The organism is Paraglaciecola sp. QJM3NY_14, from assembly GCF_056173245.1.
On sequence record NZ_CM149664.1, the window covers coordinates 346,027 to 403,697 of the forward strand.

Sequence of the window (57,671 nt, forward strand, 5' to 3'; positions counted from 1 at the left end):
GTCATGATCGTGCTCATCTTCTTCAGCTTCGTCGTCGTGGGCGTGCGCTTCAAGCGTTGGCAACAACACGTTATTTGCATCAATAGTGACACGCTCAATGCGGGCACCAAATTGCAATAGCACGTCACCAAAGTGTTTTTCTTCCATGATGGCTAAAGCAATGGTTTGCGCTTCTGAGGGCGGCGTAAATGCTTCTTCGCCTTGAGCAGCAACATCACTGTTTTTGTAATGAATACTCAGCCCACCGTTCCAATCAGCAAATGGGGTATGAATAAAGTCGAGCTTTAGCTCATGTGTTTCGTTTTCGAATAAAGTGCCAACAGCGCCTTCTTCTATTTCCGCGTGTTCATAGTCGGTAAAGCCGCCGCGTAAGTTAATCTTGCTGAGCCATTCGTTATCAAGGTTTAACTCACCTAAAAGCTGTACGCGGGTTTGTTCTAAATCAGCGTAAACGCTTTCGTCTTCGCCTCCGTGCGAATGCCCGGGTATGCCATACTCGCGGTTAAATTGCTCAACGGCCACACCTATGTATCCTTGGTCCATTAGGTAGCTAGCACCTAAGGTGATGCCATCAGATTTTTCTGAACTGTTCTTAACCACGTGCTCTTGGGGCTCGTCTGAGTCAGCATCTGGTGCCACCGGAACGTCATAATCATTTGATTCTCGCCAATAGCCATCGGCGTAAAACCCAAATGACTCATAGCCAGTGGTCACGTTAAATGAGCCAAGCTTTTTATCATCAACCGAGCTGGTTTCGAGTAACCATTCGCCGCGAGTGGTGTTGTCACTAGGTACACGACCGTCGACTACGTTAACTACGCCGCCAACAGCACCACTACCGTAAAATAATGTGGCAGGGCCGCGCAGCACTTCAATTTGTTGAGATGTCGACGCTTCACTTGCTACCGAGTGGTCCGGCCCAACTCTTGATACATCACTGACGTCTAAACCGTTTTGTGAGATCAGCACCCGGGGGCCGCTTAGGCCACGGATGATAGGGGTACTTGCGACACCTCCATGAAAGTTTGATTGCACCCCAGGAAGCTTTTCTAAACTGTCACCCAATGTCGAGGCTTGTTGACGGCGCAAGGTTTCGCCTGATAACACACTCACAGGAGACGCTGATTCCATCACCGACATATGAATGGGTGTGGCGTATACGTCAATTACTTCGATAGGCGAGCGCTGCAGAATAAATTCTATTTGCCTCGTGCCTTGTTCTGGCACCGAAATATCTTGATGTAGATGGGCAAAGCCCGGTGAAGAAATATGTAGCTCGTTCTTACCTTGCGTTAACTCTGTGAACGTAAAACGGCCTTCTTGGTCGGTGAGTGTTTCAATGCCGACACCTTCTACTTCTACCGTTGCTCCAGCAACCGCTCGGCCATCATTATTAACTACGGTGCCTTCAATGGTTTGCGCTAAAACACTGGCTGGCAATAGCACGCTTATTAGGGCTGCTAGAGGAGATATCCTATTCATTTTGTGTTCCTGTGTGATGTTATATTGTATCATTTATTAAATGTTATGTTATATTGTAACCAATTGAAAGGGCGCAAAACCAAATAATAAGTGAATTCATCGAATGCCTTTAGGGCAAGCCAGCGCCGAATTAATCTTTAAATTAAGTCGATAGACGCGTCACGAAGTAGAGCCAGCAGTACAGGGTTTTGCATTTATAAGGAAGGAGATACAAGCCATGATCAAACGCATAACAATGCTCACAGCCCTAATGAACTGTTGTTTTTCAACGACAGCCCAAGTGCATCAGCATGGTCAGGGACAGTTGTTTGTTTCACAAGAAAACAGCGACTGGCACGTGCAATTTATTTTGCCTGCTGCCGATGTACTTGGCTTCGAACATGCTCCTGAGAATGCACAGCAAGAAAAGACCTTACATTCACTCATTCAACGGCTAGATAAAAATGACGCTGTAGTCGATTTAGGTGAACACTGCACATTAAGTGAGGTAACGCACTCTTTGAGCGAGCATTCTTTATCCGACGATCACGAGCACGAAAGTGGTGGCAACAATGATTCGCATGAAGATGAGCGTTATAACGACCACCATGCCCACCATGTGCTAGCTGCTCACGAGGAACATAGCTCCAGTGAAAACCACCATGCTGACAATCACGATGAAGAGCCATCAGCGGGTAAAAAGCCTTCAGCGGGTAGAGAGCCATCAGCGGGTAAAACGCCCTCAGAACGGCTGAAACACGCAGAGCACCAAGATGTAGAGGTTGAATACCACTTTGCTTGCGACACAAGTCATAAAAAATTATCCGTACCCCTGTTTCAGTGGTTGCCGTCCCTAGGTCGTATTCAAGCCCAGTGGATAACGGACGCTGGGCAAGGAACTGCCGTCTTAAATCCAGAAAACCCTAATTTGGAGTGGTGAGTATGGGTGCTGTAGCGACAGAAGATTATTTCGAAATTGCTAAAGGGGTATGTGAGAAAGCGGGCAGTCGTTTGACTGACACCCGCCAACACATGCTTGAAGTGCTAATTGAGGTTAATAAGCCATTGTCGGCCTATGAAATAACTGAGCAATACAACCAAATCATTAAGCCTAAAATTATGACGATGTCTGTTTATCGCATATTGGACTTTTTAGAGTCGGTACACTTAGTGCACCGACTGCAATCTATCAACAAGTACGTTGTTTGCAATCATTCATTGGGAGCCTGTCATCATCATCCACCTCTCTACATGATTTGCAAATCATGCCAGCACATCGAAGAAGTCGAGCTACCAGATGAGGTGATAAGTACCCTTACACAGCAGGCAAAAAGTGTTGGTTTTTCATCCGTCGGATCACAAGTGGAACTTTATAGCGTGTGTGCAAAATGCAAATCGGCGAGCAATCAAAACCTATCGTGAGACCTTTATGACTAAGTTACAACACGTGAGCGATAAAGCGGCAGTGGGGCTGTCGCTACTGTGTATGGTTCACTGCCTTTTCTTACCCTTTGTTTTAATACTACTGCCACCGCTCTCTGGTGTGCTGGCTTTTAATGACGAGTTATTTCACCGCTGGATGATGTACGCGGTTGTACCCATCAGCTCGGTGGCGCTTTTTATTGGCTATTTTCATCACCGAAGCAACAAAGTGTTAGCGATTTGCTTAACAGGGTTGGCGCTTTTAATCGCTGCGACTTTATTGGGGCACGCCACCCTGGGCAAGTACGGCGAAGTGATTTTAACCGTGATTGGTACCAGCATAATCGCTTATGGGCACTTGCTTAATTATCACTTACGTCGCCAATGCAACCAAGTAGACATTCTTAAACAGGACTAAATCAATGCAAGATTCAATGCAAGAGCCAGTGCAAAACAGCTCAGGTAACGCTCATCGAAAACTGCCGGTTACAGTACTTTCAGGCTTTTTAGGGGCAGGTAAAACCACGGTGCTCAGCCATGTACTGAATAATCGACAAGGCAAAAAAGTGGCGGTTATTATCAACGATATGAGTGAAATTAATATTGATGGCTCATTGTTAAAAAATGAGATCTCACTTAATCGAAACGATGAAAAACTGGTAGAAATGAGCAACGGCTGTATTTGTTGCACCCTCAGAGAAGACTTGCTGATTGAGGTGGGCAAACTGGCCAACTCAGGGAAATTTGATTATCTAGTGATTGAATCCACCGGTATTTCAGAGCCACTACCGGTAGCCGAAACTTTTACCTTTGCCGATGAAGATGGTGTATCGCTGTCAGATGTTGCCACTCTGGACACCATGGTAACCGTGGTCGATGGCGTTAATTTTCTCAAAGATTATGACGAGGCAGAGTATTTATCACAAACCGACGAAAGCTTAGGGGAAGAGGACGAACGCAGTGTCGCCGACCTACTTATTGAGCAAGTTGAGTTCGCTGATGTGTTACTGGTGTCAAAAACTGACTTAATTGATAGCACAGAAGTTGAGCGCCTAAACGCCATCTTGAAAAACCTAAATACCCGAGCGCGAATCATCCCCATTGCAAACGGCCTGGTGAACATCGCGGATATCATCGGAACTGAACTATTCGATTTTGAGCTGGCGCAACAAGCACCAGGTTGGTTGCAAGAAATGCGCGGTGAGCATAATCCAGAAACAGAAGAATACGGCATTCAAAGCTTTAGTTACACGGCTAGGCGGCCATTTTATCCCCAGAAGTTCTATGACTTTTTGCACAACACCAAAGGTTACGGCAAGTTGTTGCGCTCTAAAGGCTATTTTTGGTTAGCCTCCCGCCCTGAATTTGCAGGACAATGGAATCAAGCTGGTGGCATTGCCCGCTATGGTTTTGGAGGCTTATTTTGGAAAGCCGTACCTAAGGCGCAATGGCCCACCGACGAAGAATACCTTGAGTCGATCGACGCGTTATGGGAAGAGCCCTTTGGTGACATGCGTCAAGAGCTCGTGTTCATTGGTCAGAACCTGGACGAAGCGGCGATCACTAACGCGCTAGACGAATGCTTGTTAACAGATGACGCCCTGCTGCAAGGAAAGGCGCATTGGAAAACGCTGGCTGATCCTTTTCCAGCGTGGGAGAACGAAGCATGAGCATCGCTACTCCACTGCACGACCAAGAACACATCACTGCTGGGCAACGCACTAACGCCTTAATGTCTGAAATGACTCACTCGCACAGTGACGAGTTCACTGTTCTGACCGATATTTACCAAGACACGCACAATTTGGTTGTGTGGCAGCGTTCACTTAGCGAAGAATTGCTCGCTCATGTAGCACAATGCATAGAGGAAAATCCGCGCCTGAATCTCGAGAAGAGCATTCGCGCTAACACTATTATCGAAGATATCAACGAGTTATTAACTCCACGTGGCTTCAACGATGAGTTTACTGACAACATCGCGTCATTGGTGGATATGTTCTGCTGTTTGTTTGATTTAAAGCGGGTTGGGTTGCGTCTAAAAGTGTTGGAACAAGCCATGTGTCCTCGTTTCCATGTGGACTGGGTGCCGTATCGGTTAGTCACCACTTTTAGTGGCACAGGCACGCAATGGCTCCCCCACGATAAGGTTGATCGCACTAAATTAGGCACGGGTAATAACGGCATGCCAGATGATCAATCAGATTTGTATGCTGAGCCAGACGCGATTCAAGCGCTGGCAGTAGGCGACGTCGCACTGCTCAAGGGGGAAGGCTGGGAAGGAAATGAAGGCGCAGGCCTAGTGCATCGCTCACCACCTAATGGAGCGAATGAGAAGCGCCTATTATTGACCTTGGACTTTATTTCATAAGCCTAAGGCACTTTCTCAATGCGGGGTTTATTGCATTATCGCTAGTAGAAGGTCAATTGTTCGGACGATAACAGGCAACCATTTATCGTTCATTTTTTCATTCATTTTTAATCGGGCTAGTCAATGTACTAGTCAACGAGTAAGGGAACTGCGCAGTATATGGGTATGACATTACCGGATATTACATCCAGCGAAAACGTGGCATCAGCCGCACCGCTTAAATGGGTTGGCATGGAAGGCATAACCGTGCCTATTCAAGTACCACTGTCAGGTGAGGTGCCAGCATATGTGAACGCGAAAACCGATGTGTATGTCAGTTTGGATAAAAGCGAGGCGAAAGGCATTCATATGTCGCGTTTGTTCTTAAAATTGAATGACATTTTGAGCACAGAGTTACTAAGCAGCACTACCCTTACAGCCTTGTTGAATGAGCTAATTTTATCGCAACAGGGGCTCAGCCAAGGGGCTAAGGTAAACTTAGATTTTGCGCTAACGCTTCGTAAAAAGGCGTTGCTAAGCAATGAGTTTGGTTATCAGAGTTATCCTATTGGCATATCGACTCAGTTGGTTCAAGGGGTAGCGCGTACGGTCTTATCGTTAACCATTGCTTATTCAAGTACGTGCCCGTGCTCATCTGCCTTGGCTCAACAAGCGCTAAGTGATGCTATCTCCCAGCGATTTGACGATGAGATGATATCTAAAAGCGAGCTAACCCAGTGGATAACGTCTAAAACAGGCGCCGTTGCTACTCCACACAGTCAACGTTCTTATGCCTACATCAAACTCACGCTAGGTGGGGATGCGCTGCCTAACTTGCCTGAACTCATCACCCTGCTTGAAACAACAATTGGCACGCCAGTGCAAACCGCTGTAAAACGCCAAGACGAGCAAGCATTTGCCAAATTAAATGCCGAGAATTTGATGTTTTGCGAAGACGCCGCAAGACGATTGAAACGCGCCCTTGAGCGCAAGGAAAATGTACTCGATTATTGGTTCAAAGTGGAGCACCAAGAAAGCTTACACGCACACAATGCAGTGGCCATTGATTTCAAGGACAACGCCGATGAAGACACTATGTAAAGCAGTTTGTTTGGGCACTGTAATTGCGATGAGCAGTGGCTGTGCCATGCAAAGTCAGATTGTTTCCCCCCGTCTCGCTAAACAGGTACCTATAGCGCCGGTAAGCCCACGCGTTGTAGCTCAAGATGTCGACATTGGGGCAGCGCAAGGCAGTGAAAACACCTCTGGTATGGATGGTTTCAAGGTGGTCACGTGGAATACAGAGCATTTTGCATATCCCAGCAACGCAGGGTGTAAACCAAGAACCAGCGAAGATATCGCGGCAATAAAAGCGTATATCGCTGGGTTAGATGCCAGTGTGATCGCCTTACAAGAAGTGGCATCAAGGGAGGCGCTGCGTTTAGTTTTTCCCGAAAGTGATTGGACGTTGGTGCTTTCGGCCAGAGCTGACAGCCCTGCTTACGAGTGCAGAGAAAGCGGGTTTACCTCCACTCAGCAAAAAGTAGCGTTTGCGATTAAAAAAGGCATTTCAATTCTTCAAGTACAGCAAAATGCCCAGCTAGGATTGCAAAAAACAGGGTTACGTTTTGGCTTAGCCGTGACAGTAGACACACCGTTAGGCCCGACCGATATATTAAATGTACACTTAAAAAGCGGCTGTTTCGTAGATGATTACGCAACGAGCGATAAAGCTGCATGCCAGACGCTCGCTCAGCAAGTTCCCTTGTTAGAAGAATGGCTTGCAGCTCACCAAACGTCGGGGTTGACTTACATGGTGCTCGGTGACTTCAATCATAGATTGGCAAATGAACACAACTACTTAGCTAGCAGACTAACCAGTGATGAATACGGTATTGATATCGCCACACAAACATTACGTGGTTGTCATCCTCGTTACCCTGAGCCGATTGATCATATTTTGCTAGGAGGCATGCAAAGCACATTAATAGCGGCATCCACCCATGTGCACAGGTATAAAAACATGGATGAAGAGGCCATGTTGAGCGACCACTGTGCGGTGTCACTTTTTCTAAAGTAGTCAATAAAGTAATCAATAGAAGTGCATCTAGTGCGTGCGATATTCGTCGGGTTGCTCGTTAAACTTTTCAATTTGTGACACGTTTAGAATGTATGCCGATGTGCCTTGATGATCTTCAAACAAGCCTTTTTCTAATACGCCGGTGAGGGTAAAGGCTTGGCTCATCATGATCTTTGAAAAGCCGTCGATCAAATCCACATAAATCATCTGATTCGGCGGGGGCGGCGGGTAGTGAATGCATGCGCCGTAGTAAGGCACCAAAAAAAAGCGTTTAACGCTTCTGTCTTCGTTCAAGTCGATAGGTACCATGTAACCTGAAATACTGACCGCTTTACCTATGGCGTCTTCGACCACGTCTGTGGAGTATAAGGCTGATTGGTAGCGCTGGTTGGTGGTAGCTTGCAAAGAAAGGGTTACTTGTTCGCTAAGTGATTTTTCACTACTTGATTGGTATTTTGCCAGCACTTCTTTGTCTGACTTGGGTAACAGTTCTCCCCAGCCTAAAGGGGTAATTTCACCGTTAGCTAAGCGTTCGCGCAATTCAGAATCAGGGCTAACGTACAGCACAGGGCTGGAAAACAGTTTACTTAACTGCAGCGACCAATTGCGTTCTGGCAGTTTGGTTAGCAAGATACCCGCTCCAAAAAAGAGCAGCAAAATAGCAGTCACTTTAATTTTACTGCTCATTGAGGGGCATTGCCCCGAAATCTAAAGGCTCCCTTGGCGTAACACATATGCTTTCTTACTTTACTTCTTTCATCAGACCTTGTTTTTATATCGCGCTTACTTGGATGTTTTGCTGAAAACTAATCGGCTCGTCTTTTTCTAACGCATTAATATGTAGCGATATCTTGTGGTTACCTGGCTTGCTGACTTGATATTTTAATGGATAACTGCCTGAGACCCCGCGAACTGGCATTTGCACCCCTTCTAAAAAACGAACGTTCTCGCTACCTGAAAAGGTAATCACCACATTTTGATACCCATCAGGGATGTCGTATTGAATATTGAGCGTTGCATCTGTGTTAGCAGGTGTATCGATTGATCTAGGGTGGCTAACAGAAATAGGTAGGCTGACTTTTTCCTGCGAAAGCATGTCTTGCAGCGGGTGAAACGAAGGGAAAATTCCAAAGTTGCGGCCACCGTGAAACTGACAAGCGTTTGCTTGAATCGATACGCTGCTCAACACCAATAAGCTAATAACTGACCGTTTTCTTAGCAAAGGATATGCTCTTGGCGCTGTTAGCATGCTATCTGTTACAGACCCGATAAACGCCATAAATGAAGTGGTTAAAGAATGTTGAGTTTGCATTTATTCCTCCTCGAAAGGATAGGCTTTATTCAGTTTAAGGCGATAAGCTGAAGTGCCTAGTTCATTTTCTGTGGTATCAATGACGAGTGTGCCTTCAAACCAAAGCGGGTCGTACAGGCTGCCTAGTTTTATACCTTGTTCAGCTTTACTATGAATAATTTGGTTAGGCGGTGGTGGCGGCATATGTAAGCAAGCACCAAAATAAGGCACAATGAAAAACTCAGTGATGTTTTGGGATTCATCAGACGCTAAAGGCACGATAAACCCAGGGATACGAATCGGTTTATTTTCGTAGGTGTTAATAACGCGGGTAGAACTCAAAGCTTTTTGGAAGCGCTTAGTATTTTCGTCAACACCTTCTTGTTGACCAAGCGCCTCTACCGAGTCTTGCTCGGAGCCATCTTCGATACCCGACAGGTATTCAGGCGGGTTCATCAATGCTTCAAGATCGTCTTTAGGCATCAAGGCTATCCATTCAATTTCTTGGTAGCTTCCAGTGGATTGTGCGGCGTTTGCTGTACTAAGCAAAACAAAGTTAAAGATTAATAACGTGACCCATGAACTTAAAATTTGTATCTTCATTTCTTACATCTTTGCTTGCAAAATTGCATCGTCTTGATTTGATGTAAATGTTATAACATATCAATAGTTAAGTTTATAGTTTAAGAGAGCGCCAAAGACGGACTTATGAAAGCAGTGAATACAGATGATAGTGCCCACAGCCCAGGAAGTGCCCACAGCACAGGAAGCGGCCACAGCGTAGAAAGCATAGAGACCGCAGAAAGCGCCCGCAGCTCAGTAAGCGACGACAGTGCAGCAAAAGGCAAAAGCGCCGACAATATTAAAAACAAAGCCCCTCTGGCGATTAATCTTAAAGGCGTTCGGCATCGCTACGGCAAATCGAGCAATGAAACGGTATTAAGTATTCCTCATTGGCAGCTTGCTCAAGGGGAGCGCGTATTCCTGCACGGTGATTCCGGCTCGGGTAAAACGACCTTATTGAATTTGCTATCTGGGGTGCTTACCCCAACAGAAGGTAGCATCGAACTATTAGGTCAGCCTTTCTCTAGTTTATCGGCAAGGCGCAGAGACGCTTTTCGGGCACGCCATATCGGCGTGGTGTTTCAGCAGTTCAATTTGGTGCCTTACTTAAGCGTGCTAAAGAACATTCAGCTAGCCAATTATTTTGCCGCCAAGCGTGATAAACACATAGAAGAGTCGGTTAGCGCCTTGTTGGCAAAGTTAAATTTGCCTGCAGATGTGATGCATAAACCTGCCAATACTCTGAGCGTGGGTCAACAGCAGCGGGTGGCCATTGCCAGAGCGTTGATAAATCAGCCTGAGTTGTTACTGGTAGACGAGCCCACCTCGGCGCTAGATGCCTCAGCACGAGATGCGTTTATGGATATTCTACTGAATATGTGTGAAACCGCGGGCGCGAGCTTGGTATTCGTTAGTCATGATATGTCATTAAAGCGTTTTTTTAGCACCAGTATTGATATGCCCAGTTTGTGTCAGGGGAAGGGGAATGCTGCATGTTGATTTCTCTCGCTTGGAGCAGCTTATGTAGCCGCAAAAAATCAGTCATTCTGACCTTTCTATCTTTGTTGATTAGTATCAGCGTGCTAATCAGCGTTGAGCATATTCGCCAGCAAGCTAAAACCAGTTTTAATCGCACTATTTCCGGGGCTGATCTTATCGTTGGCGCTCCAAGCGGCCAACTCAACCTACTTCTATATTCCGTATTTCGTATGGGGGATCCCACCAGCAACATAGACTACCAAAGTTACGAAATGCTCAAAAACGATCAGCAGGTGGCGTGGGCCATTCCTATTTCTTTAGGAGATTCTCATCGCGGTTTTAGGGTGCTGGGCACCAATGGTGACTATTTCACGCATTATCAGTTTGGCGATAAAAAATCGCTTGAGTTCACAGCAGGTAAGCCATTTGCTGGTATGTTCGACACTGTGATCGGCGCGGATGTCGCCAAAACGCTAGGTTACCAAGTGGGAGATAAAATCATTGTTGCCCATGGGATCGGCCATACCAGTTTTAGTCACCATGATCATAGCCCGTTTGTGATCAGTGGCATTTTAAAACCTACCGGCACGCCAGTTGATAAAACCGTGCACGTAACTTTGCCCGCCATAGAAGCCATACATTTACCCCCGTCTCAGTTAGCGAAAATTCTCGATGGCGAAGAAGCACAAAAGATACAGCCTGATAGTGTAACTGCGGTGATATTGGGCTTAAAAACCAAGTTTGCCACCTTTAAGCTACAGCGAGATTTGAACAACTACCAAGATGACCGCTTGATGGCGGTTTTACCTGGAGTGGCACTTGCAGAGTTGTGGCAAATGATGGGAACCGTTGAGAACGTACTTAGGGTCATTAGCGTGCTGGTGTTGCTGTCATCTTTGTTCGGTTTGTCGACCATGTTGCTGGCATCCATGAATGAGCGCAAAGGGGAAATAGCCGTGCTACGCACATTAGGCGCAGGCCCCAGCGTTATTTTTGGCTTGGTGTTATTAGAAGCACTGATGCTGGTGGTCATCGCCATTGCCAGTGCGGTATCGCTCGTCAGCGGATCTATCGCGCTGTTTAGCGATAAACTGGCCGCCCATTACGGCTTATTTTTAAGTGCTAACTTGCTATCGTGGGAAACCCTGCAAATTGCCATGATTATTACGCTAGCATCCATTGTCACCTCAGCCATTCCCGCATTTGAAGCCTATAAAAAAGCGCTGCAATCGAGGCTATCTGGTTAACATTCAAAGAATATGTGACATTGCTCAACACGACTGTGTCACTTATATCATCACTGAATGCGCCTAAGGCGCATTTCTTTGTGCAGGTGTGGTGTTAAGTGTCTTAAGCATTTCATGTGGGTTGACTGCTTCACCGTGTGTTTTAGTCGCCTGTGCCCACCAAGCTAATTGCGTAAATGTACGGCTGAAATAATCAAACCATGACCTTTGATCTTCACCTGTCTGTGGTGCGCCATCTTCAGTAAACACCTCTTGGGCTTTAGGAACGTGGATCATCGCTGAAACGGGCAGGCAGCCTAACTCGGATAAAAACGTACGCATGCCCACGGCTGCGCGCATGCCGCCCCATTGCCCAGCAGAGTAGGTGACGATGGCGCTAGGCTTATAAGAAAACAACGAACTGCCAAAGTGATTAAGCAAGTTGGCCAAAGCTGGACTCATAGAATGGTTGTACTCAGGGCCTATACCAATTCCACTAAATAATTACCCCCTCAGAATTCATCCAGCCGGTTTTGAACAAGGCGTCGGTGTACAGTAATGGTTGTTCCCTTTCAAATACCGAGAACGTAGTACAAAACCCGCTGGGGAATTCCCTTTGGGCGAATTTTAAAGGGACTTACTCTGCGTTGCTCGAACTCGAAAGAGAACCACTATTACTTCATTCAAGCGCCTTAATTAAGTCCCTTTAAATTTTCGCTGAGTGGCTAATTATTTAATGGAGTTGGTATTACATAATAAAGCCATCTGCGGCGGCTATCTTTGCTGCTAGCGTATTCAGCTCTGGGGGCGCTTTACTTTTAGCGTAAGCAAAATGGGGTTTGAAGACCGGCTCAAGTGGGTAATCCAGCGCATCAATCAATTCAAACTCATGCTCATGAAAACGCGCATCTAAACACGCCATGCAGGCTTTAGCGACACGAAGACCCAAGCGGGCAGGGCGCGGAGGCGTGCTATCGCGAACGGTGCCCAAAAAAACTAAAAATTTCATTACGTGATCTCCATTGCTAATCTAATTGCGATGAATGCTACAGCGGGTTCGCCTGTAATGCTTGCCAAAATAAATACTTGCAAAAATAAATGCTTATAAAGATAAGTGTTTGCATGGTTAAGCGAGCGAAGCGCTGGCTTATTTTAACAATTAATCGCCAGTGTGCTATTCAAGGCTTTAATAGTTATTGATTCATCGTTGTGCGTGGTGATCTAGATCAAAGTTGATTGTAATAGGGTGATATAAATTGTGGAGTACGCCCAATGACTATCGACTTTATTGATGTGCAACCACCAGAACCGGGTGAGTGGCGGCAGGTATCACCGGGTATTTTGTGGTTACGCATGCCGTTGCCCTTTGAGCTGGATCATATCAACTTATACTTGATAGAAGACAATGATCCGGTAACGGGGGATAAAGGCTACGCGCTCATCGATACTGGCTTTGGGGTTAGCAAAACACAAGAGTTATGGGATAGCTTACTGAGTAAATTGGATGTGCCTTTGACTAAGGTCATTGTGACCCACATGCACCCAGATCACATCGGCATGGCGGGTTATTTGGTTGATAAATATCGCGCGCCATTGTACATGAGCCACTCAGAATATTTTGTTGGCCGAGCTATGAGTGCCGGCAGTCGAGGAGCATCAGACTGGCAAGACGATGAGTACTTAGTACGCTGTGGCATGTCGCCTGAATACGTGGCAACCGCCAGTGAAAACCGTAAAACGAACAAAGGAGTCGGGCAGGTTATTCGCCCCATTCCATTGCATCATGAGCGTTTACAAGAGGGCGACGAGCTGACCATTGGCCAGCATCAATGGCAAATATTGATTGGCCGCGGACATTCGCCAGAGCATGTCTGCTTATTTAGCCCCACAACGAATGTATTGATATCAGGGGATCACGTACTACCGATTATCACCCCAAATATAGGGGTGTACAGCACTGAACCAAATGCTAACGCATTAAAGATGTACTTAGACACGCTACCGCAGTTTAAAACGTTACCCAGTGATGCACTGGTGCTGCCATCACATAAGCAACCTTTCGTTGGATTGCATAAGCGGGTTGATGAGCTGGCTGAGCATCACTATGAGCATCTCGCCAACTTAAAAGCGTTTTGCGCACAAGGTAAAACCATCAAAGAATGCTTATCTGTGTTATTTAAGCGGGAATTGAATGAACACAATATGTTCTTCGCTATTGCCGAAGCGCTGGCGCACCTCAACTATTTGTATTTTGAGGGGGAAGTCACCCGAGATGTCAACGAACACGGCCACTATGTTTTTGCGCTGGTTGGTGATTAGCTAAGGACGTTGAAACCAAAAAGGGCAAATATGATTTGCCCTTTTTCTTGCTCATTTTTTGTTTATCGCTGCGCTATCAATAACGCAGCTTCTCACCCTGGACAGGGCGGGAAGCTGTGGGATTAGAAGCTGTAGGTTACGCTGACTGTACCGTTAATAGGGGCGGCATAGAAAAACGAGCTGTGCAGACTGCTAAGGTATTTTTCGTCAGTGATATTATTCAAATTCGCTCTAACGCTGAGGTCATTGGTAATGTCGTAACTGGCATAGGCGTTTAGCAAAAAGTAGCTGTCTTGGGTGACGTTGTAATCAGTGTTTTTGGTTTCTGATTGCCAGCGACCACTAACACCGACTGTTAGGCTTGGCACTACGGGCACAGTGTAATTCAATGAGAAATTAACGTAGTCACGAGGTGCCCAAGTATTGGCATCAGCACCTTGGTCGTCTTCAATTTCAATGGCGGTATAGCCCAAAATCACACTGAGATCATCTGTGAGCTGACCTGTCATTTCAATCTCAAAGCCTTTTGAGTCAACATCAATGCCGTTGTAGTAATATTGCCCGTTATCAGGATTGATACCTGCATATGAGGCTAGGTTTTCTTGCTCTGCGGTAAAATAAGCAAACGTAGTTAGTAGGCTCTCATCTAGCCACTGAACTTTAATACCAGCTTCGGTATTCTTGCCTTTAGTTGGGTCAAGGTATTGCCCCGATAAATCATACTGTTCTTGGGGCTGGTAGATATCTGAGTAACTAGCGTAGGCATTGATGTCTTCTGTTATGGCATAGGTAAAGCCGACATATGGACTTAGCTCACTTTCGCTATTATCGATAGTGGTACCACTGTTATCGCCACTTCGCTCAAAATCAATGGCATTTACACCGGCAATCATAAACAGGCTATCACTTAATGTAATTTTGGTTGAGCCGAATACGCGGGTTAGGTTTTGCTTAATTTCTGAATACAGTGTGCGCTCTTGCCAATCAGGCTCGGCGATAGCGTCAAGGGCATAAGGAAATGCTGGTAATGCACCCCATGCGGCTTCGGTAAAATCGGCTGCGTAGTTAAACATAGTGTCCGTACTTTGGGCATAGCTAACACCAAATGTCGCTTCATGTTCAAAGCCAAATGCACTAAAAAAACCTGATGTTTTTACTTCAAGTAAATCGGAATCGATATCTGAGTCGTAACGACCGGGATAACCTAAAAGTCCTAAGTTCGTCTCTTTGTCGATGGTGCCATAGGCATAAAACAGCTTATCTTGTTCTTCGAAATAGCGTTTGTGATAGTTCACATCAAGGCGCCAATTGTCACTGAGTTGACTGGTGAACTCTACAAAGGCGTTAGTATTTTGGGTGTCCCACATGGTCCAGTCTTGTGTGGTGGAATCGCTGTCGTCCCACTCGGCTTGGGTACCGTCTGTATAATTGAATACCAGGCCGCCCCACAAATTGCCATCAGTATTGGCGTCTTGATGAGATATCCCGACAGTAAGAGTAGAGTGATCCGTTAGCTGACCATCAACCACGCCGTAGAAATAACCTAAGTTATCTGATAATCCATCTAAATGGGAGTTGGTGTCCTCGCCAGCCACCACAAACCGGGCAGCCCAGCGCCCATCTTCTGTGAGCAGGGTGTTATAGTCGGCTTGAATACGTTTGAAATCATAGGAGCCAGCAATAACACTGACTTCGCCGCCTGTTTCATTCGTGGGGCGTTTGCGTACATAGTTGATTGTGCCCGATGCGTTACCTACACCCGTCAGCAAACCATTGGCACCACGAATAACTTCAATACTTTCGTACCCATAGGCGTCAATGGCCCCTGTCACTATGCCCCAATCATTCGGTAAACCCACACCGTCAATTTGGGTGTTTTTGATTTCAAAGCCACGAGAGGAGTAATTAGTACGGTTGGTTTCCCAGGCCTCTACTGTCACGCCTGTGGCTAACCGTAGAGCATCGTTAATGTTAAAGGCGGCGAAATTGTCCATCAAGTCTGACGTGATAACGCTAATCGATTGAGGTGTTTCGCTTATATTCATTGTTAGACCGGTCGCACCCCCGCTAATCCTATCTTGACGTACACCGGAAATAAGTAAGTGTTCAACCTCTGCATCTGCTTGCTTGATTTCAATGGCATCTGTCGCTTCTTGCGCCTGAGCTTGCATGGCGAGGGTGAATAAAGACAAGCTAAATAGGTTGTACAGCTTCATTAGTTTTCCTTGTTTATATGTATGTTTTAACGGTGAGTGGATGAAGAACGCGGGGATCATACACAAATTCTATTCTATATGATAACTATTTGCATTCGCATGTTTAGTCTGCTGTTTTTATTAGTGCGTGTGAAATCGTGAAGCATGCTTTTAATAACGCAGAGATATTGGGTAGTAGAGATGCTTGCAAGTAAATAAAAAATCAGTGAAAGATATCGGTAAAGCACTGAGACAAAGAAGAACGCGGTTGTCCACTCAGCGAAGGAAGCCTGGCTGATAACCAAGTTCCCAAGTTTGTGATTGAGGGCAAGTCTATTAAGTATGTATAAGAGCGGCTGCTAATAGGCCGTCACGTTTTGCTACGCATTGTGGGTGTGCGTGATAAAGAAAGAGCACCAGTAAGAGCTAAATTACTGTCACGTCGAATTCGCTTTACAGCATTAATGGTAATCATTATCATTATCTTTTTATTGGGTATTTGCAAAGCACCTTGCTACCCGCGCTTAAAAAGCCTTTCAAAGGAAAAAGTGCGGTAATGAATGTGCCTGCATCAGTTTCATTAGTGATTTAGCCTTCTCTACGTAAGCTGTAGCGCACTTGTGCATTACGAGGCGACGTTAAAGAGGCAATCTATCGCTCACGATTTACACATAATAAAAACCACGGGAATACCAATGATACTGTTACTCGCCATAGCGCTGGGCTTATTAGGCTGCTATGTACTTTATATGAGCTGGAAGCAACACTCTACTCGCTACGCACTTGCTGGATGGGGTTGCTTATTAGCCACTTTGCCATTATTGATCGTGGCGCTTGGCACAGAATACGGCGTCGTGTTTGCACTCGGGTTACCCGCGCTTTACGTGTGGCTAGGCATACTACGTGAGCAAAAAACACAAATGCCTAGCAAGCACATTGTAAAAGCTGACAAATCGATACAATTCAATGCAAATAAGCTCGCGAAAAATAGCGGATATATTCTCTATCATCTTGTTTTACTGATGGTGGTTAGCAGCCTGTTAGTGATTGCCTCACTAGATATACTGCCTTTAGAGCGGCCAACTCAGCTCGTAACAGGGGTTATCATTTCGCCATTGGTTTGGTCGGGCTTGTCATTCTGGCATTTGTCCTGCGAGAAAAAACGCAACCCTCTGATATTTAGTGTATTTGTATCGCTTGCCTCCAGCCTTTATTTATTTGTTTAAGCCATGAAAAATTCAAAAGTAGATCCTCAAAAAAAACTAGTAAACACCCCGTCTCTCAGTAAACGGTCGCTCTCTGCCCATGCCTGGTTGGGACTATTTGTTAGCGCGTTTATGTACATAATTTGTTTATCCGGCACTTTGGCGGTGTTCCATCAAGAGCTTGAGCGCTGGGAGCAACCGCAAATCCCTGAAACAGGCAAGGTTGATATTGCCGTCATCGAAAAAGCGTATGACAACTTTGTTGAAACCTACCCCGAAGAAACTGAGCACATGTATGTGGTCTTTCCAGGTTCGGGTATCCCAAGGGTGGTGGTCGAGAATGACCATATCGCGCATTTCGTCAATCCTGATGGCTCATTAGGTGAAGTAGAGCAGTCTCACTGGACTAAAATGCTGGTGGACTTGCACTTGTATCTGCATCTACCCAAAAGCTTCGGCATGATCCTCGTTAGTGCGTTTGGTGCACTGTTGTGTGCGCTAATTTTGTCTGGCTTTCTTGCCCATCCTCGTATCATCAAAGACGCCTTTCGCTTTCGCCGCGGCGGCACTGGGCTGCAAGAAAACATTGATTTGCATAATCGCTTCAGTGTGTGGGCAGCGCCTTTTCACATAATGATTGGCGTAACAGGTGCCTATTTCGGCTTGGCCACTGTGTTGATTGGGCTGGTGTCGCAAGCATTTTATGCAGGGGATAATCAGGCGGTTTTGGATGAGTTATTCACCCCTGAGCCAGCTTTAGAGCAACCCTTACAAAGACCACAGATAGGCCGCGCCATGGAGTATATTGAGCAGCATAATCCTGAAGGTACGCCGTTATTTCTCACTATTCATGAGCCAAATACGCCGGGACAATTTATCGAAGCGTACGTGAAACAACCTGGGCGGTTGATTTACTCTGAGAATTATCGTTTTGATATTCAGGGTAATTTCTTAGAAACCGCCGGATACCGTGATGGTGGTCTTGCCAAACAAATTATCTTTTCAATGTATCGCCTGCATTTTGGTGAATTTGCTGGCATCGCAAGCAAGTTATTGTATTTTGTACTCGGTATGATGTTAACCGTGGTATCGGCCACAGGTATCAATATTTGGCTGAGAAAACGCAAAACTACCGATGTGATTAACCTGTGGTGGCCAACACTGGTGTGGGGCACACCGCTGATACTTAGCGTGAGCGCGCTGCTCAATTTGTTTGTGCACGTGCGAATCGACCTCTTCATTTGGCTCGGCTTGGTCGCTGCCCTCGTAGTAGCGACGCGCCAGCAAAACGTGCAGCTATGGGGCGCTAGGCTCAAACATGCACTGGCGTTCTCACTGCTCATATTCATCGCAGCTTACACAGCCAAGGCTGGCGCTGCAGCCTTTACCATTGCAGCCTTGCAAATCAATGTTCCGCTTGCCCTGTACGCTGCGTATTTGTTGGCGAGAGGGCACCGGCAGATAACTCTGACAGGAAATGAAGATCGTCAGGTGAGTCAGCCTGAATCGACGTAGGCTTGTGCTAGAGCGAAGGGGCAACCAAGTTCGCCTGACAGCAGCGATGGTATAAAAAAGCTCAATAAGAGCGGTATTGTTGACGCCAGGCGGAAGCATTCTTGCGATATTTTCGTTTAAACAAGCGGTTGAAGTGTCCTGCATCTTGATAGCCGACGGCCCATGAAATCTCTTCGATACTTTTATCGCTATGTTTAAGGTGCTCTTTGCCTTGCTCAATACGTAATTGTTGAATATAACCCAGCGGCGTTTCACCTGTGGCTTCTTTGAACCGCCGTTTAAACGTTCTGGGGCTCATATTCACTTTACTTGCTAATTGCTCAATCAAAATTGAGCTCATGAAGTGCATTTCTAGCCATTGCTGAATCGACAGTATTTCATCGTCTTGGTGATAAGTTTGATGGCTGATTGAGGTGAATTCGCCAGCATAACCGGTTCGAAAGTCTACAAGAAACGCGTGCTCTACAGCCTCACCAACCAACGACGATGAGAGTTTAGAAATCAAGTAAACCAGTATTTCGAGTCCTGCATTCATGCCTGCTGAACAGTAGAGCTCTCCCGTGGCTGTGATAAAGCGTTCGGCTCTGACATCGACTTTGGGATATCGCTTAGCGAAGTCTGCTTGCTTATGCCAGTGGGTGGTGCTTATTCGATCGTTCAATAACCCTGCTTCTGCTAAAAAGTAAGCGCCGGTGGCTGCCGCCATTATAGGTTTGCCTTGCTCGTGCCAAGTGCGAAGCCTAGGGTAAAGCGCTGCTTGTTTGCTCAGTAGCGTGTCGACCTCTCCCCATATACTGTGCAGAATAATCAAATCTGTGTCTTGAACTTCATCTAATGCACAGTCAGGTGTAATGGCCAATCCACTGAATGTAGACGTGGGCTTACCATCTACGGTTACCAAAGATATCTCAATCGCCTGACCGATTAAGCGCTGCTGCAAGGTAGATGCAAACGCTAACACATCATGAGTCAGGCCTAAGCTAAGTCCCATTGCATTTTCGCTGGCAAACAATGTCACGTGCTTGAGCATGTTTTCTCCTGTTTATTTGGCATTATTTACAAAATTGGCCCGAATGACCAGTTAAATGACCTGAGTCACGCTGTTAACAGAATTTTTACATCTTTAAGATAGGGACAATGATGTTGAATCTGGAGAGAACAATGCAGCTTAGCGAAGAGCACGATGCCCTTAGAAAAACAGTCAAAAACTTTGTCGACAATGAAATGGATCCCTTCATTGAAGAATGGGAAAGCGCCGGTATCGCACCTTTGCACACCCTGTTTAAGAAGATGGGAGACTTAGGGCTACTGGGCATTCATAAACCCGAGGCGTACGGTGGCTCTGGGCTAGATTACAGCTATAACTTAGTGTTTGCTGAAGAATTAGGTCGCGCCTATGGTGGCTCGCTTCCCATGGCTATTGGTGTGCAAACCGATATGGCCACCCCAGCTTTAGCGCGTTTTGGTAGCGACGAACTCAAGCGTGAATTTTTAGCCCCAGCTGTTGCCGGTGACATGGTGGCGTGTATTGGCGTCAGTGAGCCTGGTGCAGGCTCTGATGTGGCAGGTTTGAAAACCACAGCAAAAAGTGACGGCGATGATTACGTCATCAACGGCAGCAAAATGTGGATAACCAATGCCACACAAGCTGATTGGATTTGCCTGTTGGCCAATACCAGTGACGGTAATGTGCATGCCAATAAATCCCTTATTGTTGTGCCGCTGAATACGCCCGGCATTGAAATCTCTAAGCCCTTAAATAAGTTAGGCATGCGTGCCAGCGACACGGGGCAAATATTTTTCAACAATGTAAGGGTGCCCAAACGTAATCGTATCGGTGAAGAAAACAAGGGCTTCACCATGCAAATGATGCAATTCCAAGAAGAGCGAATGTACGCCGCCGCAAGCGCGCACAAAGGAATGGAGCGCATGCTCCAAGACACCATTGGGTGGTGCAAAGAGCGCCACACTTTCGGTCAGCCCGTGCTGAACAACCAAGTCGTGCATTTTAAGTTAGCTGAATTGCAAACCGAAGTTGAAGCCCTTCGCGCATTAACATGGCGTGCCTGCCAGCAGCATATCGATGGTGAAGATGCCACCTACCTTGCATCGATGGCCAAACTCAAAAGCGGCCGTTTATGGCGTGAAGTCACCGACTCCTGCCTGCAGTACTGGGGCGGTATGGGCTTTATGTGGGACAACCCTGTTGCCAGAGCCTATCGCGACACGCGCATTTTATCTATCGCCGGGGGCAGCGATGAAATGATGCTGGGCATTATCGCCAAGCACATGGACATATTCCCTAAGCGCCGATAATCGCCCTATGACAAGTGTTGGCATGCGCTAGCGGCTCTGATGATGAGCTAGCGCGTCCGCGCTATCGTCCCTCGATGCATACAGGATTAACAAAGGATAAGTAACATGGCGATACCCGCCTTATTTAACAATAAACTGAGCTTACCCGTGATTTGCGCGCCGATGTTCTTGGTGTCTAGCCCGGAGCTCGTTATCAGCGCCTGCAAAAATGGCATAGTGGGGTCGTTCCCCACTTTTAATACACGCACCCAAGATTTGCTTGATACCTGGCTCACGCAGATCAGCAGTGAACTTGCCGAATATGCCGCGGCAAACCCCCAAAAGCCTGTTGCACCTTTTGCGGTTAATTTAGTCGTGCACCCCTCAAATACGCGGTTAGAAAGTGATCGCGCGGTGGTTAAGAAGCACCAAGTGCCTTTTGTGATCACCAGTCAAGGTAACCCCGCAGACGTCGTTGCAGAGGTTCACCAATGGGGCGGCTTGGTTTTCCACGATGTTATTCGCGCTGACCATGCCAAAAAAGCCATTCAGGCCGGTGTTGACGGCATCATCATAGTCACCGCTGGTGCGGGTGGCCATGCCGGTGAAATAAACCCGTTTGCCTTGGTGCGAGAGATCCGTGAATTTTGGAGTGGGCCACTAGCGCTTGCCGGGGCGATCAATGACGGTATGGGTGTGCGCGCTGCCGAGATTCTCGGGGCTGATTTTAGCTATATGGGCACCCGCTTTATCGCCACTGAAGAGGCAGAAGTAGACCCAGATTATAAGTCCATGCTGGTGGACTCACAGATAAGCGATCTTATCTACACCGATACCTTCACCGGGGTGAAATGTAACTTTTTAAAACCCTCTATCGCTCGCGCAGGGGTCGATTTAGCCAACTTTACCGCCAAAACTCATGTGGACTTAGATCTAGGCGAAAGCAACGCGTGGAAAGATTTTTGGAGCGCAGGGCACGGTGTAGCAGGTATCAAGCACGTGTTACCTATGGCTGAGTTAGTTGAGCAGATCAAAGAAGAGTATCGCGGCGCAGTAGCGCACCCAGCGTTCTTAAATAATCAAGACTAAATAGGCGTCTCGCAATGCCCACCACGTCACGTTCTCACTTATTGAATAAGGATTGGTCACATGGCCCTATTTCACACCCAGCTTGATGAGCACGGTGAGTCTTTTAAGCAAAACACCCTCGTCATGCACGAAGCGGTCTTAGAGATTAGAGCGATTGAAAAGCGTGTTATTCAATTGGCCGACGAAAAAGCCCCTCGCTACATTAAGCGCGGGCTTATCCCCCCCAGAGAGCGGTTGTCAAGGCTACTTGACCCCGGCGCGCCCTTTTTAGAATTATCGAGCTTATGTGGTTACATGCAAGAAGGGGATACCGACGGTTCTGCTGCCGGTGGCGGCGTCATCGCTGGCATTGGCTATGTATCTGGCGCCCGCTGTATTGTCATGATTGATGACTACTTAACCAAAGGTGGCAGCATTACTCAGCTTGGCAGCCACAAGCGCCTGCGCATGTACCAAATGGCGTTGCAAAACAAATTGCCTGTGATTGCCTTAGCCCAAAGTGGTGGTGGCGACTTAACCTCATTGGGAGATTGGTTTGGGTTCTCAGGCGCGGCTTTTGCCATGCAGGCTAAGCTGTCAGCGGCGGGTATCCCGCAAATTACGTTAGTGCACGGTAGCGCAACAGCTGGCGGCGCCTACCAACCAGGGCTGTCGGATTATGTGGTGATGATCAAAGGCCAGTCCACTGTGTACCTGGCGGGTCCGCCATTGCTAAAAGCGGCGACGGGTGAAATTGCCACGGACGAAGAAATAGGCGGCTCACAAATGCACAGCGAAATTTCCGGTGTTGCCGACTATCAAGCTGAAAATGACGCAGATGGTATTCGCATTGTGCGTGAGATCACCGCCAGTTTGAACTGGAATGACAATGTCCATCCTCAGGCAGTAAATCAGTACCAAGAGCCTTTGCACGACAAAGAGCAGCTGTTGGGCATAGTCCCAAAAGAAGCGAAGACGCCTTACGACGTGCGAGAAGTGATTGCACGCATTGCCGATGGCTCTGATTTTCTCGATTTTAAAGCCGAGTATGACATGGGAACCGTGTGCGGGCATATGAGATTGCACGGCATGGTATGCGGCGTGATTGGTAATAATGCGCCTATCACTGCTCACGGCGCAGCCAAAGCAGCGCAATTTATACAATTATGTGAACAGTCGGGCACGCCGATTCTTTTCCTGCATAACACCACGGGGTTTTTGGTGGGGACTGAATCTGAGCGTGCCGGCATCATTAAGCATGGCGCCAAGCTTATTCAAGCGGTCACTAATAGCAGTGTGCCTAAAATCAGCCTTGTGCTGGGCGGCTCATACGGCGCCGGCAATTACGCTATGGCAGGCCGTGGTATCGAGCCTAACTTTATGTTTGCCTGGCCCCGCTCTGTGGTGGCCGTTATGGGGCCAGCCCAAGCAGGTAGTGTTCTTAGAACGGTAGCCAGCGCCAAAATGGCTCGCGCTAATGCTATCGACACAGACAAACTGGACGCGCTTGAAAAGCGCACGGTAGAAGTGATGCAAGCCAAATCCGGCGCATTGGCTAATTCAGCTCGCTTGTGGGATGACGGCATTATCGACCCAAGAGACACCCGAGAAATATTGGCTTTCGTGCTAGATATTTGCCGTGAAGGCCAAGCGCGAAAGGTCAATACCAGCCAGTTTGGTGTGCCTCGTTTCTAGCGACAAAAATACCTGATGGGGCGCCGCCTTAATCTGGGCTAGTCACGAATAACGCAATAGAGATAACCAAATAGAGATAAAGAGATGTCGAATGTAAGCCAAAAGCAGTATCGAGAAATTTTAGTCAGCCTTGCTCAAGGGGTGTTAACCATTACCTTTAATCGGCCACACAAGAAAAACGCGATGAATTTAGCCTTAGTCAATGACGTTATGGCGGTATTTAGCGATATAGCCGATGACAGCTCGGTGCGTGCAGTGGTTATTCGCGGTAGCGAAGGCAATTTCTGTGCGGGCGGTGATATTTCAGATATGCACAGCGACGCGGCCAGTGAACAAGATAAGCAACAGACTATTTGGCATTTTAACCGCAGCTTCGGGCGCATGGTCGCCCAAGTAAATCAGGCGCCCCAAGTGGTTATTACCCAGCTTGAAGGCGCTGTGTTAGGCGGCGGATTTGGCTTGGCGTGCGTGTCTGATATTGCTATCGCCCATCAAAGTACTTTTTTTGCCATGCCTGAAACTGGGCTGGGTGTCGTACCCGCACAAATCGCCCCTTTTGTCGTCACGCGTATCGGCCTAACCCAAGCACGGCGTCTGGCGTTATTGGGCGAGCGAGTAGGGGCAGACCAGAGCCAAGCCTTGGGTATTGTGCATTTTGTTTGCGAGACGCAAGAGGCGCTGCAAGCCCAGCTCAATGAGGTGCTCAAACACGTCCGGCGCGGTGCGCCAAAGGCGAATGCCAATACCAAAGCACTCATGCTGAAGGTGGGAACGATCGAACTAGACACCCTATTGGATGAAGCCGCGGATGTATTTACCCAAGCCTTAGCGTCTGATGAAGGTAAAGAGGGCACCCAAGCCTTTATGCAAAAACGCAAACCAAGCTGGTGTGAGTAGATCTGTTGTAAATAAAGCAGGTGTAAATAGAGCTGGTGTGAATAGAGGCAGGCATACATGAGTACTGAGCAAATGATAAACATTCAAAATAGCGATACACAAGCTGGTGCAACCCAATCCGCTGGGCTTAAAAAGCAAAATCAGTTTCACAAAATACTGATCGCCAATCGCGGCGAAATTGCCTTGAGGGTTATTCGCACGGCTCGCCAAATGGGGTATCGCACAGTGGCTGTGTATAGCGAGGCGGACAAAGACGCTGCTCATGTACTCGCCGCCGATCAAGCGGTGTGTGTGGGCCCTGCCAGTGTGTCCGAGTCGTATCTGATGATCGACAACATTATTGCGGCAGCGCACAAAACCCAAGCCGATGCTATTCACCCTGGTTATGGTTTTTTATCTGAAAACCCAGCGTTTGCACGGGCCTGTGATGCCGCGGGGATTCAGTTTATCGGCCCTGATGCCTCGGCCATTGAATTGATGGGCAGCAAGCGGCTATCAAAGGTAGCCATGTTAGACGCCGGCGTGCCGTGTATCCCTGGTTATCAAGGTGCAGAACAAAGCGACCAAGTGCTGATTAAAAAGGCAGCTGATGTAGGCTTTCCTATCATGGTTAAAGCCTCTGCTGGTGGTGGCGGGCGCGGTATGCGTTTGGTCACTGAGCAAGGTGAGTTAGCGGCGCAGATAAAAACCGCACGCTCTGAAGCACTTAGTGCGTTCGGTAGCGGTGAATTAATTCTTGAACGCGCGGTTTTGGCCCCTCGGCATATCGAAATTCAAATATTTGCTGATAGTCACGGCAATACCGTTTATTTGGGTGAACGTGACTGCTCGATACAGCGTCGTCATCAAAAAGTGGTTGAAGAAGCGCCATCGCCCTTTGTTGATGAAGAATTACGGGAACGCATGGGGCAAGCGGCTGTGAGTGCAGCCAAAGCGTGCGGCTATCAAGGCGCAGGCACGGTAGAGTTCTTGGTTGATAGTGACAAAAACTTCTACTTTTTAGAAATGAATACTCGCTTACAAGTGGAGCATCCGGTGACTGAACTTATCACAGGGCTGGACTTAGTGGAGTGGCAACTGCGGGTAGCTGCGGGTGAAGCGCTGCCGTTAACGCAACAAGAGGTTAACCTTGACGGTCACGCCATTGAGGTGCGGTTGTACGCGGAAGACCCTCGGCAACGCTTTATGCCCCAAACGGGCAATATTCTTGTATGGCAATACCCTGAACGCGAAGGTATTCGTGTCGATCACGGCATCAATACCGGTGATACCGTCAGTGCTCATTACGATCCCATGTTGGCGAAAGTCATCGCCTATGGGCCAGACCGGGCAACCGCCGCACGGCGACTCGCCAGTGCCATTGAAGACATTCAGCTAGTGGGCGTGAACACCAACAAAGCTTTCTTGCTTAATGTACTGCGCCACCCCGCTTTTATAAACGCCGAGACGACAACAGCCTTTATTGAGCAACATTTTACCGAGCATGCCAGTACCCAAAATACGGCTCCCGCGATAGGCACGCTTGCCAGAGCCGCCATGATTTACTTTCAGCACCCTTTATCTGGTCAGCACGCTTCATTTGGCCAGCCTACTTGGAGCAGTGCAGCGCCACAGGTGTATCACTTCACCCTGAAAATCAATGAGCACGTCTATGCAGTGCAAATACACAAACAGGCGGACCGATACTTAGTCAAAAGTGAGACCCAAGAGACAGAACTTACCTTGGTAAGTCAGGGGGCGAATCAAGCGGTGGTGATTGAAGAGGACATCCGCCAAGGTTTTAGCTATGCGCAGCAAGACACAACACTCTTTTTAGATGATGGCAGTGGCCATTACCGAGTCGACGATATCACCCAGCTGCCAGCAAGTGTGAGTGAGCAAAACGCAAGTGGCGAAATCAACGCCGTCATGGACGGAGTGATAGTTGATGTATTGGTAAAAGAGGGGGATGCCGTTGAAGCCGGGCAACTTATGGTCGTCATGGAAGCCATGAAAATGGAGCATCAGTTAAAGGCGCTGAGCACGGGGCGCGTCACTGAGGTGCGCGCAACAACGGGCCAGCAGGTGAAATCTAAACAGCTATTGGTCAGTATCAGTAGCAACGACGATACGCACAGCGATGCGTAATCGAGGACGTTTATGAGCAACAAAACAGTAAGAATTGGCGGTGCATCGGCCTTTTATGGTGACAGTCAACTATCGGCACGCCAGCTGGTGGACGATGGCAATATTGACTACTTGGTGTTTGATTATTTAGCCGAAGTCACTATGGCTATCTTGTCTCAAGCTAAAGCCAAAAACAGCGATTACGGCTACGCCGTGGATTTCGTCACCGTGGCGATGAAAGACGTGCTGGCCGATTGCGCCCTGAAGGGCATAAAAGTGATAGCTAATGCCGGTGGTATGAATGTACCAAGCTGCATAAAGGCACTTGAGCAGTTATGCAGCGAGCTTGATATCAGCTTGAATATTGCAGGGGTATACGGTGATGACCTATCCGCCAATCGCCCCAATCTGAACAGCGACGACCTTGCAGAAATGCAAACTGGGCAGCCTTTACCCGAGCGCTTAGCCAGCATGAACGCCTATTTAGGTGCGCGCCCCATCGCCGACGCCTTAGCGGCAGGAGCAGATGTGGTGGTAACCGGGCGCGTAGTGGATAGCGCCTTGGTGATAGGGCCGCTTATGCACGAGTTTAATTGGCAAGAAAACGATTACGACAAACTGGCCCAAGGCGCATTGGCGGGGCATATTTTAGAGTGCGGTGCCCAGTGCACCGGCGGTAACTTCACTGACTGGCATTTGGTGCCTGACTTTTCCACCATGAGCTACCCTATTGCCCAAGTGAGCGCCAACGGCGCGTTCGAGGTAGGCATAGTGCCAAGCACAGGTGGCATGGTGACTGAAGCCACGATCGGTGAACAGGTTTTGTATGAAATAGGCGACCCAGCGAATTATTTATTGCCAGATGTCGCCTGTGACTTTAGCAATATCACCCTGACCCAAACAGGCAAAGATAGAGTCAGCGTTTCAGGAGCAAAGGGGCGAGCGCCGGGTAATCAGTATAAGGTGTGCGCTACCTACGTTGACGGCTACAAGTTGATAAGCTCTTTCTTTATGGGGGGCGAGCGAGCAGCAGACAAAGCCAGAGTCAATATAAACGCCCTTGTTAAGCGCACCGAGCGAGCCTTTGCTGCAAAAGGGTTAAGCGGTTATCGGCGCATCAGTATCGAAATTATGGGTGCAGAAGATACCTACGGCCCACACGCTAAAGCCCAAAATACTCGGGAGGTCATTGCCAAGTTTGGTTTGCATCACGATAACAAGATGGCATTGCACTTTGCCGCCAGTGAAATTGCCTATTTAGCCACCTCAGCAGCGCCGGGCATGAGTGGTTTTGGGGCAGGGCGGCCCAAACCGCAACCATTGATTCGCGTACATTCAACGCTGATTGATAAGTCAGACGTACCGGTTACGGTGCAATTAAACAAAACCGTGCTTTTCACCCAATGCTACCTGACCCCTGAGTCATCTACCCCTATCGAGGCTGCGCAATTTTCGCCAGATGCTATTAAAGCTGACGTTACAAGCTCTGATGCTGCAAGCAGTGAGGCGCTAACTAGCGTGCCGCTGGTCAAATTGGCCTATGCGCGTAGCGGCGATAAAGGCGATAACGTCAATATTGGGCTTATGGCGCGAGAGCCGAAATTCTTACCTGTGCTTTACCAGCAAGTGACTGAGCAGGCTGTCGCGACCTACTTTGCCCATCAAATTGAAGGGCACGTATCGCGCTATAACGTGCCAGGCATAAACGGGTTTAACTTCTTTATGACCCAAGCGCTGGGCGGTGGCGGCACCGCCTCACTCAGAACCGATACCCAAGGCAAGGCTGCCGCGCAAATGTTGTTATCGATGCCGGTTAGGGTGCCAAAATGCTGGGAAAACATGTGATGAGTTCGCGTGCTAAGAAGATAGCCAAATTGACGCGCTTGACTATGATCAGCTGCGAATTGAGGGGAAAGGTATGAGCTATCAATCTTGCTTAAGGGCAAACAGCTTTGCTGGGCAAACATATGTTGTTACGGGCGGCGGCAGTGGAATTGGTCGCTGCACCGCACATGAATTGGCGAGTTTAGGGGCGAGCGTTGTTTTGCTTGGGCGCAATCTAGAAAAATTGCAGAGCACCAGTAATGAGATCATCGATGATGGCGGAAGTGCAGACTACTTTGCTTTGGATATCCGCGATGAAGAGCAGGTCATCACCACTGTAAGCGCTATTTTAGAAGCCCATGAGCACGTGCATGGCTTGTTGAATATTGCCGGTGGGCAATTTCGCGCGCCACTAGAGGCCATCAGCCAAAAAGGCTTTGAAAGCGTGGTGCAAACCAACCTTGTGGGCGGCTTTTTAATGGCCAGAGAGCTGTTTAAACAGCACTTCAAAGCTCATGGCGGCAGCATAGTGAATATCACCGCGGATAATAAAAACGGCATGCCGGGTATGGGGCACTCTGGTGCTGCCCGCGCAGGTGTCGAGAACCTCACTAAAACGGCCGCGTGGGAATGGGGCCAATATGGCGTGCGAGTGAATACGGTGGCACCGGGTTGGGTGGCCTCTTCTGGCCTTGATACCTACCCCCAAGAGATGCAGGCCGCGATAAAAAACCTAAAACATGCAGTCCCCCTAGGGCGTATTGCTAGTGAAGCAGAAATCTCGTCGCTGATTTGTTTTTTAATGAGCCCAGGCGCCAATTTCATTAGTGGCCAATCTATATGGGTAGACGGCGCTGCCAGTATGGGCTCAGCCCCCGCACTTGCACCACTTTGCCAAACAGCACCCGTTAACAGCACAACATGGGACGGCTTTCATCGCTCAGCGCCGCCCAAGGTTTTGCGCTAACGCGCAGCACAATATCAACGAAGGATGTGAAGATGAATAACCACGCATTGAATAGAAACCTGATAGAGCGCGTTGCCTTAGGTGACCTGCTTCGTAAGCGCAGCAGAGACAGTGGCGAGCAGCCCGCCATTGTGGATTTTCCGAATGGGGAGCGCCGAGCAACCAGTTACGACCAGTTAAATAAACGGGTGAATCAGTTGGCCCACGGCTTAATCGAAAAGGGCGTTAAACAAGGGGAAAAACTAGCGTTATTCTCAACTAATCAGCGCGACATGCTCACCGTGTACTTTGCCTGCTACAAACTTGGTGTCATCGCTGTACCCATTAACTTTATGCAAGGCGTGGACGATGTGCGCTACAACCTTGAACACAGCGAAACCTCAGCGGTTATTTACGAAGCGATGTTTACCGAGCTAGTGCACGCCAGCACCCAAGGTAATCCACACATCAAGCTGACCGTGCAAATGGGCAATACCAAAGGCAAGTCTGATTACAGCTTAGAAGCGCTACTCGATAATCAAAGTGAGCAAGAGATTAATGACCGTATTATTGAGGACAGAGATACGGCCCACATGATCTACACCTCGGGCACCACGTCACGGCCTAAAGCGGTTGAGTCATCCCATCTGGCCCTGACCATAGCGGCGTTAACCGGTGTCATTGAGCTCGAGCTAAATCGCTATAACCGGATGTTGTTGGTGCTGCCGTTGTTTCATTGTGCGGCCTTGGCTGTGCTACACCCAGTCATGATGCGCGGGGGCTGTACTGTGCTGCACGCTGCATTTGACCCTAACGTCATCGTGGATAGCCTTGAGCAGGAAAAAATCGAAACCGCCGTGTTTATGCCCATGATGTGGCATGCACTGCTCGCCACGCCGAATGTTGAACAGCGCGACTTTCAACATTTCAAATTAGGGGTGTATTCCATGGCTGCTATGAATAGTAAAAGCCTAGAAAAAGTGCGCAAAGTCTTTGGTTGCCAGATGCACCTGGGCAGCGGCCAAACCGAGTTTGCCCCTGTTGCCTGTATGTATCGAGATAAAACCCCAACCGAATTTAGCGAAGGTAATTATTGGGGCGTGCCGGTGTGTACTGGTGAGCAAGCGATTATTGATACGCAAGGCAACGAGCTGCCAAACGGCGAAGCAGGGGAGATCGTATGGCGCGGGCCACAAGTTATGCGTGGCTATTATAAGAACGAGCAAGCCACGGCAGAGGCGGGCAAATTCGGCTGGCATCACACGGGGGATATCGGCTTAATCGATAACCAAGGCCAACTGCTGTTTATTGATCGCATCAAAGACACAATAAAATCCGGTGGCGAAAATGTCTCATCACAAAAGGTAGAGCAAGCCTTGGAATTACTAGAGGGTATCGAGCGCGCAGCCGCTTTCGGCGTGAGCCACCCCCATTGGGGCGAAGCCGTGTGTGCCTGCATTATCAGCACAACCTTCAATGAAGCTGACCTTGCTCTTATCGAAGCGCACTGCAAAGCCCAGCTAGGGCAATTCGAAGTCCCCAAAGCCATTTTTATCTGCGAAACCCTACCGGTTACAGGCACAGGGAAAGTCAGAAAGGTGGAGTTGCGAGAGCAGTATAAGGACTTCTTCAGTGAACTAAATGAATAGGCGGCTGCGTAACAAACATCGGGCTTTCTAAGGAAATAACTTTGTAATGAGTAGACCTTAGGAAGGCTTATCCGCTCAAGCAGATAATTGATTGGATATCCTCTACAAAGGATATTGTTGTGCATATACCCCGGAAGGGATATAGTGTCTTTTATCCGCTTGAAGGTATAGAGGAGACTCAGATGATCTACAGCCCAAAACAATTGGCCAATCAGTTGTTATTAATCCGCACCAAGAACAATTGGACCCAGCAAGACATTGCGGCCAAAGCAGGGGTCAAACAAGCTACGATATCAAACTTCGAGAACCATCCAGATCTTTGTCAGCTGCAAACCTTTTTCAAAATCTTGCAAGCGCTTCAAATACACATGCAAATATCAGAAACTGCCTTCAACACAGGGCAGGATGAAGATAATTGGTGATTTGATCGCCCTTACAGCAAGTGGCCAGCACGCACTATGAATTGCTGCTCAACAAACCACTGGGCTGATTAAAATCAGTTGGTTTAGCGGGCTTATTACTTCGAAGCTAAAAGGCATTATCTATCAGGGAAAAGTGAGCATTACTCGCATCCATGAATGGCGCTTGGAGCTTTGCTCTGGGCAAGCCGCCTTGGCGGCTGTTTAGCTCTTACTTGGAGTTTTGTAAAGTAAGTGTACCTATTCTTTTCTACTCTCTTCGTAGTTAGACCAGTAGGCTTGTTTTGGATGATGCCTTGTTGCTGGATACGCAAGACTTAAGCGACCCGAGGTGACTAAAGGATTAAGGTAATTTTTCCGTAAAGTGTCCGGCTTCATATCTAACAAATTAGCTAAATCATTCAAATTTATGAATTTTCCGTAACAGAGTTCAATTATTACTTCTTCTACTTTCTCTTTTCCAAGTTTTCTCGTATTACCTATAACAGGGGAAGCTATCCTCTCGAGCTCCTTCCATTTATCTTCTTCTGCCAAAAGTTCCGGAGTTAGCTCCGGACCTTTGTCCGGACTTAGTTCCGGAGTTAACTCCGGACTTTGCTCTAATACTGACAAACTTTTAGGTTTAGTGACTTGAAAACTCTCTGCTAGAAATTGCCCTAAAGCGTTATCTGGTGTAGGAACTTCGACTTCAGGACGATGGTACACTTTTCCTTTATGCTCCCCAGTCGAACAAATCACTCCTGTCCTCTCTAATTTTACCAAAGCAAGCGTCACCTCTCTTGCATGAGCGGATGTTTGAGTACAAAGCTGCTGATGGGTCAGATAGAAATCTGAGTAAATTGTAATAGCTATCGTTCTTTCTAATTCAGATAAGTTAGTAAACTTGCTACCAAACTGCTCCGTTAACTCTTTCAAGATTTTTTGAGGATAAAGATCAATCATTCGTAGTTCTAGCAATGTTTGATCATAAGGATTTGTTGCTTCATGCAATAAAGGCACTTTCCAATGCTGACTCTTCCATCCATCAAGAATATTAGGAAGTCCAGAACCAGCTTGCTCGCCGAACTTCACATATCTAAACATCTGTGCGAGCAATCGATTTCGACAATCCGGTTCTCCACCTTGTAATGCAATCTCAATCGGCACGCGCATGAGTCCGGGATTCCTAAAACCAAACATATCTGGTCGTTTAACAACTAGAATAGAAGCCCGACCAGTATAATCAGCATGAATAATAGTATTTGCAAGTGCTTCGCGAAGGGCGATATGAACAGGAGTATCTTCCTGTCTCAAGCCTTCTTTTAATTCGAAAGGAACTTTTAAATCTTCAACGAGCTTTCTGTAAACTTTTCTGGAAAAGTCATATAAATTTCCCGACCAAGTGCCATCCAACGTCAGCCTGTCAACCCATCTTCGTTCGGTTTTTGCTTCAGGTCTTTCTTGGTAGTCCAGAATGTAGTAAGGAAATTTTTCTTGTATGACAGGATGAGTTCCAAACATTAGAAGACCAGCAACGGTAAGACCAGCTTCGCCAGTCTCTCTATTAATTCTCCATCCGCCAATCATTTTTAAAAATTGTTGGTTGTCATATTCATTCCAAGGGTGTGTGGGATTAAGATTGGAGTATGTCTGCCGATAAATTCTAAGGGTTTCAATATCTATGTCATCCATTCCGTAGAATGGCAAAATTTCATTATCTCTAGAATCTTCAACCTGCTCTGCAAGCATTCGCTTAACTTGCTCTAGCTGCAACCTCTGATCTGCTTCGTTTGCCCTAATGAAAGTATTGCCAATTGGGTTCCCATTCAAATAAACGGGTCTTTCTTGACGAACGGCTCGTCTAACATGAATTATCAGCAAGTTTTTACCGTCGATACATACTTCACTGACACTGCTATTAGTAAGTATGTTCTGACTAACTTTATTCTTATTATTAGCTAAGTTGAACAAATTAGTGCGAACTTGCTCGATATTTTCAATGCCTACGACTGTGAAACTTCCCTTCTTTTCTTTCAGCCCTAGTACAAGAGTTCCGCCGTCAGTATTGGCAAAAGCACTATAACTTTCCCACATATCTATGGGGAGAGCGCCTTTACCATCCTTACCACCTGCTAACTTACACTCGACTTCAGAAGATTCGCGAAGAATTGAGATATCTTCCAATGATTTAATTTCAAAAAAACTCATAATTTTTGCTAATTCAACGCTAAGTTTATATAAACAATATCACGTTTCTCAGGTTGAGTAGAAAGGCGCTGTAACGCGTGATCACTGCTACAGATATGCTACATATTTCAAAAAGAGAATTTTTAGAAGAAGAGAATCGGGCTACAGCCCTTTAAAAATTGCGCACCCACAACGGAATTGACGTAACAAGTTAGTCGTTAACGTCGTCAGGCAGTTTAACTCACCTGTGCTAACGGCACTTCAGAAATCAGCTCTCACTGCGTTCGGCGAGTCGCTTCAATGCGATAGCACGACAATGGTGTTCCCACAACGGAGTTGGTGACAGGAGTATAAAATACGTCCATGTATTTGACCCTACGGGCCGTCGCAAGCGACGTTCCAAAATGCCGAGTGTCGCTCCAATCCTGACATTTTGGTCGAACGATCGCGTTCAAATCGGCCGGATAACAAGTCAGTTATCTCGACAAAGGAATAATGTACGGTACTGGGGACGTTCTAAATATGGGGTTCTAGTAGAGGAATTTGATTTGATAGGTCGTCATTAACGTCGTCAGGCAGTTTAACTCACCTGTACTAACGGCATTTCAGATATCAGCTCTCACTGCGTTCGGCGAGTCGCTTCAATGCGATAGCACGACAATGGAGTTCCCGGCGCGATTGCTCCCACCATCCATGGAGGTCGTCGCTTCGCGACCATGCTATGCATGTCCTAAAACGTTCCCGACGTTTTAGTCGAACGCAACACAGGTTCTTACCTATCGGGTGCTAAGTCGTTTATTCGGGCAAGTTGGGGGACTGAAGACGTTCTAAATATGGGGTTCTGGTAGAGGAATTTAATTTGATAGGTCTTCGTTAGCGTCATCCGGCTGTTTAACTCACCTGTGCTAACGGCATTTCAGATATCAGCATTCACTGCGTTCGGCGAGTCGCTTCAATGCGATAGCACGACAATGGTGTTCCCACAACGAAGTTGGCGACAGGAGTATAAAACACGTCCATGTATTTTACCCTACGGGCCGTCGCAAGCGACGTTCCAAAATGCCGAGTGTCGGTCGAATCCTGACATTTTGGTCGAACGATCGCGTTCAAATCGGCCGGATGGCAAGCCAGTTATCTAGACAAAGGAATATTGTTGGGGAACTGGAGACGTTCTAAATATACGGTTCTAGTAGAGGAATTTAATTTGATAGGTCATCATTAACGTCGTCAGGCTGTTTAACTCACCTGTGCTAACGGCATTTCAGATATCAGCTCTCACTGCGTTCGGCGAGTCGCTTCAATGCGATAGCACGTCAATGGTGCACCCGGCGCGATTGCTTCCACCATCCATGGCGGTCGTCGCTTCGCGACCATGCTACGCATGTCCTAAAACGTTCCCGACGTTTTAGTCGAACGCAACACAGGTTCTTACCTATCGGGTGCTCATAAGGTGTGTCGAGAACAATAAATGATATTAAATTAAAAGGTACGTCAAGGAGATGGTGCACCCGACAGGAGTCGAACCTGTGACCTTTGCCTCCGGAGGGCAACGCTCTATCCAGCTGAGCTACGGGTGCATATTTTGCTGATTGATACATGTTGTATCGGTACTGCTATTTTCAATATAAAGCTTGGGGTGACTCTTTTTACTATGGCGTAAACACGTCCATGATGATATTTCCCCAGCGCGTACATCCTGTACTTCCGTTCGCTTCTCTCGAAGTGATGTTAAATCACTTCTCATCGGCTGCGCCGACTGGCGCTTACCCAGCTGAGCTACGGGTGCTTCATTTTGTGAGCGCTGATTCTAATGAAATACAGCGTATTTTCCACTGTTATTTGGTTTTATTATTGGGGATGTTTGCTCATAGCCAGTTTTTGTCTTTTATTGCGCCTAACGGATAAAACCACGTTGTCATATTGCTGTGGTATTTGCCTTTTATAATCACGCTTTAACAGCATTAACGAACATTATAAATAATATTATGTGATAACATCACATTTTGTGTTTGATTTCATTTCAACGGTTTAGGCAAGATTATGGTAACAAGAAGACAGTTTACTTTGGGTGCAAGTGCATTGGCGTTTGGTGGTTTAACGGCAAGTTATTTTGGAAAAGTGAACGCGGCTTCTGCATTAGCCAGTACGCATGGGTTTGGCCCGTTATTGGCTGATCCCAAACAGGTTTTGGATTTGCCAGCTGGCTTTAATTATCAGGTTATTTCTCAGTTAGGTGAAAAAATGTCTGATGGTTTCACCGTGCCGGATAGAGCCGACGGCATGGGCTGTTTCCCATTGGACGAAGATCGCGTGGCGCTTATTCGTAACCATGAGTTGCATCCACGCGACTTAATCAAAGCTGAGCAGAGCATTCAGCAGCATAAGAGCACCATGGCTTATGATCAGACCGACGATGGCGTGGCGCTACCTGGGGGTACCAGTAAACTGGTGTACAACCTGAAGACCCAAACCCTTGAAGAGCAGTTTTTAACCTTGGTTGGCACGGTGCGTAATTGCGCAGGTGGTGCGACCCCTTGGAATACGTGGTTAACCTGTGAAGAGTCAGTGCTTAAAGCCGGTTCAGGTGTCGCCAAGTCCCATGGTTATATTTTTGAAGTGCCAGCCACGGCAAACGGCTTAATTGAGCCAAAGCCGTTAACCGCCATGGGGCGCTTTAACCATGAAGCCGCTGCGGTAGACCCGCGAACGGGGATTGTGTATTTGACTGAGGATCGCGGCGACAGTTTGTTCTATCGATTTATTCCTCATCAGCGTGGGCAGCTCGACCAAGGCGGCCAACTGCAAGCTCTAGTGCTCAACGGTACTAACGGCGTTAAAGGCAGCCAAGGTTACGATACGCGCAATTGGGAAGCACAGCAGATGCCGCTACAAGAATGGGTAGATGCCCATTGGGTAAACTTAGATAACCCCGAAAGCCCTGAAGACGACTTGCGTGCTCGAGGTTATAAAGACGGGGCCGCTTTGTTTGCTCGTGGTGAGGGGATCCACTGGGGAGACAACGAATTGTATTTTTGCTGCACCAATGGCGGTAGCAAGCAGTTAGGGCAGATTATGCGCTATCAGCCATCGGCTTTCGAGGGCCAGCCACAAGAGGCTGATGCGCCTGGCAGGTTGCAGCTGTTCTTACAAAGCGAGGATGAATCGTTGTACAACTTCGGCGATAACCTGACCGTTACTCCTTACGGCCATCTTTTGGTGTGCGAAGACCAATATACTGACGTGGTAGAAAACCACTTACGCGGTGTTACCCCGAAAGGTGAAGCATACGATTTTGCGCGTTTACATATGCAAACCGAATTGGCTGGGGCGTGTTTCTCGCCTGATGGTTCAGTCTTGTTTGTTAATTTGTATTCACCTACCAGAACCCTAGCCATCAAAGGGCCTTGGGATAAGTTCGCAGGTTAATACCAATGTTATGCTCAGGCGAGTCATTGCACTGATAAGCAAACAATAAAAAGCCCGCATGAAACCAAGGGGGACACAGTGTTTCATGCAGGCTAGTACTACCTGTTACCTTTTTGCCGGGCTGGCATTGCTTATTGCGTTTACAAGCGTTGCGACAGCTAAGCGTGGTGTTATTTACGCCATTGGGTGGCGGCGCACTAGTTCGAGTACGTCGTAGCAAGCACCCATGGTGTGGTAGTCAGTTTTACCGATTGGGCTTTTAAGCTGATCAATTTTTTGGTTGTCGTGGGTCAGTATTCTGAACCAAGCGCCGTATTGGTGATCAACCATATGCTGCCATGAGTATTGCCAAATTTTGTTGTACCAATCCGCGTAGGTAGCGTCACCAGTATGGTGGTACAAATATGCGGCGCAGCACATAGATTCCGCCTGAACCCAAAAGTATTTTTCGTTATCACAAATACTCATATCTGGGGCGAACCCATAGAATATCCCGCCATGCTCTTTGTCCCACGCGACGGCAAGTGATTCATCGAACAAGGCTTTAGCGCGCTCGACTAACCAAGGCTGCGGGTCGTGCCTAGTGATAAACAACAATAGCTTTGACCATTCTGTTTGGTGACCCGGTTGAAAACCCCAAGGACGAAACAGGTTTTTCGGATCGTCTTTGTTGTATTCAAGGTCCACTTGCCAGTTGAGGTCGTAATGTTCCCAAATCAAACCACCCATAAGGGCAGCTTGTTGGTTGGTCATTTTATCTGCTAGGGCGATGGCGCGATCAAGAAAGTGGCGCTCGCCGCTGGCTTCATACGCTGCTATCAACGCTTCACAGGTGTGCATGTTGGCATTTTGCCCGCGGTAGTTATCGCACACGCTAAAATCGGCGTTGCATTGGTCTTTGTATAAACCGGCTTGTGCATCCCAGAAGTGTTGCTCCATGGTATTCCATGTTTCGTTCAGGTACTCGCGAGCTTCTATAACACCCACCCGCAGCGCCCAGCTGTAGGCCAGGATCACAAATGCAAAACCATAGCAGTGATTGGTTTGGTCTTGCACCGTCACGTCACCGTCTTGCACAGTTAATAACCAATTATAGCCACCCGTTTCAGGTACATAATGGGCATTACGAATGAATTCGATACCCGACTTGACCCGCTCAAGGTATTTCGGAGTGCGAAATTCTTGGAACGCACGGGCGTAATTAAACACAAAACGGGTTGAGCTGACTAAGTGACGAGTGCCTTTGTCGAACACCTCGCCATTGTCTAAAAAGTTTTGGTAAAAACCGCCATGGGGGTCGTCTACGTTAGTTTCATAAAATTTAAGCGTGTCATTAATATGCTCAACCAAAAACGCTGGAGCATGAAACGATGGGGTGTTATTCGTGATATTCATTTTCTTGTTGCCCTTACAGTAACCAATGCAAGGCGATGGCGGCTGTCCATGAAAAGTCTTTACCGCCACAACCTTCGCCTGTTTCAGGGTTGAAGTATTCGTAATAGCCTGACAAGTCAACGAGGGCGCGGCAGTCATTGCGTAATTTATCTGCGGTTTGTTGGTAACCTTCAGCTTCAAAGCCCAGTGCAATCATCCAGTTAATGTGTAACCAGATAGGCCCGCGCCAGTAACGCTGGGGTTCGTAGCGGCTTTCTTCGGGGTGAGTTGACGCCATACAATACTGGCTGGCTTCGTTCCATTGTTTGGCTTTGCTGTTCAAAATGTCTTTTTGCTTGGCATCAGCCAAACCTGCAAACACGGTTAACATCCCGGCAGAGGTACGCACTTTACATAGGGTGTCAGTGAGTACGTTTCGGCAATAGAAGTATTCTGCTTCAGGACACCACAGGGTATTAATGGCACTTTCAGTGAGGGCAATACGTTGAGCGATAACGTCTAAGCGCTCGTCTTTAATACCTAAGGTTTCACCCAAAGCGAGTATATCTTTACTGCCTCTGTGCAATATCGAAATGATACCGATGTCGTTCACTTTATAGGGGCACTCATTGAAGATCACTTCGCTGTCGAATTTGTGCTTTTTAAAGAAGTCGACCAAGAACAAGAAGCGGTCATATTCGCTTTTATGGGGGCGCTGGGCTGAGTTGACATGACCTAAGTCGCGGCGCTCGTAGGCCCAATCTACGCACGGTACATCGTGCAAGGCTTCATCCCATGCTGGGCTGTTGTCCATGCCAGATTCCCACGGGTGGTAGCTGACCACTAAGCCAGTATTTAGCGGGTCACGCTCGTTATACCACCATAAGTGATAGTCCACTAAGCTCGAAAACAGTGACTCAACCTTACTTAGAGCAAAGGCTTTATCGTCCGCGGTATCTAACATGTCTTTCATGACAGTGGCCACCACCGGCGGCTGGGAAATAGAAGTACTTTTCACGCGTTTGTCAGAGCCCCAAATGTCTGGACCAGGGAAGTACGTGGTGGAGTCTTGATGAAAGAGTATGTGCGGCACCATGCCGTTATCCCATTGGCCGTCGAACAAAACTTCGATTTCTTGCCAAGCACGTGGTTCGTCGAAATGCTTCCAACCTAATGCAGTAATAGCGGAGTCCCAGTTCCATTGAAAAGGGTATAGACCGTGTGTTGGTACGGTGTAGCCACCTAAGTCATTGGCAACTAGCGTCTCTTGGGCTTTCTTAATTAATGCTGCAGTCTCTAAAGAATGTACTTTATTAACGTTGGTAGTCATAACGGGTGCTCTTTTTGGGTTATCAGACGATAAATGAATCTTAAAGCACTCATTATGGGTTGTAAATGTTTTTTTCGTGTGTTTTAATCTGTTTCGAAGTAACAAATTAATAACATTAAATGAACGTTCGCCACATTAATAACGAATAAGTGACGAATACACACCATTGACATTGACCATCTTAAAAAGAGTTGGAGAACACCATGAAAATGACACCTATTGCCTGTGCAGTTTCGATACTTTTTGCCACCCCATTAATGGCCCAAGAAGCAAATACGGAAACCCCTGACAATGATGAGTATGAAAATATTATTGTTACCGGTTCTAGTGTTGCACGTACTGAAGCAGACACCCCAGCCAAAACGACGTTGATTGGTAAAGACCAAATCGCCAACACAGGGTTTTCGAGTCAAGCTGACATACTCATGAGTGTTCCCGGTATTAAAGTAGAGGGGGGCGGGGGTGAAGTCGCAACCAACGCATTCGTTCGTGGTTTACCCTCTGGTGGTCAATTTCAGTTTACTCCCCTTAATTACGACGGCATGCCCGCTTTTCAATCTGGCATGACATCGTCAGCACAAGATGTTTACTACCGTCCTGACATCGGCATAGAAAGAGTCGAGTACGTGGGTGGTGGTGTGTCTAACTTGTTTGGCCCAGGGTCAGTGGCCGGCATTATCAACTATATTTCGCGTACGGGCAGTGACGACCCAGAAACCACAGTGCAGGTCGAAATCGCCGAAGAAGGCCGTGTTAGAACAGACTTCTATAATAGCGGTGCGTTATCCAGTGATGAAAACTTGTATTACGCGATCTCTGGTTTCTATCGTTACGATGAAGGCCCTTTAGAAACAGGCTTAGAAACCAAGGGTTACCAACTTAGAGGTAACATTCGTAAAGAATTCGACGATGGCCATATTACCTTCCACGGTCAAATGATTGATGACCAAGTGCAGTTTTTCCTTCCTTTACCCCTTGAAGGTGACAGCCGCGAGCGTTTAACCGGTAATGATGGCGAAACCGTCTATGTGGCACAAACCGTTGCCGCAGCCGATTTACGTTACGACACAGCCGATGGCACTTACGAGTCACCTATTCGAAATGGTGTGCTCACAGAGGGTGGTTCATTCGGTGTTGATTTTGAGAAAGAGTTAACTGACAACTGGCGCTTAGCGGGTAAGGCAAAAGTCGCCAGCTATGACCATCAGTTCAATTTATTCTTGGATGGCGACGGCATTGCCAACACGCCAGAAACCCAAGATGGTTACGCGAATAACCTAGGTCGCACCGCAAACGGTGACGTTTTAAACTCACTCGGTACGGCGAATTATACATGGTCTGAAACAGGCAATGCTTTGCCAGAAGATTACTTGTTATTCGGTAACCGCTTATTAGATCGCCAGCGCGACGGCGATTTCTTCAGTACTGAATTCAACTTAACAGGTGACATAGAGGCGGGCGGATTCGACCATACCGTGAATATCGGTACCTTCTTCATCAACTCTTCGCAGATGGATTACAACATTATCTCCAGCTATTTAGCCGACTTTAGCAATGGCGACAGCGCGCGCTTGGTTGACTTGTCTTTTACTAATGAAGCGGGTGATACAGTGCAATATTCGAAAAACGGTATTGTCGGGCCAGGCACAAGTTACACCAATAAAGATTTAACCAGTAAGCGTATGGCGTTTTACGTAACGGACCAGATGGAAAATGACCAATGGGCACTCGACGTCGGTATGCGTGTTGAACGTGCTGAAGGGACAACTAAATCTGAAGGCAGTGAAGTGGTTGTGGTGAATGACGATCCATCATTAGCACCGAACTTACAAGTCAATACCACAGGTAACGGGCGTTTTACTTACGGTGAAGTGGCTACAACCGAAGCGGCATTCTCGGCGGCTGTGTTGTACAAAATGGATGACCAAGACCTGAACCTATACGCGAATGCGTCAACCGGTTATTTCTTCCCGCAGATCAGAAGTATCACGTTTAACGAAAACGGTGAGCCACAAAGCTACGAGGGCGAAGATATTACTCTGGGCGCGATTGGTTTTAAGTATTTCCCAGAAGATTTATACATAGATGCGTCATTGTTCATAGCGAACTTGGATAATCGCCGTTCAGTGGATTTCGAAAATGATGGCTCAGGCGGCTTGCTAGAAGTGGTGAAGCAGCAATCAACGGAAACCACAGGCGCTGAAGTGATTACTCGCTGGAATATGACAGACGAAGTGATCCTTGAGGGTAACGTGACCTATCAAGACGCTGAATTTAGCGAAGGCGGTAACGTAGGTAAGCAACCAAGAAGACAGCCAGAGTTCTCGGGTAATCTTGCGGTTTCTTATAACAATGGCTTTGTTGATGCGCGCTTAGGCTTGAGTTACTTCGGTGATGCTTATGCGAACGACGATAACTCAGTCGAACTGGATAGCCACACTATTGCGACCTTAAGTGCCGGTTATTCTTGGGAGCTAAATAATGATCAGCAAATTCGTGTCGGCGTCAGTGTATGGAACTTGTTCGACACTGACGGCATTACCGAAGGCTCACCTCGTCAAGGGAACAGCCAAGTGTCGGGTGGCGAGTTCTTCGTGGGCCGCCCAGTCTTGCCACGCAGAGTGAGCTTAACCGCACGATATGATTTCTAAAGTAAGTTTGTGTGTACTGGCGCTTCCTTGCGCCATTTAGGTTGAATAGCTTGCTCACTGAAAGGTATCTCAGTGAGCAACTATTCACCGTTCTTTCAATTTAGTAGCACCAGCGGTATGGTTTACGTTCGTGCAGATATGTGAATAAAATTATGAATACTCTAGATTTTTTGGTTGTTGCATTGTATTTGGTGGCTTTGTTAGTCATGGGATTTATGTTGCGAGAACAGACAAATAAAAGTGACTATTTTCTGGGTGGGAAAAGTCTAGGTTGGAAACCCTTGGCGTTGTCGGTCATGGCCACTCAGTTATCAGCAATTAGTTTTATCTCTGCTCCCGCCTTTGTAGGATTGCGTGAAGGTGGCGGCATGCAGTGGCTGTCGTACGAATTAGGTGTGCCTTTGGCCATGATCCTTATTCTGGCGACTATTCTGCCCAAGCTTTACCGTGCTGGCATTGTCAGTATTTACGATTATTTAGAAATGCGCTTTGGTCGCTCCACTCGTGTGTTGATCAGTATCGTGTTTCAGTTTAGCCGGGCCTTTGCGACCGGTATTATGATTTACGCCGTATCGCTTATTCTGCAAGGCACCATGGGTATCGAAGCATGGCAAGCCATTCTATTAACCGGTGTCATTACCGTGCTTTATTCGCTGCAAGGCGGTATGAAAGCGGTGGTCTACGGCGATGCCATTCAAATGGTTATCATCATCTTAGGCACTGTGGCCTGTATCGGGTACGGCTTGTATTACCTAGGTGGCGTGGATTCATTTGTTGCCAATGTTGATGCAGATCGCCTGCAAGCGGTTAAGTTTGATTCGTTCGGCTTTAGCGGCGACGGTTTTGGCTTCTGGCCAATGATATTCGGTGGTGTGGTACTTTACGCGTCATATTATGGCTGTGACCAAACCCAAGCCCAGCGTGCATTGTCAGCAAAAGATCCTGACAACCTGCGCTATATGATTTTAGCCAATGGCGTTATTCGTTTTCCTATCACAATTTTGTATTGTTTCTCGGGTTTGATTGTGGGCACTTTAGCCATGACTGAGCCTAGCTTTATGGCTAAGATCCCGACGGATAATCCAGACTGGATGATGCCGATGTTCATTTTAAATTACTTACCTCATGGACTTATCGGCTTATTGGTTGTCGCAATATTGGCCGCCGCTATGTCATCGCTCAGCTCGGCAATTAACTCGCTGTCTGCGGTGACCATTGAAGATTACTGCCGTATAACCAATAAAGAATTAAGTCAGGGCGGCTACCTGAAATTGGCTAAATACATGGGCTTAGTGTGGGGCGCGATTACTTTGGTGCTATCTCTTTATGCTGGCAACATCGCGCCAACGATTATTGAGGCGATTAACAAGGTCGGCTCTTTGTTCTACGGGCCTATTCTTGCCGTGTTCTTGTTAGCAGTATTAACCAAAAGCACGTCGGGTTTACACGTCAACATTGGGCTTATTAGCGGGGTGCTATTTAACTTGCTTATCTCGATGATAGCGCCTGAAATTTTCTGGTTCTGGTGGAACTTTATCGGCTTCGTCGTCACGATTGTGATGGCAATGATGATGAGCAAAGTTAAACCTTTTACTTACCAGCCAAGCGAAGAAGAAGCCGCAGCTGCGCCCGTGTCTCTGTCAATTTTGACCACCAAAGACATCGTCCTGTTACTGGGTATGTTTGCCGCTATGATCGCCTTTTGTTTATATATCCCCACCGCGTTTGTTTAAGGTTAAAGAATGAAATATCACGCTTTTCTACTCGAGTTATTCAACACCGCTGTTGCGGCCTGTAAGCCCAGTGCTTGCATGGCCGAGCAGTTAAGCAAGCTTGATACGAGCAATGGCATTTGTGTTGTGGGGGCGGGTAAAGCGGCAGCTGAAATGGCCGCCGAAACCTACCGAGTGTTAGGTGACAAGTGCTACGGCGCGGTTGTGACCCGCTACGGATATGAAAGTGCAGGTGACACGGGAAAAATTGAAGTGCTCACGGCAAATCATCCCACACCAGATAATAACAGCTTGGTGGCAGGTAAAGCGTTACTCGATTTAGTGCGCGAGACACCCGCGACAACCCCGATTTTGTTTCTGATTTCTGGTGGCGGCTCGTCATTGATGTGTTTACCTGTGGATGACGTACCGTTCGCGGATAAGCAGCAACTAAATCAGTTTTTACTGCGCAGCGGTGCCAGCATTGATGAAATAAACACAGTGCGTAAACAGCTGTCTTTGGTTAAAGGAGGCAGGCTCGCCCAAGCGGCGAAATCAAAACACGTGACCTTGATGATCTCGGACGTGGTGGGTGACAACGCGGCGGATATCGCTTCTGGCCCAACCATTTCAGACCCTTCAACCAAGGCACAAGCGGCCGCTATCTTGCAAAAATACCATTGGACACCGGTAGGCAGTATTGCCAACTACTTGGCTAAACCTGAAGTGGCGCCAAAACATAGCGCGCCGAGTGAGTATCATATTGTGGCCAACGCTCAGCATGCAATTGATGCCGCCATTGCGGTAGCTCAGCAACAAGGTTGGCAAACCAAAGTGCTCGGGTACGAAATTCAAGGGGAAGCTCGTGACGTGGCTAAAGCTCATGCTCAGCAAGCATTAGCATGCAGAGCGAATGGCGAGCGAGTGATGTTATTTTCAGGCGGTGAGCTAACGGTTACCGTAGGCAAAGAGTATGGCGACGGTGGGCCTAATCAAGAGTATTTGATGGCATTAGCACTAGAGCTTGACGGCATTGAGGGGATATCTGCTATGGCCTGCGACACTGACGGTGTGGATGGCAGTAAGGATGTTGCAGGTGCGTACATTGATAGCTCTACCTTAAATCGTGCAGCTGCTGCGGGCGTCAGTGCTGCTGAGTTATTAGCCTCGCATAACAGCCATAAATTTTTCGGGGCCATCGACGATTTGGTTATTACCGGTCCAACGAACACCAACGTTAATGACTTTAGAGCGATTATTATCGAATAGCCTGAGTGTAAATCAGTTAGATGCTGACAGTAAGCGCCATTACTAGGGTGCTTTACTTACTTTAGGCATTGAAATATAACGCTTTAAAAATAACACTGCTTGTTCTTATTTGAGCTTTCAAATAGGCTATAGCAATTTTAAGGTAGATGTATTACTTATGTTCTCAATCGACAACAGTCAATATTTGCGTTCTGGTTTTAAACTCGGAAAAGGCAGTAAGCTTTTCCAAGATATTGAGCGCGATATTATCAAAATTGTCTTTTGGGAACAGCGTGTCACCCAGAGCCAATTGGTGTCTGCCACCAAAATTCCTCAGCAAACCGTATCCCGCTTATTAAAAGGCCTGACCCAATCAAAGGTGCTGCGTCAAACGGAAGAGATGATCCCTAATCCTAAAGGTAAACCGGGTTTTGGCATCGAGCTAAACCCTGACTATGCCTGCACCTTTGGCGTATCGATATTATTAGATGCTGTCGGCGTGGCGGTGATGGACTTTGCAGGCAATGTCATGGCCACAGAGTTCCGTGAAATGGACGACATGAGCATTGCACATGTGCTTGAGGCGACGGAACAACTTATCGCTGAACTAAGTGAGCGCTGTAAACTCGATGAGTCGCGCGTACTAGGGATTGGGGTTGGAATTTCAGGTTTCTTTAGCTCAATGGATGGCAAGATGAACACCCACCATATGCTTGAAGAATGGTCACAAGTGGATATTGTGCAAATTATCTCAAGTCACTTTACATTGCCTACTTGGGTGGTGAATGACGGCACAGGCGCGGCCGCAGGTGAAGGTGTAGCGGGCGTGGGTCGCCAATATAAGAACTTTGTTTACTTATTTGTTTCATCAGCTTTCGGTGGCGGCGTTGTGACCAACACGGAGGTGCTGCGAGGCACCTATGGCAATGCCGGTGAGTTGGGCGATATGTTGCCATCAAAAATTTACGCTCATCCCAATTTAGAATTACTGAAGCGGATCTTGAAGAAAAATGGTGTGAAATTCAGCTCCATTTACAACTTGCATGAAGAGTTTGATCCGAACTGGCCAGGTGTAGAAGAATGGATTTTCAAGGTACAAGATTCGTTTGATTTAGTCGCTACCTGTTGCTCTGCTTTACTGGATGCAGAAGCGATTATCATCGGCGGGCATATCCCTAAAGAGTTGGCTGAAATGGTCATTCCGCGTATCGACGTGTATGCACAATTTCGCCGAGGTGCGAAGCGCCCAATGCCTAAAATTGTGGTATCGGGCATAGAGAAGCACCCTGTTTCAATTGGTGCAGCAACCATTCCCTTGCGCGAGCTCTGCTTGTAGCCTGAGGTCATATACGAATATAAAAAAAGCGTATTGAATTGTATTCAATACGCTTTTTTTGTGGGGTCATCATCACTTACTCATTTAGGCTAAAACTGCAGCTTCTGACCTTGCTGTGGAATAATGATGTTGAGGCCTAAGTTGTTTGCTTCATCCAGTTGTTGTTTGATGTTAGCTCTAGGGTCGACGTTTTTTGCCAGAGTATATTTGATATGGCTAATCACCACATTCAGACCCTTAAGGGGTTTTTCACCACCTATTTTGGCGGCGAAGCTCTCGAGCTCACTCATCAGCAACTCGGGCGTTAAATGGCCAAACAATAAGTTATGGGGGCGGTCGTTTTCAAACGAGGTTTCGATAATCATGCCCCGCAGTTTTTTGTGCTTTATCTGTTTAGCGAGATATGTCCAGATGGCGTCTAACTTGCCTTGTTTTTCCACTATGTCTGGGCCAGTGTCACCGAAGTAAACGAATATATCGTCCCCATGCTCAATCACAAACGCGCTGGACTCTACTGGGTGGCTCAAGCTAAAAGCAGTGACATTTAGCGCAGTGTTGGCGATTGCTGCTGTTTTGCCTGGTAGCAAGTCCACTACTTGGTATTTGTTTAGCATAGGAGGAATACCTCGGTCGCTAAAATTAGCCCAAGCTTTGCCGTTAAAGTAGGTTTCACCGATCATGGTGTTCACTGAGGGAATCGCGTAAATGCTTTTTTTGCTGTCCTCTGGAGATGCCACTAGCATGCCATTGATGTGATCGAGATGAGCATGGCTTATTAAGTAACCTTTAACATGATGACGCAAAATGCTACCCGCTTTACCCCATTTATCATCATCCACTATGGCTAATTCGTCGAACGCGCCATGCTCAACGCTTTGATTTATCCCATTGACCAAGGTGCCTGCATCTAATGCCACATAGTTAGGCTCGGTGACAGAGCGCAGCAAAAAAGCGCTCAAGTTTCCGTCTTGTATACCGCCACTGTCGCCTAGCACCACCAGTTCAAACGCTGGAGAGGTGTCATCTGTTTCGGCTTGCAGGCCTGTACTGATTACAAAAAAAAGCGAAATGGTCAGTAGCCATTTCGCTTTTGCAATAATATGTCGCATCTTATTCCGCTTTAGTCAGTTCATTGGGTTGGGCCAAGCTTTGTTTGTAAAGAGCCAAGGCTTGCTGATTGTCTTGTTGCGATTCTTTAATCTTTGCTAACAGCAATATATCTTGCTGACGATTGCCCAGCTTAATGGCTTTACTTAAGGCTTTTTCGGCCAAACTAAAATCCTTGGCGTTATAGGCAACTGCACCTAAGGTCGAGAGTAGCTCGACATTCATGTCGTCTGCTTTTAACCATTGTTCTAGCTGTTTCAGCGACGTGGTTGGCTGAGACAGTTTTAACTCTTTATAAAGAGGTAACAACATAGGATGGGGTTTGTTTTTATGATACTCGCCCAGTGCTGCTTCGGCATCGATATGCATACCTTGGTCAATGAGCTGCTTAACGTACGCTGCTTGTAAAGCAGGGTCGCGTCTTGTCGACTTAGGCAGTGAATGCCAATTTTCTTTCAGCTGGTTTGCCCCCTCTTTACTGGCGATTTCAGCAAAGTTACCTTTTGATGCTAACTGCATATAGTGTTCGTAATGTTCACCTAGGGCTTTTTTCCAAGAGGGTAAGCGGTCTTTTAATTCTTGCCATTTACCCGCTTGAACCAATGCTTGCGCTCGCAGAGTCAGGACGGAACGTTGGCGCTTTTGTTTGTCGTCGAGCTCATCCAAAATGTCGAGGGCTTTGACCGGGTGCTGATTTTGCAAGTGATCGCGTACCAGACACAACCGGGCAGCAAAGGCTGATTTAGGGTAAGACGTGGCTAAGCGCCAGTATTCTTGCGCACCTGCTGGGTTTTGCAGTTGTAGCTCTGCTTCGGCGGCAGCAAGCAAGTTCAAGCCATCGAAATCTTCTTGCTCGATACTGGCAAGTTGCTTGCGAGCTTCAAGGAAGTTTTGCTCGGCCAATGCGATAAGTCCATTGGTGAATGCGCGTTTCTTTTTACGTGAACCCCAGTTGCCTAGCCAGTTTTTTGAGCCTGAGATGATCATGATTAACTTTTTGATTAACCATGAAAAGAGTAACAAACCTACGATAACCAGGATCGTCATTATCGCCATGGAAAACACGTTCATTTCAACAACGTAGCCAGCGAAATCAATAAACACATAGCCCTTGTCGTCGAATATTAAAGAGCCAACCAACACGGCAATAAGCAAGGCCACGAAGACCATTAAAATTCTTATCATGGTTGGCTAGCTCCGTTAACGAAGACATTGTCGATACGTTGCTGAATGATGTCTTGCAGCGCCGGAGCTGCGTTAAACTGACTTGGATAGACGCGCTCAATATCGGTTTCAGCCAATTCTTCAATACGTTGGTCAAATTGCACTACTGCGCTCTCGTCAACAGCGAAGCTTTCGTCTAGCACCCGTTGCGCGTTTTGCAATGACTGTTGATAAAGCTCAACATTCTCTTTCAACACGGCGCTTTGGGCTTGTAGCAAAGAAAGCTTTAGTTGCTCAGTCGCCAGCCATTGTTGCTGTGCTGACATGTAAGGCTGAACTTCGATTTCCTTCTTTTTATAGCTAAAGAAGTCTTTGGTGAATGCTGCCCATGCGCGAGATAAGTTGGCTTTCCAATCATCGACTGAATCGGACACGTCCTCACCGCCTTGGGGCGCGATATCAGGACGTTCGAAGGTATTAAGTGGTAACTGGTCAACTTGGGACAGCAGCGCACTGATTTGCAATGCGATAGACGATAACGACACAGGATTGACTTGGGCCAAAGTTTGAATGTCATTCGCTAAGCGTTCTCGCACGGGCAGTAAGCTTGGATCGTCTAAGTCTTGTAGGCGACTGTCAGCTGACTGCAGCATGGCTATCGCGGTCTTTAGGTCATGCTCTAACCACAACTTACGACCAGCCATGCGGACTAAAAAGTCTGCTTCAGCAAGTAACCAATCAGCAGGGCGACGACCGGCGATACTGCTTAGCATTTGTTTATTGGCCTGAGATTGATTGTTCGCAGCCTCTGCCTCTTCAAGAGCGCTCTGTAGCTCTTGATTGACACTACGTAGCTGTGATTCAAGACGACTATTTTGCTCTTTCACTTCGTCAGTAATAGACAGATTTTGCTGCGCTTGGCGCGTTAGAATGTCTTGTTGCTCACTTTGGGTCGACTGTTGAGTCTGCTTTTGCTGCTCCCACTGTGTCCAGCCCCAATAAGCACCGGCCACAATCAATAATAAAATCAGCAGATTGACGATAGTAACAAACCACAAAACACCGGTTTTGGCCGGCTTCTGATTTTTTTGATTTTTGGTGGGGGAAGTGGCACTAGGTGTACCCGAACTATCGCTTGCACTGGTCGTTTTTTTCACGTTTTTGTCGCTTTTCAAAGGAGCTGTAGGATTCTTTTTCGTGCCATGATCAGCCGACTCCGCTTTTGGCGCAGCAGGTGTTATTACCGCTGTGGACGCTGTGCTCGTTGCTGGACTCGAGGGCGCATTTGAAGGTGCGCTACTGGACTTATCTTTCGGTTGTTCTGGCTTATTTTGAGGCGTGTCGCTCTTTGGCTTGCCGCCTGATGAATTATTTGTATCTGATTGGTTTGCCATTTAATGCTCCAAAAATTCCTTGGCACGGCGAATAAGTGCCTGGTCGCTAGCGTCATCGCTGACAAATATTGTCTTTATACCTTGTTTTACGGCAATTTGTTCAGTTCGTGGGCTTACCACAATCCAAGGTAAAGATTGTAGCCACTTAGCATCGAAATGCTCAAACGCCGTATCTATTATTTCACCACTGGTAGCAATGATGCATCTAATCTGCTCTGCTTGCCACTCTTGTGTGGCTTTAGGCGTGGCAATTTTTATCCTTTGATAAATATCTGCTAGCAAAACAGTAGCGCCGCGCTGGGTAAGTTGTTGGGCTAAATCTTCACGGCCGCCTTGGCCTTTTAAAATCACGACTGTATGCCCAGCGATTTCTTTTAGGGGGGAGAGCGCTAACAAGCCTTCGGTGGTAGGCACGAGAGGCACAGTCACGTCATAACCTTGTGCCCGTAGACCTTGGGCAGTACTGCTACCAACGGCAAAAATTGTCGCTGAATTTGGTAGCTCAATGCGCTGCTGCGCCAATAGCTGACTGACTACCGTACTGGTTACAATAATACCGTCACCAGAGGATAGGGAGCCAAGTGCGCTCGGCAATGAGCTCAGAGCTTCTTGACTGGCTTGTGTGCTAATCAGGCCGACGCCAACCGCAGGTAAACCCGCAGTAATAAAGCGCGCTGCGCTTGGGGCGCATTTTTGCTCTGGGCGGAATATCAGCACAGTCATGGTTTAATCTTTATATAATGCCTGAAGAATGTCACCCGCGCCTTTTTCAAGCAGTTGCTCAGCCACATCAACGCCGATGCTAAGCGCATCATTCACATTGCCACGTTTCTCAGCCTGCAAAAGTACGCTGCCATCGGGTGAGCCGACTAATCCACGTAGATACAGTTCGTCACCGTTTAAGACGGCATAACTGCCGATAGGCACTTGGCACCCACCATTTAATTTGGCGTTCATGGCACGTTCGGCTCTGACCCGTGATTCCGTGTCGCAGTGATTTAGCGGCTTGAGTAATTCGATTAGCTCAGCGTCATCGTTACGACATTCAATGCCTACAGCACCTTGGCCAACAGCGGGCAGGGACACAGTAGGTTCGATATAGGTTTTGATGCGATCTTGCATTTCAAGGCGGATCAAGCCAGCAGCGGCCAGAATAATGGCATCGTATTGGCCGTCATCTAATTTGGCTAAACGCGTGTTAACGTTACCGCGCAGGTCACGAATGGTTAAATCTGGGCGGGCGCTGCGAATCTGGCACTGACGGCGCAAACTTGAAGTACCGACTATTGCGCCTTGCGGCAATTCTTCGATGCTGGCATAGGTGTTTGATACAAATGCGTCATAGGGGTTTTCCCGTTCGCATATGCAATGCAAGCCAAAGCCTGCTGGGAAATCAACGGGTACGTCTTTCATTGAATGCACCGCTATATCTGCGCGGCCTTCGCTCATGGCGACTTCGAGCTCTTTAATAAACAGACCTTTGCCGCCAATTTTGGCTAATGGCGTATCCAAAATCCGGTCGCCCTGTGTCGACATAGGCACCAGTTCCACCTTAAGTTGGGGATGAGCTTCAAGTAATTTGGCTTGAACATATTCTGCTTGCCACATGGCTAAAGCACTTTTGCGCGTAGCAATTCGAATAACGCGATCTGACATGAAAAATTCACTGTTAACGGACGAGTTTATACCGCGATATTATCAGAATTTCCGCTCACTTTGAGTAGGCAAAGCCCTAGTTTTGCTGAAAAAAACGCAATAGCGCACGCCAAACTATCCATAACACGTAAAAATAGATGTTGAATGCCATGAAGTACTCACAAATCAAATCAGCCTAAGAGCTCGTTACAATTGTATCTGGTAAACCGGTAGTTCACGGCCTGCGATACTACCTGAAGGCTGCGTGCCTACTCGTCTAGCGCCATTTTTTGCATAGAAGGCAGCGGCATTTGGGTCGCTGTAGATCACGAGCGAAGTGAAATGTTGTGATTTTGCCGCACTTATTGCATGTTGCAGTAACGCTTGCCCTAAACCGCAACCAATTTGAGTTGGGCAAACAAACAACGCCAATACTTCTGCTTGTTCACGGGAAATACGCTGAAGTGCATAGAAGCCTAAGGGTGATGAGTTTTGATTGATAAAAGAGGAAAACGCCCCAACAAAGTGAAAATCGTCGTGGGCGATTTGTTGGGCAGAATAAGTCAGTTCGTGCGCGCACTGCTGCATAAATGTTGATGAATATCCCCAATAAGCCTTCGATCTTATGGCCAGCGCAGAAATATCTGCGCTGTGTTCTTCGCCCAATGAGATCAGGTTAATTTGCATCACGAACGTATCTTTTCGCTATCAAGATTACTTGCTTGCGGGGTATTGCATAAGGTACTGGGCATCGGCTTGCTCAATATATTGGGCTTTATTCGCCAGCCATTTTTGTTGCACGCTGGCACTGTAGTTTAAGTAGAGCTTACCATTATCAATAACGAAAGCGTCTTCATCTATCCCAACAAAATCACCCGTGGCCATCGCATAGGCGCAGTAACCACCGTATTGCGGGGCGTATTTTTCAGGTTCATTTTTAAATAAATCTAAATGTGCTTGCGAGCTAAAAAACCAGTCGGCTCCGCGCCACTGTGTGGTAAATGCATCGTCGCCTTTTACTGCTTTATTCGAAGTGAAGTAAGCGATGGTATCGTAACCGTAAATTGCTTTGTTATTAAAAAAGCCTGTTTCGATGGGGTCTTGTGCAAAGGCAAAATGACTAACACTAAGCATGATGAAGAGGACGGTAATCTTCGCTGTGCGGTGGGCAATGACAAAGGGATTGATGGTCATGATAATTCCTGTGGTAGCTGTTGCTACACATTAGATAAAGGGCTTATCCAATAAAACCGAGGGCACAGGAATTTTATTTCATCACATTTCTATCCCAAAGCAGTTCTGCTTTGGGATAGCGCAATAAGAGCGAAATAAGAGCGCAACAAGGAACCAATTGAACTAGCTAAAACGTGCTTGTAACCAAGCAGAGATATGATTAATTTCTTCCAAACACACGCTGTGTTGCATAGGGTAATCTTGCCAAGTGACAGGATAACCGTTTTCTTCTAACACTTTGTACGCAGCGTTACCCATAAACACAGGCACCACATTATCTTGCTGACCATGAGCCATTAAAATAGGCGTGCTTTTATTGGCATCGCTCGCTTCACCGGCAAGGGTTTCGGGCTCACACATGTAGGTTGATAACGCCATGATGCCAGCGAGCTTCTTATTGATGCGCGTGCCCAAGTGCAGCGCAATCACGCCGCCTTGTGAAAAGCCTGCCAATACAATGCGCTCAGCTGGTGTGCCATTGGCAATTTCAGCATCGATTAGTGCTTCCACTTGCTTAGCGGACTCTTCAACGCCTACGCGATCTGCTCTGTGGTTAAAATCTAAGCTAGCGATGTCGTACCAAGCACGCATTTCCATGTTGTTGTTTACCGTAATAGGACGCACAGGAGCATGAGGAAATACAAAGCGAATAGGCAAGGCGTCGGGTATTTTTAGTTCGGGCACGATTGGCGCGAAGCCATTACCAGAATCCCCTAGGCCGTGTAACCAAATCACCACGGCACTGTGGGGTTGGCTTGGGTTCACTTCTACATACTCTAAATTGTTATCACTCATAGGGTTACCACTCTTCGGTTCGTTCTAATACGTTTTTAATTAATGCTTATTCGGTCGGTCGCGGAAAAGACACTGGCACTTCGGCTTGCTTGCTGGCTGCATCATTCATAAATTGCCAAAACTCAACGCCGGTGCGCTCGTCAATCCACAAACCATCTTGGTAGTTAAAATGATGGCCGTTAAATTTGGTGGCTACCCACAGCTGGTGCAACGGTGGCTGTTTGTTGATGATGATCTTAGTGCCATTAACAAAAATCAGGGTAAGGATACTGCTAGCGGATTCGTAATCGATATCGGCTTCTACATCATCGAGCATCTCTTCTAAGTTAATTAGTAGGTCGTCGATGAGTTGGTGATATTGGCTGTCGTTCATTATTGCGTCACCTTTTGTGAACAGTTTTGATGCATTAGCACCATTACAAAGGGAATATGCTAACATTGCATAGAAATCTCAACACTCACTTTATCTACTTACTTGACTGAAAATCTTCTATGCCACAATCACTCGGAAATTTATTTATACTTGCCGCGCCTTCAGGGGCAGGTAAATCTAGCTTAATCAAAGCGTTACTGCAAAACCATGATGCGACAGAAATTCATAACAATGAAATGCAGGTCTCGGTTTCACACACCACGCGAGCACCGCGCCCGGGTGAAATAGACGGTGTACATTATCATTTTGTCAGCCGAGAGGTATTTCAAGAGCTGATCACTCAAGATGAATTCTTCGAATGGGCAGAAGTATTTGGCAATTATTATGGCACCTCTAAAGTGGTCATTGAGCAAACCTTGCGCAAGGGGATAGATGTGTTTTTGGATATTGATTGGCAAGGCGCGCGCCAAGTCAAAGCACAAATCCCTGACACCGCGACGATTTTCGTTGCTCCGCCTTCACGAGAAGAATTAATGCGCCGTTTGACCGAAAGAGGCCAAGACACCCCTGAGGTGATTCAAGATCGTATGAACAAAGCGGTCTCAGAGATATCGCACTACCATGAGTTTGATTATATTGTGGTCAACGACGACTTTACTGCTGCATTAGCGGAGCTGGACGCGATTGTCTCGAGTCGCCGTTTACGCAAAGAAAAGCAGGTTATGCGTCACCAAAGTTTGTTTGAAAATTTACTGGCAAGCGACTAGCACAAAAATTCAACGCTTAGATCGTGAAAGATCTTTGCTAATGACAGGTTTGCAAGTACACTATGCGACCTTTTTTAAAACATAGCTACACGACGGAGATCAAAATGGCTCGCGTAACAGTTGAAGATGCCGTAGATAAAATTGGCAATCGGTTTGATTTGGTTTTAGTCGCAGCACGCCGCGCAAGACAACTTGCGATTGAAGGTAAAGTTGCACATGTATCAGTAGGTACTGATAAGCCTACAGTTGTAGCATTACGTGAAATCGAAGAAGGTCACGTAACCGCATCTACTCTAGACGCAGAAAACTTGCGTGACCAACATGCACAAGACCAAGCTCAGTTTGAGTCTGTAGCAAATATCCTTCAAGAACAGTAGTCCTAGGGCATAAGTCCGCGGACACTCACCGAAGAAAAGCCTGATCCTAGCGGCAGAACATCAAATTGATGTTTTAGCCGTTGGCTTAGCGCCCATTTCACCGTATCCTTAAACTTTTCACCGTTTGAGACTAACAGCACTTGTATCTTTTTGAGGGTTTAAAACAAAAGCTTGAGGCCTACCTCCCACCGGACAAGGTAGCGGAAACTCAACGTGCGTTTGTGGTAGCCCAAGAAGCCCATGATGGGCAGATGCGTTCCAGTGGCGACCCATACATTACTCACCCCGTAGCCGTGGCTGGCATTTTGGCGGACATGCGTCTTGACCATGAAACGCTAATGGCTGCATTGCTGCACGATGTCATCGAAGACACCCATCACAACAAAGAATCCCTGAGCGAACAGTTTGGTGAGACGGTTGGTGAGTTAGTCGAGGGCGTTAGTAAGCTCGAAAAGATTCATTTTAGTAGTAAGCAAGAAGCGCAAATCGAGAACTTTCGTAAGATGCTCATGGCTATGGTGCAAGATATTCGCGTTATCTTGATCAAGCTGGCAGACCGCACACACAACATGCGCACCCTCGGTTCTTTACGTCCTGACAAACGTCGTCGTATTGCCCGTGAAACACTCGAAATTTACTCGCCTATTGCCCACCGTTTGGGTATCCACGATATCAAAAATGAGCTTGAGGATTTAGGGTTTCAGGCCATGTATCCCATGCGCCACCGCGCATTGAAAGCAGCGGTTAAACAGGCGAGGGGTAATCGTAAAGAAATTATCGAAAATATTCATAAAGAAGTGGAAACCCGCTTGGCGGCATTCGGCATGAACGCGTTGACCATTGGCCGTGAAAAACACCTGTACTCAATTTATCGCAAGATGAAAAACAAAGAGTTGATGTTCAACGAAGTCATGGATATCTATGCATTTCGCGTAGTGGTTGACAGTGCTGATAATTGCTATCGAGCGCTGGGCGCTATGCATGGCTTGTATAAACCCATTGAAGGGCGCTTTAAAGATTACGTGGCTATACCGCGTACCAATGGCTATCAGTCATTGCATACGTCTTTGATTGGCCCTCACGGTATTCCAGTAGAAATTCAAATTCGCACCGCCGAAATGGACAAAATGGCCGATATCGGTGTGGCTGCGCATTGGATGTACAAAGACGATTCAGAGTCCAGCGATACCACAGCACAAGTACGCGCCCGTAAATGGATGCAGTCACTTATTGAGTTACAACAAAGTGCTAGCTCTTCGTTTGAATTTATCGAAAACGTAAAAACTGATTTATTCCCAGATGAGATTTACGTGTTTACCCCAGATGGGCGCATCATTGAACTTCCGCTCGGCGCAACCGCGGTCGACTTTGCTTATGCAGTGCACACAGGTGTAGGCAATACCTGCGTTGGGGTGAAAGTCGAAAGACGCACATACTCGTTAAGTAAACCACTTGAAAACGGCCAAACCGTCGAAATCATTACCTCACCCAGAGCGAAACCCAACGCAAGTTGGCTGAACTTTGTGGTCAGTGCTAGAGCGCGCTCGCATATTCGCCATTACCTAAAACATCAGCGCTCCGAAGAAGCATTCAGCATGGGAAATCGTTTATTACGCCATGCGCTGGGTAAAACCAAATTAGATGAAATTCCGCAAGCGGACATCGACCGAGTGGTAGAGGAAACAAAACACGCTGATTTTAACGCTTTGGTGGCGGATATCGGCCTAGGCAATGAACTCAGCGCCATCGTCGCTAGGCGTTTACTCGGTGAAGCGGCAGAAATTCCAGACAGTGGTCGCAACGTTGCTATTCGAGGCACTGAAGGGCTATTGGTATCTTATTCACGCTGTTGTCACCCCATCCCAGGGGATGAAATTGTGGCTGTGCTTAGCCCAGGTCGCGGCATGATGATTCACCAAGCGGGTTGCAGTAACATTCGTAAACTGAGTAAAGAAGAGCCCCAGCGGGTGCTTGTTATGAAGTGGGATGATGAACCTCAAGGTGAATTTAAAGCTGCGCTACGAATCGAATTAATAAATCATCAAGGGACGCTCGCCAATTTAACCAATAATGTGGCTTCG

49 protein-coding genes, 1 tRNA gene and 1 pseudogene (2 of these 51 only partly in view) are annotated in these 57,671 nt (G+C 47.2%); 30 read left to right on the forward strand and 21 right to left on the reverse strand.

Annotated features, from left to right (window positions below):
* On the reverse strand, positions 1-1,482 hold the 5' portion of the coding sequence (locus AC0VYA_RS01480) for a TonB-dependent receptor (RefSeq protein WP_475489831.1). The gene continues 912 nt to the left of window position 1, outside the view; the window shows 1,482 of its 2,394 coding nt (coding positions 1-1,482); the start codon lies at positions 1,480-1,482; its stop codon lies beyond the left edge, outside the window.
* A 217-nt stretch (positions 1,483-1,699) separates the two neighbouring features.
* On the opposite strand from AC0VYA_RS01480, the gene AC0VYA_RS01485 reads away from it, so the two are divergent.
* From AC0VYA_RS01485 to AC0VYA_RS01515, 7 genes are all read left to right on the forward strand, one after another.
* Positions 1,700-2,401, forward strand: a complete 702-nt coding sequence (locus tag AC0VYA_RS01485) for a ZrgA family zinc uptake protein (RefSeq protein WP_475489832.1) — start codon at positions 1,700-1,702, stop codon at positions 2,399-2,401.
* A 2-nt stretch (positions 2,402-2,403) separates the two neighbouring features.
* Positions 2,404-2,883, forward strand: coding sequence for a Fur family transcriptional regulator (locus AC0VYA_RS01490; RefSeq protein WP_475489833.1), 480 nt, complete (start codon positions 2,404-2,406; stop codon positions 2,881-2,883).
* A gap of 7 nt (positions 2,884-2,890) precedes the next feature.
* Positions 2,891-3,301 carry a MerC domain-containing protein gene (locus tag AC0VYA_RS01495; protein WP_475489834.1) on the forward strand — a complete coding sequence of 137 codons (411 nt, stop codon included), beginning with the start codon at positions 2,891-2,893 and terminating at the stop codon, positions 3,299-3,301.
* A gap of 4 nt (positions 3,302-3,305) precedes the next feature.
* Complete coding sequence (gene zigA, locus AC0VYA_RS01500) at positions 3,306-4,553, forward strand: zinc metallochaperone GTPase ZigA (RefSeq protein ID WP_475489835.1); 1,248 nt, start codon at positions 3,306-3,308, stop codon at positions 4,551-4,553.
* Positions 4,550-5,251, forward strand: coding sequence for a DUF1826 domain-containing protein (locus tag AC0VYA_RS01505; protein ID WP_475489836.1), 702 nt, complete (start codon positions 4,550-4,552; stop codon positions 5,249-5,251). Before zigA ends, AC0VYA_RS01505 begins: the two co-directional genes overlap by 4 nt.
* Positions 5,252-5,410: 159 nt before the next feature.
* A complete protein-coding gene (gene folE2, locus AC0VYA_RS01510) occupies positions 5,411-6,331 on the forward strand; it encodes a GTP cyclohydrolase FolE2 (protein WP_475489837.1) in 921 nt (306 codons plus the stop codon).
* Positions 6,315-7,310: an endonuclease/exonuclease/phosphatase family protein gene (locus AC0VYA_RS01515; RefSeq protein WP_475489838.1), complete on the forward strand. Its 996-nt coding sequence runs from the start codon at positions 6,315-6,317 to the stop codon at positions 7,308-7,310. The genes folE2 and AC0VYA_RS01515 overlap by 17 nt, the downstream gene beginning before the upstream one ends.
* A gap of 27 nt (positions 7,311-7,337) precedes the next feature.
* Here the strand turns inward: AC0VYA_RS01515 and AC0VYA_RS01520 are convergent, their stop codons facing one another.
* From AC0VYA_RS01520 to AC0VYA_RS01530, 3 genes are all read right to left on the reverse strand, one after another.
* Positions 7,338-7,997 (reverse strand): DUF3299 domain-containing protein, encoded by a 660-nt coding sequence (locus AC0VYA_RS01520; RefSeq protein ID WP_475489839.1) that lies wholly within the window; start codon positions 7,995-7,997, stop codon positions 7,338-7,340.
* An 85-nt stretch (positions 7,998-8,082) separates the two neighbouring features.
* A complete protein-coding gene (locus AC0VYA_RS01525; protein ID WP_011573234.1) occupies positions 8,083-8,622 on the reverse strand; it encodes a hypothetical protein in 540 nt (179 codons plus the stop codon).
* The gene (locus tag AC0VYA_RS01530; protein ID WP_475489840.1) at positions 8,623-9,204 is read right to left on the reverse strand and encodes a DUF3299 domain-containing protein; all 582 of its coding nucleotides are present in this window, start codon (positions 9,202-9,204) and stop codon (positions 8,623-8,625) included.
* Between the two features lie 105 nt (positions 9,205-9,309).
* On the opposite strand from AC0VYA_RS01530, the gene AC0VYA_RS01535 reads away from it, so the two are divergent.
* Together AC0VYA_RS01535 and AC0VYA_RS01540 are read left to right on the forward strand one after the other, a co-directional pair.
* Complete coding sequence (locus AC0VYA_RS01535) at positions 9,310-10,164, forward strand: ABC transporter ATP-binding protein (RefSeq protein ID WP_475489841.1); 855 nt, start codon at positions 9,310-9,312, stop codon at positions 10,162-10,164.
* Positions 10,158-11,390 carry an ABC transporter permease gene (locus tag AC0VYA_RS01540; RefSeq protein ID WP_475489842.1) on the forward strand — a complete coding sequence of 411 codons (1,233 nt, stop codon included), beginning with the start codon at positions 10,158-10,160 and terminating at the stop codon, positions 11,388-11,390. Before AC0VYA_RS01535 ends, AC0VYA_RS01540 begins: the two co-directional genes overlap by 7 nt.
* A 63-nt stretch (positions 11,391-11,453) precedes the next feature.
* Here AC0VYA_RS01540 and AC0VYA_RS01545 read toward each other — a convergent pair.
* A pseudogene (locus AC0VYA_RS01545) lies at positions 11,454-11,861 on the reverse strand (NADPH-dependent FMN reductase); the annotation flags it as partial.
* A gap of 256 nt (positions 11,862-12,117) precedes the next feature.
* The gene (locus AC0VYA_RS01550) at positions 12,118-12,378 is read right to left on the reverse strand and encodes an NADPH-dependent FMN reductase (RefSeq protein WP_475489843.1); all 261 of its coding nucleotides are present in this window, start codon (positions 12,376-12,378) and stop codon (positions 12,118-12,120) included.
* Between the two features lie 263 nt (positions 12,379-12,641).
* On the opposite strand from AC0VYA_RS01550, the gene AC0VYA_RS01555 reads away from it, so the two are divergent.
* A complete protein-coding gene (locus tag AC0VYA_RS01555) occupies positions 12,642-13,688 on the forward strand; it encodes an MBL fold metallo-hydrolase (protein WP_475489844.1) in 1,047 nt (348 codons plus the stop codon).
* 122 nt (positions 13,689-13,810) lie between these two features.
* Here AC0VYA_RS01555 and AC0VYA_RS01560 read toward each other — a convergent pair whose 3' ends face one another.
* Entirely contained in the window at positions 13,811-15,904 is a 2,094-nt protein-coding gene (locus AC0VYA_RS01560) for a TonB-dependent siderophore receptor (RefSeq protein ID WP_473477631.1), read from the reverse strand.
* A 674-nt stretch (positions 15,905-16,578) separates the two neighbouring features.
* On the opposite strand from AC0VYA_RS01560, the gene AC0VYA_RS01565 reads away from it, so the two are divergent.
* Positions 16,579-17,109 carry a hypothetical protein gene (locus AC0VYA_RS01565; protein WP_475489845.1) on the forward strand — a complete coding sequence of 177 codons (531 nt, stop codon included), beginning with the start codon at positions 16,579-16,581 and terminating at the stop codon, positions 17,107-17,109.
* Between the two features lie 111 nt (positions 17,110-17,220).
* Entirely contained in the window at positions 17,221-18,603 is a 1,383-nt protein-coding gene (locus tag AC0VYA_RS01570; protein WP_475489846.1) for a PepSY-associated TM helix domain-containing protein, read from the forward strand.
* A 61-nt stretch (positions 18,604-18,664) separates the two neighbouring features.
* Here the strand turns inward: AC0VYA_RS01570 and AC0VYA_RS01575 are convergent, their stop codons facing one another.
* A complete protein-coding gene (locus AC0VYA_RS01575) occupies positions 18,665-19,633 on the reverse strand; it encodes a GlxA family transcriptional regulator (RefSeq protein ID WP_475489847.1) in 969 nt (322 codons plus the stop codon).
* Between the two features lie 131 nt (positions 19,634-19,764).
* Here AC0VYA_RS01575 and AC0VYA_RS01580 point away from each other — a divergent pair, with 131 nt between their 5' ends.
* From AC0VYA_RS01580 to hipB, 9 genes are all read left to right on the forward strand, one after another.
* Entirely contained in the window at positions 19,765-20,919 is a 1,155-nt protein-coding gene (locus tag AC0VYA_RS01580) for an acyl-CoA dehydrogenase family protein (protein WP_475489848.1), read from the forward strand.
* 105 nt (positions 20,920-21,024) lie between these two features.
* Positions 21,025-21,987, forward strand: coding sequence for an NAD(P)H-dependent flavin oxidoreductase (locus AC0VYA_RS01585; RefSeq protein ID WP_475489849.1), 963 nt, complete (start codon positions 21,025-21,027; stop codon positions 21,985-21,987).
* 60 nt (positions 21,988-22,047) lie between these two features.
* A complete protein-coding gene (locus AC0VYA_RS01590) occupies positions 22,048-23,661 on the forward strand; it encodes an acyl-CoA carboxylase subunit beta (protein ID WP_475489850.1) in 1,614 nt (537 codons plus the stop codon).
* A gap of 84 nt (positions 23,662-23,745) precedes the next feature.
* Positions 23,746-24,558: an enoyl-CoA hydratase/isomerase family protein gene (locus AC0VYA_RS01595; protein WP_475489851.1), complete on the forward strand. Its 813-nt coding sequence runs from the start codon at positions 23,746-23,748 to the stop codon at positions 24,556-24,558.
* A 57-nt stretch (positions 24,559-24,615) separates the two neighbouring features.
* Entirely contained in the window at positions 24,616-26,685 is a 2,070-nt protein-coding gene (locus AC0VYA_RS01600; protein WP_475489852.1) for an acetyl/propionyl/methylcrotonyl-CoA carboxylase subunit alpha, read from the forward strand.
* 12 nt (positions 26,686-26,697) lie between these two features.
* Positions 26,698-28,509, forward strand: a complete 1,812-nt coding sequence (locus AC0VYA_RS01605; RefSeq protein ID WP_475489853.1) for an acyclic terpene utilization AtuA family protein — start codon at positions 26,698-26,700, stop codon at positions 28,507-28,509.
* A gap of 73 nt (positions 28,510-28,582) precedes the next feature.
* Positions 28,583-29,455: an SDR family oxidoreductase gene (locus AC0VYA_RS01610; RefSeq protein WP_475489854.1), complete on the forward strand. Its 873-nt coding sequence runs from the start codon at positions 28,583-28,585 to the stop codon at positions 29,453-29,455.
* Positions 29,456-29,487: 32 nt separating this feature from the next.
* The gene (locus tag AC0VYA_RS01615; protein WP_475489855.1) at positions 29,488-31,083 is read left to right on the forward strand and encodes a class I adenylate-forming enzyme family protein; all 1,596 of its coding nucleotides are present in this window, start codon (positions 29,488-29,490) and stop codon (positions 31,081-31,083) included.
* Positions 31,084-31,265: 182 nt separating this feature from the next.
* Entirely contained in the window at positions 31,266-31,505 is a 240-nt protein-coding gene (hipB, locus tag AC0VYA_RS01620) for a type II toxin-antitoxin system antitoxin HipB (RefSeq protein WP_475489856.1), read from the forward strand.
* A gap of 237 nt (positions 31,506-31,742) precedes the next feature.
* Here the strand turns inward: hipB and AC0VYA_RS01625 are convergent, their stop codons facing one another.
* Together AC0VYA_RS01625 and AC0VYA_RS01630 are read right to left on the reverse strand one after the other, a co-directional pair.
* Positions 31,743-33,689 (reverse strand): RNA-binding domain-containing protein, encoded by a 1,947-nt coding sequence (locus tag AC0VYA_RS01625; RefSeq protein WP_475489857.1) that lies wholly within the window; start codon positions 33,687-33,689, stop codon positions 31,743-31,745.
* A gap of 1,479 nt (positions 33,690-35,168) precedes the next feature.
* Positions 35,169-35,245, reverse strand: a tRNA-Arg gene (locus tag AC0VYA_RS01630).
* A 91-nt stretch (positions 35,246-35,336) separates the two neighbouring features.
* Between AC0VYA_RS01630 and AC0VYA_RS01635 the strand changes: the two genes are divergently transcribed.
* Positions 35,337-35,573 carry a hypothetical protein gene (locus tag AC0VYA_RS01635; protein WP_475489858.1) on the forward strand — a complete coding sequence of 79 codons (237 nt, stop codon included), beginning with the start codon at positions 35,337-35,339 and terminating at the stop codon, positions 35,571-35,573.
* 135 nt (positions 35,574-35,708) lie between these two features.
* Entirely contained in the window at positions 35,709-37,094 is a 1,386-nt protein-coding gene (locus AC0VYA_RS01640; RefSeq protein WP_475489859.1) for an alkaline phosphatase PhoX, read from the forward strand.
* A 174-nt stretch (positions 37,095-37,268) separates the two neighbouring features.
* Here the strand turns inward: AC0VYA_RS01640 and AC0VYA_RS01645 are convergent, their stop codons facing one another.
* Both AC0VYA_RS01645 and AC0VYA_RS01650 read right to left on the reverse strand, forming a co-directional pair.
* Positions 37,269-38,489, reverse strand: coding sequence for an AGE family epimerase/isomerase (locus AC0VYA_RS01645; RefSeq protein ID WP_475489860.1), 1,221 nt, complete (start codon positions 38,487-38,489; stop codon positions 37,269-37,271).
* Positions 38,490-38,502: 13 nt separating this feature from the next.
* The gene (locus AC0VYA_RS01650) at positions 38,503-39,798 is read right to left on the reverse strand and encodes an MGH1-like glycoside hydrolase domain-containing protein (protein WP_475489861.1); all 1,296 of its coding nucleotides are present in this window, start codon (positions 39,796-39,798) and stop codon (positions 38,503-38,505) included.
* 203 nt (positions 39,799-40,001) lie between these two features.
* Here AC0VYA_RS01650 and AC0VYA_RS01655 point away from each other — a divergent pair, with 203 nt between their 5' ends.
* From AC0VYA_RS01655 to AC0VYA_RS01670, 4 genes are all read left to right on the forward strand, one after another.
* Positions 40,002-42,449, forward strand: coding sequence for a TonB-dependent receptor (locus tag AC0VYA_RS01655; RefSeq protein ID WP_475489862.1), 2,448 nt, complete (start codon positions 40,002-40,004; stop codon positions 42,447-42,449).
* Between the two features lie 152 nt (positions 42,450-42,601).
* Positions 42,602-44,182 carry a sodium:solute symporter family protein gene (locus AC0VYA_RS01660; protein ID WP_011573264.1) on the forward strand — a complete coding sequence of 527 codons (1,581 nt, stop codon included), beginning with the start codon at positions 42,602-42,604 and terminating at the stop codon, positions 44,180-44,182.
* 9 nt (positions 44,183-44,191) lie between these two features.
* On the forward strand, positions 44,192-45,430 hold the full coding sequence (locus tag AC0VYA_RS01665; protein WP_011573265.1) for a glycerate kinase type-2 family protein: 1,239 nt from the start codon (positions 44,192-44,194) through the stop codon (positions 45,428-45,430).
* Positions 45,431-45,587: 157 nt separating this feature from the next.
* The gene (locus AC0VYA_RS01670; RefSeq protein WP_475489863.1) at positions 45,588-46,745 is read left to right on the forward strand and encodes an ROK family transcriptional regulator; all 1,158 of its coding nucleotides are present in this window, start codon (positions 45,588-45,590) and stop codon (positions 46,743-46,745) included.
* An 89-nt stretch (positions 46,746-46,834) separates the two neighbouring features.
* Here AC0VYA_RS01670 and AC0VYA_RS01675 read toward each other — a convergent pair whose 3' ends face one another.
* The 9 genes from AC0VYA_RS01675 to cyaY form a co-directional block, all read right to left on the reverse strand.
* A complete protein-coding gene (locus AC0VYA_RS01675; RefSeq protein WP_475489864.1) occupies positions 46,835-47,854 on the reverse strand; it encodes an MBL fold metallo-hydrolase in 1,020 nt (339 codons plus the stop codon).
* Position 47,855: 1 nt separating this feature from the next.
* Entirely contained in the window at positions 47,856-49,037 is a 1,182-nt protein-coding gene (locus tag AC0VYA_RS01680; RefSeq protein ID WP_011573268.1) for a heme biosynthesis HemY N-terminal domain-containing protein, read from the reverse strand.
* Positions 49,034-50,410 (reverse strand): uroporphyrinogen-III C-methyltransferase, encoded by a 1,377-nt coding sequence (locus AC0VYA_RS01685; RefSeq protein WP_475489865.1) that lies wholly within the window; start codon positions 50,408-50,410, stop codon positions 49,034-49,036. Before AC0VYA_RS01685 ends, AC0VYA_RS01680 begins: the two co-directional genes overlap by 4 nt.
* Entirely contained in the window at positions 50,411-51,133 is a 723-nt protein-coding gene (locus AC0VYA_RS01690) for a uroporphyrinogen-III synthase (protein WP_011573270.1), read from the reverse strand.
* Between the two features lie 3 nt (positions 51,134-51,136).
* Positions 51,137-52,066, reverse strand: coding sequence for a hydroxymethylbilane synthase (gene hemC, locus AC0VYA_RS01695; RefSeq protein ID WP_475489866.1), 930 nt, complete (start codon positions 52,064-52,066; stop codon positions 51,137-51,139).
* A gap of 186 nt (positions 52,067-52,252) precedes the next feature.
* Entirely contained in the window at positions 52,253-52,732 is a 480-nt protein-coding gene (locus AC0VYA_RS01700) for a GNAT family N-acetyltransferase (RefSeq protein WP_475491016.1), read from the reverse strand.
* A 27-nt stretch (positions 52,733-52,759) separates the two neighbouring features.
* On the reverse strand, positions 52,760-53,239 hold the full coding sequence (locus AC0VYA_RS01705) for a YHS domain-containing (seleno)protein (protein WP_475489867.1): 480 nt from the start codon (positions 53,237-53,239) through the stop codon (positions 52,760-52,762).
* A 162-nt stretch (positions 53,240-53,401) separates the two neighbouring features.
* The gene (locus AC0VYA_RS01710; protein WP_475489868.1) at positions 53,402-54,073 is read right to left on the reverse strand and encodes an alpha/beta hydrolase; all 672 of its coding nucleotides are present in this window, start codon (positions 54,071-54,073) and stop codon (positions 53,402-53,404) included.
* 46 nt (positions 54,074-54,119) lie between these two features.
* Entirely contained in the window at positions 54,120-54,446 is a 327-nt protein-coding gene (gene cyaY / locus AC0VYA_RS01715; protein WP_473477688.1) for an iron donor protein CyaY, read from the reverse strand.
* 119 nt (positions 54,447-54,565) lie between these two features.
* Between cyaY and gmk the strand changes: the two genes are divergently transcribed.
* The 3 genes from gmk to spoT form a co-directional block, all read left to right on the forward strand.
* Complete coding sequence (gene gmk, locus AC0VYA_RS01720) at positions 54,566-55,213, forward strand: guanylate kinase (protein WP_473477690.1); 648 nt, start codon at positions 54,566-54,568, stop codon at positions 55,211-55,213.
* Positions 55,214-55,317: 104 nt separating this feature from the next.
* Positions 55,318-55,590 carry a DNA-directed RNA polymerase subunit omega gene (gene rpoZ, locus AC0VYA_RS01725; protein WP_011573277.1) on the forward strand — a complete coding sequence of 91 codons (273 nt, stop codon included), beginning with the start codon at positions 55,318-55,320 and terminating at the stop codon, positions 55,588-55,590.
* A gap of 140 nt (positions 55,591-55,730) precedes the next feature.
* Positions 55,731-57,671 carry the 5' portion of a bifunctional GTP diphosphokinase/guanosine-3',5'-bis pyrophosphate 3'-pyrophosphohydrolase gene (spoT, locus tag AC0VYA_RS01730; protein ID WP_011573278.1) on the forward strand. The gene runs 189 nt beyond the window's last position, so only the first 1,941 of its 2,130 coding nucleotides appear in the window; it begins with the start codon at positions 55,731-55,733; the stop codon falls past the right edge of the window.

Excerpts from the sequence above, each read along its gene's own strand:
- AC0VYA_RS01485 (WP_475489832.1), top strand. The coding sequence starts at position 1,700 with ATGATCAAACGCATAACAATGCTCACAGCCCTAATGAACTGTTGTTTT.
- AC0VYA_RS01490 (WP_475489833.1), top strand. The coding sequence starts at position 2,404 with ATGGGTGCTGTAGCGACAGAAGATTATTTCGAAATTGCTAAAGGGGTA.
- AC0VYA_RS01495 (WP_475489834.1), top strand. The coding sequence starts at position 2,891 with ATGACTAAGTTACAACACGTGAGCGATAAAGCGGCAGTGGGGCTGTCG.
- zigA (WP_475489835.1), top strand. The coding sequence starts at position 3,306 with ATGCAAGATTCAATGCAAGAGCCAGTGCAAAACAGCTCAGGTAACGCT.
- AC0VYA_RS01505 (WP_475489836.1), top strand. The coding sequence starts at position 4,550 with ATGAGCATCGCTACTCCACTGCACGACCAAGAACACATCACTGCTGGG.
- folE2 (WP_475489837.1), top strand. The coding sequence starts at position 5,411 with ATGGGTATGACATTACCGGATATTACATCCAGCGAAAACGTGGCATCA.
- AC0VYA_RS01515 (WP_475489838.1), top strand. The coding sequence starts at position 6,315 with ATGAAGACACTATGTAAAGCAGTTTGTTTGGGCACTGTAATTGCGATG.
- AC0VYA_RS01520 (WP_475489839.1), bottom strand. The coding sequence starts at position 7,997 with ATGAGCAGTAAAATTAAAGTGACTGCTATTTTGCTGCTCTTTTTTGGA.
- AC0VYA_RS01525 (WP_011573234.1), bottom strand. The coding sequence starts at position 8,622 with ATGCAAACTCAACATTCTTTAACCACTTCATTTATGGCGTTTATCGGG.
- AC0VYA_RS01530 (WP_475489840.1), bottom strand. The coding sequence starts at position 9,204 with ATGAAGATACAAATTTTAAGTTCATGGGTCACGTTATTAATCTTTAAC.
- AC0VYA_RS01535 (WP_475489841.1), top strand. The coding sequence starts at position 9,310 with ATGAAAGCAGTGAATACAGATGATAGTGCCCACAGCCCAGGAAGTGCC.
- AC0VYA_RS01540 (WP_475489842.1), top strand. The coding sequence starts at position 10,158 with ATGTTGATTTCTCTCGCTTGGAGCAGCTTATGTAGCCGCAAAAAATCA.
- AC0VYA_RS01550 (WP_475489843.1), bottom strand. The coding sequence starts at position 12,378 with ATGAAATTTTTAGTTTTTTTGGGCACCGTTCGCGATAGCACGCCTCCG.
- AC0VYA_RS01555 (WP_475489844.1), top strand. The coding sequence starts at position 12,642 with ATGACTATCGACTTTATTGATGTGCAACCACCAGAACCGGGTGAGTGG.
- AC0VYA_RS01560 (WP_473477631.1), bottom strand. The coding sequence starts at position 15,904 with ATGAAGCTGTACAACCTATTTAGCTTGTCTTTATTCACCCTCGCCATG.
- AC0VYA_RS01565 (WP_475489845.1), top strand. The coding sequence starts at position 16,579 with ATGATACTGTTACTCGCCATAGCGCTGGGCTTATTAGGCTGCTATGTA.
- AC0VYA_RS01570 (WP_475489846.1), top strand. The coding sequence starts at position 17,221 with ATGTACATAATTTGTTTATCCGGCACTTTGGCGGTGTTCCATCAAGAG.
- AC0VYA_RS01575 (WP_475489847.1), bottom strand. The coding sequence starts at position 19,633 with ATGCTCAAGCACGTGACATTGTTTGCCAGCGAAAATGCAATGGGACTT.
- AC0VYA_RS01580 (WP_475489848.1), top strand. The coding sequence starts at position 19,765 with ATGCAGCTTAGCGAAGAGCACGATGCCCTTAGAAAAACAGTCAAAAAC.
- AC0VYA_RS01585 (WP_475489849.1), top strand. The coding sequence starts at position 21,025 with ATGGCGATACCCGCCTTATTTAACAATAAACTGAGCTTACCCGTGATT.
- AC0VYA_RS01590 (WP_475489850.1), top strand. The coding sequence starts at position 22,048 with ATGGCCCTATTTCACACCCAGCTTGATGAGCACGGTGAGTCTTTTAAG.
- AC0VYA_RS01595 (WP_475489851.1), top strand. The coding sequence starts at position 23,746 with ATGTCGAATGTAAGCCAAAAGCAGTATCGAGAAATTTTAGTCAGCCTT.
- AC0VYA_RS01600 (WP_475489852.1), top strand. The coding sequence starts at position 24,616 with ATGAGTACTGAGCAAATGATAAACATTCAAAATAGCGATACACAAGCT.
- AC0VYA_RS01605 (WP_475489853.1), top strand. The coding sequence starts at position 26,698 with ATGAGCAACAAAACAGTAAGAATTGGCGGTGCATCGGCCTTTTATGGT.
- AC0VYA_RS01610 (WP_475489854.1), top strand. The coding sequence starts at position 28,583 with ATGAGCTATCAATCTTGCTTAAGGGCAAACAGCTTTGCTGGGCAAACA.
- AC0VYA_RS01615 (WP_475489855.1), top strand. The coding sequence starts at position 29,488 with ATGAATAACCACGCATTGAATAGAAACCTGATAGAGCGCGTTGCCTTA.
- hipB (WP_475489856.1), top strand. The coding sequence starts at position 31,266 with ATGATCTACAGCCCAAAACAATTGGCCAATCAGTTGTTATTAATCCGC.
- AC0VYA_RS01625 (WP_475489857.1), bottom strand. The coding sequence starts at position 33,689 with ATGAGTTTTTTTGAAATTAAATCATTGGAAGATATCTCAATTCTTCGC.
- AC0VYA_RS01635 (WP_475489858.1), top strand. The coding sequence starts at position 35,337 with ATGATGATATTTCCCCAGCGCGTACATCCTGTACTTCCGTTCGCTTCT.
- AC0VYA_RS01640 (WP_475489859.1), top strand. The coding sequence starts at position 35,709 with ATGGTAACAAGAAGACAGTTTACTTTGGGTGCAAGTGCATTGGCGTTT.
- AC0VYA_RS01645 (WP_475489860.1), bottom strand. The coding sequence starts at position 38,489 with ATGAATATCACGAATAACACCCCATCGTTTCATGCTCCAGCGTTTTTG.
- AC0VYA_RS01650 (WP_475489861.1), bottom strand. The coding sequence starts at position 39,798 with ATGACTACCAACGTTAATAAAGTACATTCTTTAGAGACTGCAGCATTA.
- AC0VYA_RS01655 (WP_475489862.1), top strand. The coding sequence starts at position 40,002 with ATGAAAATGACACCTATTGCCTGTGCAGTTTCGATACTTTTTGCCACC.
- AC0VYA_RS01660 (WP_011573264.1), top strand. The coding sequence starts at position 42,602 with ATGAATACTCTAGATTTTTTGGTTGTTGCATTGTATTTGGTGGCTTTG.
- AC0VYA_RS01665 (WP_011573265.1), top strand. The coding sequence starts at position 44,192 with ATGAAATATCACGCTTTTCTACTCGAGTTATTCAACACCGCTGTTGCG.
- AC0VYA_RS01670 (WP_475489863.1), top strand. The coding sequence starts at position 45,588 with ATGTTCTCAATCGACAACAGTCAATATTTGCGTTCTGGTTTTAAACTC.
- AC0VYA_RS01675 (WP_475489864.1), bottom strand. The coding sequence starts at position 47,854 with ATGCGACATATTATTGCAAAAGCGAAATGGCTACTGACCATTTCGCTT.
- AC0VYA_RS01680 (WP_011573268.1), bottom strand. The coding sequence starts at position 49,037 with ATGATAAGAATTTTAATGGTCTTCGTGGCCTTGCTTATTGCCGTGTTG.
- AC0VYA_RS01685 (WP_475489865.1), bottom strand. The coding sequence starts at position 50,410 with ATGGCAAACCAATCAGATACAAATAATTCATCAGGCGGCAAGCCAAAG.
- AC0VYA_RS01690 (WP_011573270.1), bottom strand. The coding sequence starts at position 51,133 with ATGACTGTGCTGATATTCCGCCCAGAGCAAAAATGCGCCCCAAGCGCA.
- hemC (WP_475489866.1), bottom strand. The coding sequence starts at position 52,066 with ATGTCAGATCGCGTTATTCGAATTGCTACGCGCAAAAGTGCTTTAGCC.
- AC0VYA_RS01700 (WP_475491016.1), bottom strand. The coding sequence starts at position 52,732 with ATGCAAATTAACCTGATCTCATTGGGCGAAGAACACAGCGCAGATATT.
- AC0VYA_RS01705 (WP_475489867.1), bottom strand. The coding sequence starts at position 53,239 with ATGACCATCAATCCCTTTGTCATTGCCCACCGCACAGCGAAGATTACC.
- AC0VYA_RS01710 (WP_475489868.1), bottom strand. The coding sequence starts at position 54,073 with ATGAGTGATAACAATTTAGAGTATGTAGAAGTGAACCCAAGCCAACCC.
- cyaY (WP_473477688.1), bottom strand. The coding sequence starts at position 54,446 with ATGAACGACAGCCAATATCACCAACTCATCGACGACCTACTAATTAAC.
- gmk (WP_473477690.1), top strand. The coding sequence starts at position 54,566 with ATGCCACAATCACTCGGAAATTTATTTATACTTGCCGCGCCTTCAGGG.
- rpoZ (WP_011573277.1), top strand. The coding sequence starts at position 55,318 with ATGGCTCGCGTAACAGTTGAAGATGCCGTAGATAAAATTGGCAATCGG.